Source organism: Mycetocola miduiensis (assembly GCF_900115155.1).
Taxonomy (GTDB): Bacteria; Actinomycetota; Actinomycetes; order Actinomycetales; family Microbacteriaceae; genus Mycetocola_A; species Mycetocola_A miduiensis.
This window is the reverse complement of record NZ_FOVM01000004.1, coordinates 166,303-214,390: the sequence shown is the minus strand read 5'-3', so window position 1 is coordinate 214,390 and position 48,088 is coordinate 166,303. Positions and strand designations below refer to the sequence as shown.

Here is a 48,088-nt window from a genome sequence, read left to right as displayed (position 1 = left end):
TCTCACCCCGGTTGTACGCAGGACGCTCGGTCCGGTCCGGCCGGTTCTCCCCTCGGTTGTACGCGGGACGCTCGGAGCTGCGCGGTGCGCGCTCCCCACGGGTGTACGAAGGGCGCTCGGTGTTGCGGGCCGACGGTGCGTCGTAGCGCTCGTCGCGAGGGGCGCGCTGTTCGCGGGGCTCGTCGGAGTGACGGCGAGCGGCACGCTCATCGGCGTTCCAGCGAGCCTTCTTGGGGGCATCCCCTTCGACCGGGCGGTAGCCCCGGTGTCCGGCGCTACGGCTGCCGGGTGCGGATCCGGCCGGGCCGCCGCTCTTGCGGGCGTAGCCGGGCTCGAAGTTCTTGGCGGGTCGTCCGCCGGCTGGCTTTTTATTCTTGGGCATAGTTCTTTCCGGGTTTTATATATGCATGAATCGCAAGCGCGCGCAGCAAAACCGCGGCATTCTCATACCCGAGCAGTCGATGGCCGGGACCGTTTCACATCGTGTGAATACGTACGCGTTATCGCGACGTATAACCGGCCCACCAGACTTACAAACCCTTCCGCGGTACATCCCGCGGTGTCCAGAGCCGACTCGGCAACGTTACAGCACTCAGAGGCGCCTGTCACTATTCCGTCCGATATTGGGCGAAAAGGTCACAGATTCGCGGTAAATCCCCAGAGATGCCCCCTTCAGGGGTATTATTCAGTTATCCCCGCCTAACCCGGCGGGATCCCGAGTCCCGGGCTCGGGACGCCTGAACAAATGGAGGTGGAGCTTTGAGCTTCCTCGCGTTTCTTCTACTCGGTCTGATCGCTGGCGCGATCGCAAAGGCCATCCTTCCTGGCAGACAGGGTGGTGGCTGGTTCATGACACTGCTCCTCGGAGTCGTCGGTGCACTGCTCGGCGGCTGGTTGGGCTCCGTCATCTTCGGTATCGGCCTCGAGGAGTTCTGGAGCATCCAGACCTGGCTCGTCGCCATCGTCGGTGCCATCATCGTTCTGCTCATCTACGGTCTGGTCACGCGGAACTCCCGCAGGACAACGACCTAACCAGCCAGCGAATACATCGGATGCCTCCCCGCCCACGGCGGGGAGGCATCCGTCGTTAACAAGGGCCAAGGTGTGAATGGCCTGCGAACCCAGGCGAGAGGTTGAAATGACCGGCGAGCTTCGGAAAGGTGGGACACTTCATTCGCCAACCGGAAGGAAGCACATGCTCACCCTCACCGAGAACGCAAGCACCATCGTTCGGACCATCACCACCCAGTCCACCGGCACCGAAGAGGGCGGCCTCCGCATCTCAAGTCCTGCCGCCGAAAGCGCTGACCTTGCCGTGGCCGTCGCCGAATCTCCCGAGCCGCTCGACGAGGTCGTGGAGGTCGCCGGCGCTCGCGTCTTCCTCGAGGAGAACGCCGCAGCAGCGCTGGGCGACAAGATCCTCGACGCCCAGGTGGATGAAGACGGCGCGGTCCATTTCGCCATCGCCGACCAGTCACAAATTCCCCGTTAAACCGTTGTAACCGTCTCGAAGCAGAGATCCGCTGAACTGGGGGTATGACCTCCATTCTTCCAGGGACTAGTTGGACTCGGCGTCGTCTCGCTTGCGGTGGAGCGGCGAGCTGGAGGAGATCCTCGATCTCCTCCAGCTCGGCGGACTTCGCTCTCTCGCCGTGTCCGGCTGAGAACACGTTCGACAGCTATTGCATGGCGAGAATGTTCCGACACTGAGCATCGCTCCTGCCGCTCCCGATCAGCCGCCGATCCGACGCGACAGCGCTGCGGCTGCGGCTGCCACCTCGGACACCAGCGCGCCGACCTCCCGCTTACCTGCGCTTGGGAAGGTCACGGCAACCGACGCCGCAGGCCAGCCAACGTGGTCAGGGACCGCGACAGCCACGGATGCCATCCCCGCGGTGATCTCACCATCCTCCGTGGCGAACCCATCCGCAGACACTGTGTCGAGCACGGCCCGCAGCTCGCGGTAGCGCGTGGGACCCTTTCCCGTGCGATCGACGAACGCTGCGGCATCCGGGAACAGGGCACGCACCTGCTGCCTGGGCAACCGGGCGAGCATCGCCCGACCAGACGCCGTCAGATGTGCAGGGAGCCTGACGCCGACGTCGGTGACGAGGTGCGGCCGCTTCGGCGCCCGTTCCTCGACGATGTAGAGCACGTCGCGGCCGTGCAACACGGCAAGGTGCGCGCTCTCGCCCACCCGGTCGACGAGGTCGGCGAGCAGGGGGTGGCCGAGCCGACTGAGCGGCTGCTGGCGTGCGAAACCGCCGGACAGCTCGAACGCGGCGACGCCGAGGCCGTACCGCCTGGCCTCAGGCAGGTGGACGACGAACCCGCGCTCCTGCAGCACGGCCAGGAGGTGGTAGATCGTCGAGCGGGGCAGCTCGAGCGCCGCCGCGATCGAGGCCGCCGCCACCGGACCGCGCTGGGCGGCGAGGTGGCTGAGAATGCGGAGCGTCGCATCCGCCGCCGGCACCTTCGACTCGGTCATCCGCGCCTCCCTATTCTCACCTGCGGAGAATCGGGCGATTGCGGCCGGTATCGAAGCGCCTGGCCCGCTTTGCTCCTGAATCTCCGCAGTTGGCAACCGGGCTGTTGCTGCCCGAAACCGCCATGGCTCATCTGTCTGGAATCCCAGACTTCTCCGAGTGTAGAACCGTTGTCGTCGAAGCGCGACGGTGGTCGAATCAGAGCATGAGCGCTCTGTCCTCTCCGTCGCAGGCTCGACCCACTTCGAATCCTGCCTCCCCGGTCGCCCTCGGCGCCGGACCGGTCTCGTTGGAGGACGTCGTCCGCGTCGCCCGCCTGAATGCCGCGGTCGACCTCGATCCAGCGGCGCTCGACGGCGTCGCGGCGACTCGCCGCATCGTCGACGCCCTCGCGACCGACCCGGCAGGGCACTACGGCATCTCGACCGGGTTCGGGGCACTTGCGACCACGTTCATCGACCCCGACCGGCGCACGCATCTGCAGCGCAGCCTCATCCGTTCTCATGCTGCGGGCTCCGGCGCCGAGGTCGAGCGCGAGGTGGTGCGTGCGCTCATGCTCCTGCGACTGTCCACCCTGATGACCGGGCGAACGGGCGTGCGCGCCGAAACCGCCGAGACATACGCCGCTCTGCTCAACGCCGGGATCACGCCCGTCGTGCGCGAGTACGGGTCACTCGGCTGCTCAGGCGACCTGGCGCCGCTTGCCTCCTGCGCGCTGGCGGTGATGGGCGAAGGGCAGGTTCGGGATGCTGACGGCAGGCTCCGTGACGCCGCCGCCGCCCTCGCCGCCGCCGGGATCCGCCCGGTGGAGCTCGCCGAAAAGGAGGGCCTTGCCCTGATCAACGGCACCGACGGCATGCTCGGCATGCTCGTGCTCGCCCTAGCTGACCTCCAGACGCTGCTTCGGACCGCGGACGTCGCCGCCGCGATGAGCGTCGAGGCGCTGCTCGGCACGGATGCCGTCTTCGCTGCCGACCTGCATGCACTGCGGCCGCAGCTGGGCCAGGGTGATTCCGCCTGCAATCTTCGGGATCTCCTTGCCGGCTCGTCGATCGTCGCCTCCCATGCCGGACCGGAGTGCACCACCGTGCAGGACGCGTATTCCCTCCGCTGCAGCCCCCAGGTCCACGGTGCTGCGAGGGATACCGCCGCGCACGCAGCACTCGTCGCCGGCCGCGAGCTTGCGAGCGCGATCGACAACCCCGTCGTGACGGTCGACGGGCGGGTGGAGTCCAACGGCAACTTCCACGGCGCCCCCATCGGTTACGTCCTCGACTTCCTCGCCATTGCCGCCGCCGACGTCGCGTCGATGTCGGAACGCCGGACCGACCGGCACCTGGATGTTGCCCGGAACAAGGGACTGCCGCCCTTCCTCGCGCACGAAGTTGGCGTCGATTCCGGGTTGATGATCGCGCAATACACCGCCGCGGGCCTCGTGTCGGAACTGAAGCGTCTGGCCGTACCGGCATCCGTCGATTCCATCCCGTCGTCGGCGATGCAGGAAGACCACGTGTCGATGGGCTGGGCCGCCGCCCGCAAATTGCGCCGGTCGATCGACGGACTCGGCCGCGTGCTGGCGATCGAGGTGATGACGGCCGCGCGGTCGCTCGACCTGCGCGCCCCGCTGCGACCAGCGCCTGCGACCGCCGCTGTGCGCAACCTCGTCCGCACGGTTGTCGCCGGGCCCGGCCCCGACCGGCACATCTCCCCCGAGATCGATGCCGTGCACGACCTGGTGCGGACGAACGCGATAGCGGACGCAGCGGCATCCGTCACAGGGGGCCTCCGATGACCCGGCTGTCCATAACTCAGCCAATCCGTTCCGTTCAGGCCCGACTCGACCTAAACCCCGGCACTCCCCCGCGATCTGGCGGAGTTATGCGCACCGCGATCGCGGCATCCGCCACGAAAGGACAGAAATGATCGAAGCGCGGACCGTTCGGGCCGCACGAGGCCGCACCCTCTCCGCGAAAAGCTGGCAAACCGAGGGGCCACTGCGGATGCTCATGAACAACCTCGATCCGGATGTCGCGGAGCGGCCGGAGGACCTCGTGGTCTACGGCGGGACCGGCAAGGCCGCGCGGAACTGGGAAGCGTTCGACGCGATCGTACGGACCCTCGAATCGCTCGAGTCCGATGAGACGCTTCTCGTACAGTCCGGCAAGCCGGTGGGGGTGTTCCGCACGCACGAGTGGGCGCCGCGGGTGCTCATCGCGAACTCCAACCTCGTCGGGGACTGGGCCACCTGGCCCGAGTTCCGGCGCCTCGAAGCGCTCGGGCTGACGATGTATGGCCAGATGACCGCGGGGTCGTGGATTTACATCGGCACGCAGGGCATCCTGCAGGGCACGTATGAGACCTTCGCGGCCGTCGCGGCGAAACGGTTCGGTGGTAGCCTGGCCGGCACCCTGACCTTGACCGGCGGCGCTGGAGGGATGGGTGGAGCGCAGCCCCTCGCGGTCACCATGAACGACGGGGTGGTACTGATTGTCGACGTCGACGTCACCCGGCTTGAGCGCCGGGTCGACCACGGGTACCTCGACGAACTCGCCCCGTCGCTCGACGCTGCTGTCGAGCGGGTACTCGCCGCGAAGGCATCCAGAACGCCCCTCTCGGTCGGTGTCGTCGGCAACGCGGCAACCGTGTTCCCCGAGTTGCTGGATCGGCGCCTGCCGATCGACATCGTCACCGACCAGACCAGCGCCCACGACCCGCTCAGCTACCTGCCGGAGGGCATTTCCATCGACGAGTGGCACGCGCTGGCGGAACGGGACCCGGCCGGCTTCACGGAACGGGCCCGCGCATCGATGGCGAAGCAGGTCGACGCGATGGTCGGCTTTCAGGATGCCGGCGCTGAGGTTTTCGACTACGGAAACTCGATCCGCGCCGAGGCCCAGCTCGGTGGTTGCGAGCGCGCGTTCGACTTTCCCGGGTTCGTGCCCGCATACATCCGCCCGCTATTCGCCGAGGGCAAGGGGCCGTTCCGCTGGGCGGCGCTCTCCGGCGACCCGGCCGACATCGCCGCCACCGACCGCGCCATCCTCGAGTTGTTCCCCGCCGACGAGCATCTGCACCGCTGGATCACGAAGGCCCAGGAGAAGGTGCACTTCGAGGGCCTGCCCGCGCGGATCTGCTGGCTGGGCTATCAGGAACGCCACCTCGCCGGGCTGCGGTTCAACGAGATGGTGGCGTCGGGCGAGCTGACCGCACCGATCGTGATCGGGCGCGACCACCTGGACTCCGGCTCGGTCGCCTCCCCCTACCGCGAGACGGAGGGCATGGCCGACGGGTCGGATGCCATCGCAGACTGGCCGCTTCTCAACGCGCTGCTCAACACGGCATCCGGCGCGACGTGGGTCTCGATCCACCACGGCGGTGGCGTCGGTATCGGCCGTTCGATCCACGCAGGCCAGGTGATCGTCGCGGACGGCACCCCGCTCGCCGCGGAGAAGATCGCGCGCGTTCTCGTCAACGACCCGGGCAGCGGAGTGATGCGCCACGTCGACGCCGGCTATGAACGCGCTGCCGACGTCGCCCGTGAGCGAGGACTGCGGGTTCCCCTGTGGGAATCGTGATGTCGCGCCTTCTCACCAACATCGGCCAGCTCGTCACCAATGATCCCGAGCGGGATGGCATCCTGGGCCTTCTCGAGGACGCCGCCGTGGTGATCGAGAACGACCGCATCGGATGGGTTGGAGCGGCGGCGGATGCCCCAGCAGCCGATTCCGTGACGGATGTCGCGGGGGCGGCGGTTCTGCCGGGTTACGTCGACAGTCACACCCACCTCGTCTTCGGCGGGGACAGGGCCGATGAATTCGAGGCACGGATGGCGGGGCGGGCGTACTCGGCGGGTGGCATCCGCAGCACTGTGGCCGCAACAAGGGCGGCGACAGACGATGAGCTACGAACCCGGCTGGCCGGCTTCGTCGGCGAGTTACACGCCCAGGGCACGACGACGATGGAAATCAAGAGCGGGTACGGGCTCGGCGTTGCCGAGGAATCGAGGCTCGTGCGCCTCGCTGCGGAGGTGACGCCGGAGGTCACCTTCCTCGGTGCTCACGTGGTTCCTGCCGACTACGCCGACCGGGCGGACGACTACGTCGACCTCGTCACCGGCCCGATGCTCGATGCCTGCGCGCCGCACGCCCGGTGGATCGACGTGTTCTGTGAGGCCGGAGCATTCACCGTGGAGCAGTCCCGGCGCGTGCTCGAGGCAGGCGCCGCCCGTGGTCTCGGCATCCGGGTGCACGCCAACCAGCTCGGAACGGGCGGCGGGGTCCGGCTTGCGGTGGAGTTTGGGGCGGCAAGCGTCGACCACTGCACGTTCCTGGTCGACGGCGATGTGGCCGCACTTGCGGCATCCGAAACCGTATGCACCCTGTTGCCTGGAGTCGAGTTCTCGACTCGGCAGCCGTACCCGAACGCCCGCCGGCTGATCGACGCGGGCGTGAGGGTGGCGCTGGCGAGCGATTGCAATCCCGGCTCGAGCTTCACGTCGTCGATGGCGTTCTGCATCGCCGTTGCGGTGCGCGAGATGGGGATGACCCCGGCCGAGGCCGTGTGCGCGGCGACGGCCGGAGGTGCGGCAGCGTTGCGACGCACCGATATCGGTCGGGTCGTGCCTGGCGCTCGGGCTGATCTGCTGCAACTGAAAGCGCCCGGCTACCTGCACCTCGCCTACCGCCCAGGGGTTCCGCTGGTGGAGCGGGTCTGGAAGGACGGCGTGCTCGTCGTCGGTTGAGCCGGCTCCCCGGAACGCGGGCGCGGGTCTATTTGCGCGGCGCGGGTGCCGCTTCACCCGCGCGCGGCAAAAACACCTGCGCCCGCTCAGCGGGCAGCAAGCCCCGCCGCCACCTCGAGCACGCAGAGGGCCGCGAGCCGCACCGTTCGACCGTCCGGGGCGTCGAGGAGCGCGTCCACCTCGGTGATGTCGACGGAGCGCACCCGCGAATCTGCTCCAGCGGCACGGGCAGCGGTCCGGAGTTCATGGGCGGCGATTCCGCCCGGAACGGATGCCGGACAGGCCGGCGCCACCGCCCTGTCGCAAACGTCGACATCGAGGTCGACGTGGATCGGTCCGCCGCCGGCCCCAGCGAGGTCCAGCGCCTCGGCCATCACGTCGGCCATGGGCCTGCCGTACAACGCATCACGCGGGATCACCGTGATGCCCAGGTCCCGAGCCCTGTCGGTATACGCCCGCGAGTTCGCAAAATCGGCGATCCCCACCTGCACCACGCGGCGACCGTCGAGCCGGGCTTCGACCAGCCGTCGCACTGGTGAGCCGTTCGAGTACCCGTCGCGGAGGTCGTGGTGGGCGTCGAGCGTGACCAGCCCGGCGCGGGTGATGTCGTTCCCCCACGCCCCGAGCGCGGCTGGCACCGTCGCTGCGTTGTCGCCGCCAAGCGCGACGGTTACCGCCGCATGCCGGACGGCATCCGCCATCAACTCCCGCGCGGGCGGTTCGCCGTCCGGACCGTCGGGTTCGACGGCGTCCCCGAAATCAGCGAAGACGAGATCGTCGACGTTCCGCCCGCCAACGGATGCCGCGAAGGGAGTAAACCGGCGCAACGCCTCCCTGACGGCGGCGGGCGTCGCGTGGGCGGATGTGGGCGATAGCGACGTCCGCCAGGTGGGGATGCCGACGAGAGCGAGATCGATCGGCCCGTCGATGTCGCGCGGCCAGTTTCCGGCTCGAGGCCAGAGGGGGTCGGCGGGCAGCGAAGGAGTCGGCATGGGGGAACGTTAGCAAGCGTCAGTCAGGAGTGACAGCATCCGGGCCCCGCTTCGTACTGGGCCGCAATACCACGGAGGCCCTAGGCTGCGTGCATGGACGCAATGGGGCAGTCAGGAGCGCAGGTCGGGTCTCACTCAGTGGATCGGCGAACGATCGCCACGTACGCGGTCGGTTCCCTCGGAACCGGAGGATTTGCGACGCTCCCCGGCCTCGTCCTTCTCTACTTCCTCACCGACACGCTCGGGGTCGCGGCCCTCGTCGCCGGGATCGTCATCGCGGCGGCGAAGGTCTGGGATGTCCTCATCGACCCGGTGATCGGCATCCGCAGCGACCACAGCCTCGCCACCACGGGGTCACGTCGCCGGTTCATGATCCTCGGCGGCGTCACCCTCCCAGTGTTCTTCTTCCTCACCTTCGCTGTTCCGGCTGGACTCGGCCCCGCGGCATCCGCCGGGTGGGTCTTCGTCGCTTTCCTCTGCTGCGCCACAGCGTTCAGCCTGTTCCAGGTGCCGTACATCGCCCTCCCCGCCGAACTGGCGTCCGGATATGACGACCGCACGCGCCTGCTGACCTGGCGCGTGGTGGTACTCACACTCGCCATCCTCCTGTTCGGCGCCGGCGGCCCATTGCTGCGCGGGATCAGTGACGACCCGCGGGTCGGCTACCTCGTGATGGCAGCGGTCGCCGGGCTCGTTCTCGGCGCGGGGATGCTCGTGGCGTCGTCCGTCGCACCGAGCGACAAGCCGATCGCGCGACGTTCACCCGCCCAGTCCCCTGCCGCCGCTTACCGTGCCGGCCTCGACACGCTGCGTCGCAGCCGTCCGTTCCGCACGCTGCTCGGCACCTTCGTCCTCCAGGGGCTCGCCACAGGCATGATGCTCGCCGGCGCCCAATATGTCGCGACCTGGGTGCTGCGTTCGGAGGATGCCGTCACCCCGCTCTTCGTAGCGCTCATCGCCCCGGCGCTGCTGCTCGCCCCGGTGTGGGGCCGATTCGCGCGCCGCGTGGGCAAGGAACGCGCATTCGCCCTCGCCAGCACCCTCTTCGCCGTCGCGGCCCTCGCCCTCGTCGGCCTGCTGTGGGCACCGGGGCTGTGGGTCTACGCCCCCGTGGCGCTGGCCGGCGCCGCGTACGCCGGGATGCAGTCCCTGCCGATGGCCATGCTCCCCGATGTGATTTCGCACGACGCCCGCTCGAACGGGGAAGGCCATGCAGGAACCTTCGGCGGCGTGTGGACCGCAGGCGAAACGGCCGGGATGGCGTTCGGCGCGACGGTGCTCTCCATGATCCTGGCGACAACGGGGTATGCCGAGCGAGTCGCCGGCGCGTCAGTCGAGCAGTCGCCGTCCGCGATCCTGGGGATTGTGCTGAGCTTCAGCGTCGTCCCAGCGCTTCTCCTCGTCGCGAGCCTGTTCACGCTGCGGTGGTATCGCCTGAGGCAGAGCGACATCGACAGTCCCTCGCGCCCGGCCGAGAACCGGACCGTTGCCCGATGACATCCGCCCTCTCCGCCCGTTCCACCGAGATTCTCGCTGCGCTCACCAGGCTGAGGGAGGCGGACGCCCCCACCCACGGCGGCCACGTGCTGTCGTACGTTTACGACTCCGGCCGCGCCGAACTCGATCAGCTCGCGGCCGAGGCGATCCGAATCATGCAGCCGGTCAACGGCCTCGACCCGACGACGTTCCCCTCTGTGGCGGCGATGGAGCGGGACCTCGTCCGGTTCACGAGGCGGATGTTGCACGGAGATCAGGAGGTCGTCGGCACGGTCACCTCGGGCGGAACGGAAAGCTGCCTCCTGGCGGTGAAGACGGCGAGGGATGCCTGGCGTTCGGCGGGCGGTTCTGGAACGCCCCGCCTGCTGGCGCCCGTCACGGTGCATGCCGCGTTCTCGAAGGCAGCGCAATACTTCGGTCTCGAGCTCGACCTCGTTCCGGTCGACACGTCTGGGGTTCTCGAGCCGGCACAGCTCACGGAACGATTCGGCCCGGACGTCGCCCTCGTTGTCGTTTCGGCGCCGGCGTATCCGCATGCGTCGCTTGATCCCGTCGCGGATGTCGCCGCTGCCGCCGCGGCTGCGGGCATCGCGTGCCACGTCGATGCGTGCATCGGCGGTTTTGTGCTGCCGTGGTGGGTGGCCGAGGACGGCGGCGCGCTGCCTCTCTGGGACTTCGCCGTCGACGGTGTCACGAGCATGTCTGCCGACCTGCACAAGTTCGGGTACGCGCCGAAGGGAGCATCCGTTCTGCTGCACCGCGGCCGGGACCGGCAGCGGGCCCAGTACTTCGCGACCCGTCGCTGGCCCGGCTATCCGGTCGTCAACGCCACCATGCTCGGGTCGAAATCGGCGGGCGCCCTCGCCGCGGCGTGGGCGATCGTAGAGCGGCTGGGCGAGGACGGGTTCGCCGAGCTCGCGGCATCCTGCCAGCGGTCGACGGATGCCGTGACGGCCGCCGTGCGGACGATCGAGGGGCTGCTCGTGGTCGGCTCGCCCGTGGGGCCGTTGCTCGCCGTCGCTACCGACGACATGGTGCCCGAGGATCGGCGCGTCGATCCGCACCACTGGGCCGATGCGGTGCGCGAACACGGGTGGCTGCTGCAGTTGCAGCCGGGGCTGGTCCAGGCCGACGGGACCCGGCTGCCGCACGCCACCCATCTGACGATCACCCCGGTGACCGAGTCTGTGCTCCCGGACCTGCTCTTCGCGCTCACGTCCGCGGCCGACGAGGTGCGCGGGGTTCCAGCTGCTTTGGCGGGTTCGATCGTGCCGTCAGAGATCACCGACGTGCTCGCCAGCCTGGGGAACCGGGCCGACCCGCTCAGCTCGCAAGAGGCATCCGCCGTGCTTGCGGGTCTCGGCATTGGCGCGGGAGGGTCGGTGCTGCCGGGACGGATGGCCCCGCTCCTCGCCGTGCTCGAAGCGCTGCCTGCACAGCTCACCGAGAGGCTGCTGGTCGAGCTGCTGGCCGGCCTCGTCGACCCGTAGCCGCGCCGCTTCACTCCTAGCGGACGAAGACACCCGGCGCAGCGCATGCACCCGTCCGGGTCGCGTGCACTCGCGCACGGCGCCAAGCCGACGTCGGCCCGCGCGTTATGCGGCCGCCGCCTCCCGCGCCGCCCGGCGGGCGACCCGCCGTTCACGGGCTCCCTCGACGAGGTTGTAGAGGGTCGGCAGCACGATCAGGGTGAGGAACGTGGACGACACGAGGCCTCCGATCACCACGATCGCGAGCGGCTGGGAAATGAACCCGCCATGACCGGTGACACCGAGCGCCATCGGCACGAGCGCGAAGATCGTGGCGAGCGCGGTCATGAGGATCGGCCGTAACCGGCGGCTCGCCCCGTGGCGGACGGCATCGACGACGGCCATGCCCCTGTCGCGGTACTGGTTCACGAGGTCGACGAGAACGATAGCGTTGGTGACGACGATGCCGATGAGCATGAGCACACCGATGAGGGATGCCACCCCGAGCGGCACCCCGGTCAGCACCTGCAGGCCGATCGCACCGGTGGCAGCGAACGGAACCGACACAAGCAGAAGCAGCGGCTGGCGCAGCGACCGGAACGTCGCCACCATGACGACGTAGACGATGAGGATCGCTGCGAGCATGGCGAGGCCGAGCTGCTGGAACGCCGTGGACTGGTCTGCCGTCACCCCGCCGAGGGTGGCGGTGGCGCCGCCCGACAGGTCGAGGGCATCGACAGCAGCGGAGACCTCGGCACTCGCCGTGCCGATGTTGTCGCTTGACGGTGTGATCGCGACGGTGGCCGAGCGCTGCCCGCGGACCGTGGTGATCGACGACGGGCCGTCGACCTCGCCCACCGTGGCCAGCGAGTCGAGGCGCACCGGCCCGAGCACGGTCGGCACGGTCAGCGCAGCGAGTTCCTCGACGGTCGCCGGCGGGTCCTCGCTGGCGAGGTAAATGCTCACGGTGCTCTCGTCGATGACGACGGTGCCGATCGTCGACGGCTGCATGGCGGCCGAGACGAGGCCGCCGAGGGCGACCTCGGAATACCCGGCCTGTGCCGCGCTTGAACGATCGACCAGCACCTGGATGTACGGCCGGGAATCGCTGAGGTTGTTGGTCACCTGCCGCATGCCGGGAAGGTCCGCCGCGGCATCCGTCACCGCATCCGTTGCTTCGCGCAGGATCTCCTGGTTGGGCGCGGTGATGTCGACCTCGATGTCGCTCGTCGCGCCGAATCCACCGGATGCCGCGACCTCGATCTCGCCGGCATCGTCGAGATCCGCGAGCGTGTTTCGCACCTCGGCCTGGAGTGCTTCCTGGTCGGCGTCCTCGTTTGTGGTGATCGAGTAGGTGATGCTGCCTGCGCCGCCTCCGGTGAACGCGTCGCGGAGGGAACTGCCGGACGAGCCGATCGACAGCTGCACGCTCTCGATGTCGTCGATGTCGCGGAGGGCGTCCTCGACCAGGCCTGCTGCAGCATCCTGCGCTTCGAGGCTCGAGCCGACGGGCAGGGTCTGCGACACCGTGATGGTGTTCTGGCCGGAGTCCCCGAGGAAGTTCGTCTTCATGAAGGGAACGAGGGCGAGGGTGCCGACGAGAACGAGCACAGCGAGAAGCACCGTCACGACGGAGTGCTTGAGTGTCCAGTTGAGAAGTGGCAGGTAACCCTTCTGCAGCCGCGTCGGGTGGTCGAGTTCGTCCTCGTTCTCGTTCTCGCCACCGTTGCGGCGGCCCCGTCGGGTGGCTGCGGGTTCCGGAACGACCGGGGAGGCGACGGATGCCGTCGAAACCGGCGTCGCTTCAGGCTCGTCGACGAGCACGGCCGTCGCGGCTGGCACCGTTTCGGTGCCGACACTGGCGGATGCCGCGTCCCGGCGGGGTGGAGCGAGGAGGTACCGGGCGTCGACGATGGCTGGGGAGGCGAAGACCCCTGCCGGGAGGCGGCGTTCCGGCACTTCGGAACCGACGGCGGGAGCATCCGCCGGAACAGCGGCGGCCTCGGTAGCGGCTCGTGCCGCCTTCTTCACGGCCCTGCGTGACACCTTCTCTGGTTTGGCGGTGGAGACCTTGGCCTCCCTGGCGCGGAGGAACCAGTAGGCGAGCACCGGAACGATCGTCAGGGAGACGAGAAGCGACGCCAGCAGGGCGATCGTGATGGTGAGCGCGAACGGCCGGAAGAGTTCACCGGTCATGTCCCCGACGAACGCCAGCGGCAGGAACACGGCGACGGTGGTGATGGTCGACGCGGTGATCGCCCCAGCCACCTCACGCACGGCGGTGAGGATGGAGAAGGCACGGCCGTCTGCGCTGCGGTCGCGTGCCGCGGTCATGTGCCGCTTGATGTTCTCGATCACGACGATGGAGTCGTCGACGACGCGCCCGATGGCGATCGTCAGCGCGCCGAGGGTCAGGATGTTGAGCGTGTAACCGGTGGCCTGCAGCCCGATGAAGGTGATGAGCACCGACGTCGGGATGGAGATCGCTGTGACGAGCGTCGCCCTCACGTCGAGCAGGAAGATGAGGATGATGAGCACGGCGAAGGCGAGGCCGAGCAGTCCCTCGGTGGCGAGCGCCTCGATCGATTGTTCGATGTACGGGGCCTGGTCGAATACCACGGTCAGGGTCACATCGGAGCCGAGGGCTTCTTCGAGCTGGGGCAGGAGCGCCCGGACGGCCTTGGACACGTCAACGGTGTTCGCGGCGGGAACCTTCGTGACCGCGAGGGTGAGCGCGGGCTCGCCGTCGACGCGGGAGATGCTGGTCACCGGGTTGTCGGTGAGCGCGACGGATGCCACGTCGCCGAGGGTGAGGACGACGCCCGGCTGGGTTTGGCCGACGAGGGGCAGCCCGGCGATGTCGTCGACCGAGCCGAGTTTCGATCCGGTCTGGACCGCGAAAGTCCGGTCGTCCTCGGTGATCGCCCCGGCGGGCTGGAGGACGCCGTTCTGCTGGAGGGTGGTGCCGATGGCGGCTGGCGTGAGTCCAGCGCCCTGCAGCGCTGCGGCATCCGGGGTGATTGTCACGCGCTTGCCGACGTCGCCGACGACGGCTGCCTCCCGTACGCCGTCGAGATCCTCGATATCGGGAACGGCGGTCCGGCTCAGTGCTTCGGACAGGGCATCGGTGTTTCCGTCGCCGCCGGTCGCTGCCAGCTGGATGACGGGGAGGTCGTCGAGGCTGCCCGAAAGGACTTGGGTGTCGAGGTCAGCGGGGAGCCGGGATTTGATCCGGTTGATCGCCTGGTTGATCTTCTGCTCGGCGGTCGCCAGGTCGGTGCCATAGGTGAACGTGGCCGAGATGAGGCTGAGGTTCGTCGACGAGGTCGCCGCCGTCGATTCGAGTCCGGCGACGCCCTGGATGGCGGTCTCGATGGGTGTGGAGACGTCGTCGTTGACCACCTCAGGAGCTGCCCCGGGGTAGTTCGTGATGATCGCCAGTTGCGGGAACTGCACGCTGGGCGCGAGTTCCTGCTTGAGGCTGGTCAACGCAAGCCCGCCGAAAACAGCCGCAACGACGGTGATGAGCGCGATGAGCGCCCTGTTCTTCATGCTCAGAACGGCGAGGGCGTGCACGGTACTCCTGAAGTTGCGAGAAGGATGCCGCGATCGCGACGAGCGGCGGCCTTTGGTTGGCTCACCAGTGAAATTGTGTCACAGTACCCCGACCTGCTTTTCCGCCCGGCTGCGCGGGGGATTGCCAACAGCTCACACGATCTCGGCGAGGAGGGCGGCGTCGGGCACGGGGGCTCGCATGATCGACCGCCAGGCGACGGAGAGGGCGTCGAGCGCACGCTCCGTCTCCGCCAGCGGATAGGTGATCGGGATGCGCAGGAACCGTTCGAATGCCCCGTCGATGCCGAACCGGGGGCCTGCGGCGATGAGCAGGCCCTGGCTTCGGGCGGCGAGGACGAGCTGCGAGCTCACCGGCGCTCCCAACCCGGCCCAGATCGCCAGGCCGCCGTTCACGTGCGGAACCTCCCAGTGCGGGAGCCGGTCGGCCAGTACCCGTTCGACGAGGTCCCGGGTGGCCGCGAGCTGGTCGCGACGGCCGCGGAGGATCTCTGGCATGGTCGGCAGCAGTTCGAGCACGGTGAGCTGGTCGAGGATCGGCGTGCCGAGGTCGCCGACGGTTCGGGCTGCGACGAGTTTGCGGATGACTCCGCGCTCGGCCCGGATCCATCCGATGCGGAGACCACCCCAGACGGTCTTGCCGACGGAACCCACGGTGAGGATCTTCGCTCCGGCGTCGTCGGATGCAGCGAACGGCACGAACGGCGCACCGCGATCGATGTCGAGCTCGGCGGTGGTCTCGTCGACCACGAGCACCGTGCCCTGCCTCGCCGCAGCCCGGCAGACCCGCCGCCGGGCGTCGACCGACATCGTCGCCCCGGTCGGGTTGTGGAAGTCGGGCATGAGGTAGGCGATCGTCGGTGAGGACTGGTCGATCGCCTGCTCCAGGTCATCCGTGTTCCAGCCGTCTTCGGCGGTGACCACCACGGGGACCAGTCGAGCACCCGCCGCGCGGAGCGCGTCGTGCGCGTGCGGGTAGGTCGGATGCTCGATCACCGCACGGTCGCCTCTGGAGAGGTGGGTACGCGCGATCAGTCCGATTGCGTGCTGCGCTCCGAGCGTCACCAGGATCTCGTCCGGTGACGTGGGCAAGCCTGCGTCGATATACCGGTCGGCGATGGCGGACCGGAGCTCCGGCAGGCCGACCGTGTCGTAGTCGAAGGCATCGAGGTAGTGCGGGAGCCTGTGGGCGGCGCGCTGGGCGGCATCCGCCAGCCGCGGCACGGCTGGAAGCGCCGCTTTGCTGAAATCGAGGTAGCCGAGCGTGGTTGCCGGGCTGGGGCCGGGGCCGGCTCCGGGGAGTTGCGCGACGCTTCCTGAGCCCCGGATGCTTTCGAGAAAGTCGCTGTCCCTCAGCTCACGGTATGCGGCGGTCACCGTCGTGCGGCTCACATCGAGGCGCTCCGCCAGGTCACGTTCGGCCGGCAGGCGAGTGTCGGCGGGAATCCGTCCGTCGAGGATGAGCAGGCGGATGCGGTCGGCGAGCGAACGATACGCGGCGTCGTCGGTGCGCCAGCGCCCGAGAAGCGCCGCAAGCGCCCGCGCCGTGATGTGGACATCTGACATAAGGCCACTCTAAACAGATTGGCATCTTGATGTAAGGCCAATTATCGAATTGGATGGACACCATGTTGCGTCGATCCATCCAATTACTCCTCGGTCTCCTCCTGTACGGCATCGCCCTGGCCCTCATCGTGCGAGCGGCGATCGGCGTCGCACCGTGGGATGTGCTCACCCAGGGCATCTCGCTGAAGACCGGTTGGGGATTCGGAGCGATCACCATCGGCGTTGGCGCCGTCGTACTGCTCATCTGGATTCCGCTCAAGCAGAAACCCGGCATCGGCACGGTGCTCAATGTGCTGCTGGTCGGCCCTGCCGCAGACCTCGGCCTCTGGCTCATCCCGGAGAACCTGGACCTCTGGCTACGGATCCTCCTGTTCCCGACCGGGCTGTTCGTCCTCGCCCTCGCTACGGGCCTGTACATCGGCGCCCGGTTCGGCGCCGGCCCCCGCGACGGGCTGATGACCGGCATCCACGAGCGCACCGGCTGGCCGATCTGGGTCGGCCGCACCGGAGTCGAACTCGTCGTCCTCACCGCGGGCTGGATCCTCGGCGGAAACGTCGGCGTCGGTACCGTGCTGTTCGCACTGCTGGTCGGCCCGCTCTGCAACATCACGATCCCCTGGTTCCGCATCGCGTTGCCGGGTGACGCCGTCGACGACCAGCTACAGGGTTCCGTCGAACCGAGCGAGCCCCTCGTGGACTCGCCCGCCAACTAGGCGTATGGTCGGCCCACGGGCATCCCCGTCGCGAAGGAGTTGCGCCATGGCTGACCTCGAAACCACCGCTGAATCCGTACGGCTCGCTGTCTACCGGCACCTCGCGGAAAGCGGTCTCGCGCCGACCCGCGAGACCCTCACCCGCAGGCTCGGGCTGACCGCCGAACAGGTCGACACCGCCTTCAGGGAACTCGCCGCGGCACGGCACCTCGTGCTCGGGTCGCGCGGCGAGATCGTGCTTGCCCACCCCTTCGCCACACGGAACTTCGCCTTCTCGGTGATGGGCGAGCGGGTCCTGTGGTGGGGCGGCTGCGCGTGGGATGCCTTCGCGATCCCCCACCTGGTGAAAACGGAGCCGAGCGTGCTCGTGGCGACAATGTGCCCGGATTGCGCCACCCCGCACGCGTGGACGGTGGGGACGGATGCCCCTCCCCTCGGCAATCAGGTCGCGCACTTCCTCGTGCCGACGACCCACATCTGGGACGACGTCGTCCATGCCTGCTCCAACCAGCGCATCTTCTGCTCGGAGCGGTGCGTCGACGACTGGCTGGCCCGCACCGGCAACGCGAGGGGATCAGTGTTCGACCTCCCAACGCTCTGGCGCCTCGCCAGCGGCTGGTATGAGGGCCGGCTCCATTCGCCGTACCGACGACGCGAGCCGGCCGAGGCTCATGCTTACTTCCGGAAGGCCGGGCTCCGCGGGGCATTCTGGGGGCTCGATGACGATGTCCGGCCGCCCGAAACGGCACCCGCCCGCCCCTGAGGGTGAACGGATACCACCTCGAGCCTTCTAGAGGTTGCGGCCCGCGTACACCGCGAGAGTGTCGCGGACGAACTCGGCGCCGGCCCGGCCGCCGTAGTTCGCCGCGAACCGCTCGTCCGCGACGTACAGGTCACCGAGGCCAGTGACGTATTCCTTCACCGCCCCCGGTGTTCCCGGGATCGCAGCGAGCCACTCGACATGGCGGCGTGCCAGCGCCTGCGCTTCGTCGCTGTCTGCCGTGATGCCGGACTCGGCTGCGGCGATCCAGTCGGAGCCTAGTTCGGCTGACCGTGCCTTCCAATCGGTCTTCTCGGCATCCGTCATCGACCTCCACCAGGAGTCGCCCTTCGCGTAGGCGTCCTTGCCCCAGCGTTCCTCGACCTCGTCCTGGTACTGCGTGTGGTCAAAACCATCGAACATGTTCTCTGCCATCAGTTGTTCACCTCCTTCCAGTTTGCTGAGGGTGTCCTCGACCGCTGCGACCTGAAGGGCGAGACGATCCTGTTCCCGGCGTAGCCAGTCGAGGTGGGTGTGGAGGGCTTCTGCTGGCTGGGACGAGCGCGCGAGCACCTCGGCGATCGCCGGGAGCCCGAGGCCGAGGTCGCGAAGGAGCAGGATCCTCTGCAGTCGCACGAGCGATTCCCCGTCGTAATAGCGGTACCCGTTCGCCCCAACCCGGCTTGGCCGCAACAACCCCAGGTTGCCGTAGTGACGCAGGGTTCGGCTCGTCGTGCCGGAGTGCCTGGCGACCTCCTGAATCGACCATTCCATCGGCGTCCTCCTCGTCCATAACAACGCTAAACGTTGACGCAGCGTCAATGTCAATTGCAGCGGCAAATTGCGCATGCGGTCGGGCGGGCGGAGAATCGCAGAGACGAACTTTCGAGGGGACCACCACCATGCAAAGCATCACCGTAACCGAGCTCGCGAAGCTGACTGACGCCATCGTCATTGACGTGCGAGAGCCTGATGAGTTCGCCCAGGTGCGAGCCGCTGGTGCTGTGAGCATGCCGATGAGCCAAATCATCGACAGGATTGACGAGCTTCCCGCGGATGAGACGATCTACCTCATCTGTGCGGTCGGCGGCCGCAGCGGCAAAGTTGCCGAATATCTGGAGACCCACGATCTCGACGTCGTCAATGTCGATGGGGGCACCTACGCCTGGACCGACGCGGGCCTTCCTGTCGAACAGGGCTGAGCGCCATTCCTGAGTGTTCCTCGAGACCGCTTGATCTTCCCCTGAACGCGATATATCGTAACTTTCACCGGTCGCGATATATCGTGATCTCACATCGACCTCGGGTCGACAGGAGAAGGAAGAACAATGGCATTGGAAAAGTGGGTCGTGCTCCCCGGGGAGTCACGCATCATCGACGTCGAGCTTGTGCGCAAGCTCAAGGTTGGCCTCATCGGCGGTCAGATCGACATTCTCGGCCACGATGAAGAGTCGGCTCGCATCGAGGTTCATAGCGTGACCGGCAAGGACCTCAAGATTTCGATCGACGGCGACGTCCTCGAAATCGACCATCCTCAGCTGGGCTGGGAGAACTTCCTCGACGTGTTCAAGTCGTTCGGCCAGAATTCTGCCAAGGCAGAGATCAGCGTGCTCGTGCCGCGCTCCGTCGCGTTGACGTTTGGCATGGTGTCGGCGAGCGCCCTCATCTCGGGGCTGAAGACCAGCGCAAAACTCTCGACGGTGAACGGTGAATTGCAGGTCGAGGGCGTCACAGGCGACCTGGACCTCAACAGCGTCTCAGGCGAGATCAGTGTGCAGTCGCACACCGGGTCGATCAACGCCCACACCGTGTCCGGCGACATCACCGTATCGGGGAACATCTCAAAGTTCTCCAGCGACGGCGTCTCCGGCGACGTCTTCGTCGACGCGGTCGGGCACTGCGACCGGATCGCCACGAACACGGTTTCAGGCAACGTGACGGCACGCCTGTCGCCCGACGTCGGCACGCGCTACGTCGTCAACACCGTGTCGGGCAGGCTGCAGCTCGACAGCTCGGTCATCAAAGGCACCCGCGGTCGCGGGTTCAAGAGCACCACAGAGGGTGACGGCAACTTCTACACCGATGTGGTCGCCAACTCGGTCTCGGGCAACGTCACCGTGATCCGCCGGTCGGAACCTGCAACAGCCGACTCGGACGGCGCCTTCTCGACGGGTGGCGTGGCATGAGCCCCGTCTTCAGCCACGGAAGCCTCCGCCTCTACCTGTTGAGCCTCCTCGCGGAGGGCCCGAAGCACGGGTACGAATTGATCCAGTCCCTGTCGGACCGCTTCGGGGGAACCTACTCGCCGAGTGCCGGCACGATCTACCCCCGGCTGGCCAAACTCGAGGAAGAAGGCCTCGTCACAAAGGAGAGCGACGGCCGCAAGACCGTGTACTCGATCACGGATGCCGGGCGCCGTGAACTAGAGGGTCGCCAGGGAGACCTCGACGCCATCGAACTCGAGCTCACGAACTCGGTTCGCCGGCTCGCCGATGAAGTGCGCACCGGCGTCACGGATGCCATGCGCAGCCTCAAGGCGGACCTCGCGTCCGCCGCGCGCCAGGCGAAACAGACGGCATCGAACGCTCCGTTCGTCTCGACGGAGGAACCCGATTCCCGCACAACCAGCCGGATCGCCCTCCACGACGCTGACGTGGCGATCGCCCAGTTCCGTCAGCAGCTCCGCTCAGACCTTCGCCAGCAGGTGGCGACGGGCACGTTGACGGATGCGACGGTGCAGCAGCTAAAGATCGACCTCGACCGCGTGCGCGACGGCATCCGGGCGGCGTTCGGAACAACCACCGAGTAACGGTTTCGCCGCAGTGCAGACGCCTTCTCCTCGGCGAACCTCTCCCAACAGAAAAACTCGAAGGACAGCTCCTCCCGAAGCGGCTCGCTCTCCCCATCTTCGCCAGCGACGCGCTGTCGAGCGTGGCATACGCACCGCAGGAACTGCTGATGATCCTGATGCTCGGCGGGCTCGCGTTCCTCAGCTTCGCGCCCTGGGTGGCCGCCTGCGTCGTGGTGCTGCTTGTCGTCGTCGTCGCGAGTTACCGGCAGCTGATCAAGGCCTACCCGTCCGGTGGCGGCGATTACGAGGTGGCACACCGGAATCTCGGCGAGAAGGCCGGTCTCGCGAGGAACACGGGTCGACCGTCGTCACCGTCTACCTGCCCCAGTACATCGTCGGTCACTGGTGGGAGTCACTGCTTCACAACCGTCGTGCCAAGCGGGTACGCAACCAGCTCATGCTCGTGCACGGCGTGGCCATCGCCCTCGTGCCATGGCTCCTCGACTCGTCCGAGCTGATCTACGGTCGCAGGTCCCGGCCGCTGCCCGGTCAGGAACGCCGCGGTGAACCGATAAGGCCGGTGACCAGGACTCCGCTGCCCCCGGCCAGAAGATGACGAGCGCGCGCGTATGCAGCTCGTTCCTGCGGTTTCCGCCGGTGCGGTCCACGACCGTGTTCTCGAGCGCTGCGGCCGATCCAACCGGGCCGCCATGCTAAGATCGAGGTTAGTCTTTATCGTTCCCTGGTGGGTGAAAACCATAGGGCGGATCTTCACCGCCCCGCTACTAATTCGTAAGGGGGTCTCGCATGGGGCGTGGCCGTCAGAAGGCAAAGCACACCAAGATCGCGCGTGAGCTTAAGTCATTCAGTCCTGATGTGAACTACGACGCTCTTGAGCGTGAGCTCACGGGTCATTCGCACGACGACGCTTATAGCGACGAAGCGGCGAAGTGGTCGGAATACACCGACGACTTCCCGGCAGGCGAGCCCAAACGAGCCTGACTGCTCGTTACTGGTCTCTTGTCACCGGGCTGCCGAAGGTCACTGGGCCGCCGAAGCGCGCGCAGTTTTTCGGGCGTTCCACCATGCCCAGAACCGTGACAGCATCCGCTTGAGGAAGCCGGCGGCTTTCTTCGCCCAGGTGAATTCGGTCCCCAGCACCGCAAGGCCGAGAAAGACGACGAGCCAGCCGGGGCCGGGAAGCGGCACGAGCAGCAGGCCGAGAACGGCGATGCCTCCCCCGAACGCACCGACGCCGAACCGGTAAATGCTGCGAAGCCGCGGCCGCGTGTCGACCCAGTCACGAACAGCCCGCAGCATCCGTCTCGCCGGGTGATGGGGATTCTCGCCCGCGACGATCTCTCGGTTCAGTTCTGCTTCGGTGACCATTCGGTCACGCTATATCGCGAGCCTGAGTTTTTGCAACGAAGATCAGCTGCCGAGGGCCACGACGAGGACCCAGGCAATGGCTCCGAGCACGGAGACGACACCGGTCGCACCCGCGAGCACCATCAGCAGTTCGTCGCGTGCACCCTGGCGGACCTCGCTGAATGGACTCGCCAGCCGCTCGGCATGCCGTGATATCAGGCTCATCATCTCACCTCTCGTCGTGGCCACTGTGACACGACGAGGCGGGCAGCAGCGGAGCATTGACAGCCGGACGTCACTGCGATATGTTCGCGAACCTATTCGCGGTCGGCGGACTCGAGTCGGTCGATGACGGTGGAGATCGCTTTTTCCACGATCGCGGCATCCGCTGGAGACAGCGCCTCCATGGCCTCGACCACCGACTGGTGGAAGTTGCCGTATGACTCCTCGATGTTGTTCGCGCCGGCTTCAGTCGGCCGCAGTATCCAGGCTCGACGGTCCGTCTTGTGCGGCGCGCGATCCAGGTGGCCGAGCTCGAGCAGGTTGTCAACGACCTTCGTCACCGAAGCGCTCGACAACCCGAGCATCACGATGAGGTCCTTTGGGCCCATTTCGCGCTGCTCACGCTGGGCCTGGAGCAGATAGCGCATCGCGTGGAACTCGTTCTTCGTAAGCCCTGAGGCCTTTCGGACTTTCTCGATGCTGACTTCTTCAGCGCGGTGCAGGCGGAGAACCGCTTGGATCGCACCGAGGGCTGACGCCCGTCTCGGCTCACGGGCGTACAGGTGCTCTGCTTCGTGTCGCACGACGTTGAGAGGCATTCCTGGCGCATCCCCTTCGATATCCGAGCGGATCGATGTGCCAGACGGCGCGGGCTCAGTGCCGGTCGCGCCGCTCCGCGAGGAGACACTCAAGGTGGTCCTCGAGTTTCCGTTTTGCGATCGCAAGATCGGAGAAGTCTCCGACATACCTTGCGAAGGTATCGCGGACGAAGAAGTGGTCACCCTGCCTGTCAATTGTGCCACCGAAGTAGCCCTGGTAGGACGCCACCCAGAAGTCTGTATCGGCGAGCCGCCACTCCGCTTCGGTCCGGGGGTGCGGTTCTTCTGCCGCCGGCCTGGTTCTTGGTACGGGGGTGGAGCGTTCAGGGCGTGGCTGCTCAAGGAGTGGCTGGTCAAGGAGAGTCATTGGGGGGACGCTTTCGTTGCAGGCGGTGGAGGACGAAGGAGTCAGCTCCAACCGGAACCGAGCACCGCAGTGGCCACCACCGTGGCGAATGCGAAAAACCCTGTCATGCTCGCGGCCGTCCTCAGACTTTCGTCCCGGGCGGCCTCGCGAACCTCAGAAAAGGCACTCTGGCGCCGTTCTACTGCGCGATGTGAAATGGTCATGTGCTTCCCTTCCTGTCCAAAAACTCTCTCACGAAGTAAGAGTTTCAGAAGAAAACAATGTTTATCATTGACATTGTTAGGAAAGGTATGACAAGCCACTTGGGCCCCGTTCGGGGCCGGGAGCGCGTCTGTCAGGAGAGCTGAGTGCGCTCCACCCACTCCAGGTACTCCGGCGTCACGGTTCCCGTGACATAGTCGCCGGTGAAGCAGCTCATCTCGAGCTCTGTCACATTTGACCCCTGCAGAATCGCCTGCTTCATGTCTTCGACCTCCTGGTAGATCAGGCGGTCCGCTCCGAGTTCGAGCGCGATCTCGGGGATTTTGCGGTTGTGGGCGACAAGTTCCGAGCGCGAAGGCATGTTGATTCCGTAGACGTGCGGGTAGCGAACGGGCGGCGCAGCCGAGGTGAAGGTGACCTTGTTGGCACCGGCGGCACGGGCCATGTCGACGATCTCTTTCGACGTGGTTCCCCGGACGATCGAGTCGTCAACGATGAGGATGTTCTTGCCCTTGAATTCCATCGACATCGCGTTCAGCTTCTGCCGGACGCTCTTCTTTCGCTGCGCCTGGCCCGGCATGATGAAGGTGCGTCCGACGTACCGGTTCTTGTAGAACCCTTCGCGGTATTCGATGCCGAGCTTCTGCGCCACCTGCATGGCTGCCGGGCGTGAGGAGTCGGGGATCGGCATGACGACGTCGATATCTCCCATCGGCGTGTGCTGCGCGATGGTCCCGGCAAGCCGGTCGCCGAGCCGAAGCCGGGCTTCGTAGACCGAGATGCCGTTCATGACCGAGTCAGGGCGAGCGAGATACACGTACTCGAAGGAGCAAGGCACGAGGCGCGGGTTCTTCGCGCACTGGCGCGAGTACATCTCACCCGAGGTGGTGATGAAGATCGCCTCCCCCGGGGCGACCTCGCGCACGACGTCGTATCCGGCGCTCTCGAGCACGAGCGATTCCGACGTGACAATCCATTCCTCGCCCACCAGCCCGGCTGAGCGGCGACCGAGAATAAGGGGGCGGATGCCGAACGGGTCACGGAACGCGAGCAGGCCGTGACCGGCGATCATCGCGATCGCGGCGTACGACCCCTCGACCCGCTCGTGCACCTGCGACACAGCGGTGAAGACCTGATCCGGGTCGAGTTCGAGGCCCGTGATCTGCGACTGCAGCTCGGTGGCCAGCACGTTGAGCAGCATCTCGGTGTCGCTCGTTGAGTTCACATGGCGGCGGTCGATGTGAAACAGGTCGTCGGCGAGTTCACGCGTGTTGGTGAGGTTGCCGTTGTGCACGAGGATGATGCCGTACGGCGCGTTCACGTAGAACGGCTGGGCTTCCTGCTCGTTGTCGGCGATGCCCTTGGTGGCGTAGCGGACGTGACCGAGGCCCATCTTTCCCTGCAACGAGCGCATGTCCCGGGTGCGGAATGCCTCCCGGACCTGCCCCTTCGCCTTGTGGATGTGGAAGGTGGAACCGTCCGCCGTGGCGATGCCCGTTGAGTCCTGGCCGCGGTGCTGCAGGAGCAGCAAAGCGTCATAGACCTGCTGGTTGACCGGTTCCGGTGAGACGATGCCGACGATGCCGCACATACCTAGCGGGCTCCTTGCGTTGCGATGATATTAATGGGAGTAGCTTCCGACCAGGCGGACGGCGCCGCCGTCGACACCCTTCGCACCCTGCTCGAATCCGGTCAGGTCGCGGTACGTCGTGTGCACCGTCCCGACCTGCCAGGCGGGGATACCGCCCGCCGTGAGGTCCGCCGCGATCGCCGCAGCGCCATCCGCACGCACGACCGCGAAGAAGCCGATGCCGAGGTTCCAGGTGCCTTCAGCGCTCTCGAGGGTCGTGGAGGCGAGGTCGCTCAGTGCGCGGAAGACCGGGGCGGGCGACCAGCTGCTGCGGTCGACCTCGACCCAGCTGCCAACCGGAAGAACCCGTGCGAGGTTCGCGGCGATACCGCCGCCGGTGACGTGGGACAGCGAGTGGACCGCGCCAGGGTGCCGGGCGATCAGGTCGAGGAGCGGCGACGTGTAGAGGCGGGTGGGCTCGAGGAGCACCTCACCGACGACCCCGCCGAGCTCAGCGGAGGTGTCGGTGAATGACATGTTCCGCTGGGCGAGAATGTGCCGCACCAGGGAGTAGCCGTTGGAGTGCAAGCCGGAAGACTCGAGGGCGATCACGGCGTCGCCGTCTTCGACGAGGTGGGCGCCGAGCAGGTCGTCCCCCTCGATCACCCCGGTCGCCGCACCGGCAACGTCGTAGTCGTCCGGGCCGAGAAGGCCGGGATGTTCGGCGGTCTCACCGCCGACGAGTGCGGTACCGGTCGCGGAGCAGGCACGGGCGATCCCGGCGACGATGTCGGCGATCCGCTGGGGAACGACTTTGCCGCAGGCGATGTAGTCAGTCATGAAGAGCGGCTTCGCTCCGACGACGACGATGTCGTCGACGACCATGCCGACGAGGTCCTGGCCGATGGTGTCGTGCTTGTCGATGGCCTGGGCGATCGCAACTTTCGTGCCGACGCCATCCGTTGAGGTGGCCAGCAGCGGGCGCCGGTATGAGGTGAGGAACGAGACGTCGAAAAGACCGGCGAAGCCGCCGACGCCACCGAGAACTTCGGGACCGTGAGTGTTCGAAACCGCTGATTTCATCAGCGAGACGGCGAGATCCCCTGCCGCCGTGTCAACACCGGCCTGCCGATAACTCGAAGAAGAGTCGTCGGCCGGGGTGGATGTGCTCACGCTTTGCCCTCGTTCGTGGTGGGGGGAAGATGCGGGGGATTCTGTTCGAGGGCCGGCGCGGATGCCGTTTCGATCGTTTCCGAGTTCACGTGCGTCCCGACGTCGGGGGCCTTCTGCACATCAACTCTATCCGCTTCGACGATGCGCCTTCTCCTGCTGCTCCTGCGATCGAGCAGGATGGCGACGGTGAGGGCGATGCCGATGCCCAGAACAAGGCCGATGAGCAGCAGGAACCCGAAAATCTGCAGCTGTGAATATTCCGCGAAGCCGTTCGCCCGTGCGTACTCGAGATCCCGCGGGATCGAAACGGTGGCCACGAACGCCGCGATCGCACCGAGCAGAGCGCCGACCGTGGCGAAGTTGCCGAACTTTGGCGAACGACGCACCGCCACCTGCTGACGAGTGACGGGCTCGCCGGACATCTCGGGCTTCACGGGAGGGGAGTCTGGCTCAGGACGGGCTGGCTCAGTGTTCATAGTTCTATTGTCGCTTATCAACGTGGGTGCGGGGTCGCCGGCTCATTCCCGGCCGTGGGGGTCGGATGCCTCGGTCGCGTCACGCGTTCCGGCCCGCTCACACGGTACGCCGGATGAAGTCGTCCGAACCGCGTGGGCATGCCCTCTGCTGCACGTGGCCACTACCCTGTGAGCATGACGACTGAGACGGCGAAACCAGGCTTCTTCAGCGGATTCGGCATGGGCATCCGACTCCTCGGGCGGGGATTCCGGCTCTGGGTCACGTCGCCCCGGCTCATGGTCATCGGCGCGATCCCCGGCCTGATCACCCTGGCGCTGTTCACGGTCGCCGTGGTTCTGCTTGCCCTCAACCTCGAGAACGTCGCGACGATCCTCACTCCATTCGCGAACGGCTGGGACGAGACGTTCCGCTCCGGCCTGCGGGTGCTCGTCGCCGTCGCGCTCATCGCCGCCGAGGTCCTCATCCTCGTCTACCTCTTTGCCGCTGTGACCCTGATGATCGGCCAGCCGTTCTTCGAAAGGATCGCGGAGCGCGTTGAGAACTCACTCGGTGGGGTGCCCTCAGCGGTCGACGTGCCCTTCTGGCCGTCCGTCGTACGGGGCATCGGGGAGTCGCTCCGCGTCGTCGCGATCACCATCGGAGTCGGACTCGGCCTCCTGCTGCTCGGCTTCATCCCCGTCCTCGGCCCGATCTGCGCCGCGGTCATCGGCGCCGTCACGGGCGGGTGGTTCCTCGCGCTCGAACTCAGCACGGTGACCTTCGAACGCCGGGGACTTCGGCTGGACGATCGGCGCCGACTCCTGAAGGCACAACGCTCCACCACGCTCGGCTTCGGGGTCGCCGTGTTCCTGCTCTTCCTCGTGCCGCTCGGCGCCGTCGTCACGATGCCCGCGGCGGTGGCGGGAGCGACCCTGCTCGCGCGGCGGTCGCTCGGGGAGTCCGACCGCCTACCCTCCCTCACGGTTCAGCAGCGCCCACAGAGCTAGCAGCGCCGACTCACTCGCTCCGGACCGGGTGACGCGGCACGCCGGGTGTTGTCGCCCGGTGCGCGTGAAACCCCCGGTCAGTGCGGCAGGCGCAGGACCGGGATGTGCCCGGTCAGGTCAGCGCGCTGCCCCGAGGCTGTGACGGTTCCGGATGCCGCGGCATCCGCCCACGACAGGGCGCCTGTCGCGAGTGCGAGCCAGGTTTCGGCATCCATCTCGATGACGTTCGGCGGTGTTCCGCGGGTGTGCCGGGGCCCTTCGATGCACTGCACGGCGCCGAACGGAGGTACGCGGACCTCGAGCGTGTTGCCGCTGGAGTGCTCGGCGAGCAGTTGGAGGGTGTACCGGACCGCGGTGGCGATGTCGTCGCGCGACGCCGCCTCGCGCACCGCGAGGTCGACCGCGTCTCGACCGACGTCATCCGGAATACGGGCACGTGCCATGCGCTCTAGGCTAGTACGCGTGAAGATCCTTGTCCTCGGTTCGGGCGCGCGAGAGCACGCCATCATCCTGTCGCTCCTCAGTGAGGACGCCGACCACGAGGTTCTCGCGGCACCGGGCAACGCCGGAATCGCACAGGTCGCCGAAACCGTCGACCTCGACCCCAACGACCCGGTCGCCGTAGCCAACTTCGCCATCGCCGAGGCCATCGCCCTCGTCGTGATCGGACCGGAAGCGCCGCTCGTCGCTGGCGTCGCCGATGAGCTCCGCGAGCAGGGCATTCCGGTCTTCGGGCCCGGCCGCGCCGCCGCCGAGCTCGAGGGTTCGAAGACCTTCGCCAAGCGGGTCATGGACGTCGCCGGGGTTCCGACCGGACGGGCCCGCCGGGCGGGCACCCTGTCGGAGGCCGAGACCGCCATCGACCTGTTCGGCGCACCATATGTGGTCAAGGCCGACGGACTCGCCGCGGGCAAGGGTGTCCTCGTGACGAACGACCGCGAAGCAGCAGTCGAGCATGCGCGCACCTACCTCGATTCCGGCAGCGTCCTCGTCGAGGAGTTCCTCGACGGCCAGGAGGTGTCGCTGTTCTTCGTGAGCGACGGCCACACCGTCGTGCCGCTCTCCCCCGCCCAGGACTACAAGCGCCTCGCCGACGGCGACGAGGGCCCGAACACCGGCGGCATGGGGGCGTACTCGCCGCTGCCGTGGCTCGAGGAGACCTTCGGCAGCGAAGAGGACTTCGTCGCCGAGGTACTCGAGACGATCGCGAACCCCGTTGTCGCCCAGCTCGCTAAGGAGCAGACCCCCTTCATCGGGCTGCTCTACGCCGGCCTGATCCTCACCTCGCGGCGAGAGAACGACAATGACCGCGGCATCCGGGTGATCGAATTCAACGCCCGATTCGGCGACCCGGAGACACAGGTCGTCCTGCCCCGACTGACGACTCCCCTCTCCGAACTCCTCTACGCGGCCGCCACCGGCACTCTCTCGGCCGACGACCGGCCGATGTTCGCGCCGGTATCCGCTGTCACCGTCGTACTCGCTAGCGAGAACTACCCTGCTGCTCCCGTCACGGGCCGTCCGATCCGTGGCCTCGCCGAAGCGGATGCCGTCGCTGGCGTCCACCTCGCCCATGCGGCGACCGCAGCGCAGGGCAATGACCTCGTGTCGACGGGCGGCCGGGTTCTCAGCGTGGTTGCGCTGGGTGACGACTTCACCGAGGCACGCTCGCGTGTCTACGAAGCGCTTGGGCACATCTCGCTCGAGGGCGCCCAGTTCCGCACAGACATCGCGGCGCGCGTCGCACAGTAACCCTGCACAGTCACCGGCACCGGCACCGGCACCGGCACCGGCACCGAAACGCCAACCGACCCTCCGCGGACGACTTTTCGAGGCCCAGCTGGCCGTTTCCGGTTTCTCGCGGCGCTTATCGGCCCTGCGCGATAATGGACGGGTGAGCACATCAACGAACCTGCCCGGCTGGACCCACCTCTACTCGGGCAAGGTTCGGGACCTCTACGAGCGTGAGGGCGCGGCATCCGATGCCCTCCTCGTCGTCGCCAGCGACCGGGTCAGCGCTTTCGATCACGTGCTCTCCCCCGGCATCCCCGGCAAAGGGGAACTCCTCACGACCCTGAGCCTGTGGTGGTTCGACCGGCTCGACGTCCCCAACCATCTCCTCGAGAACCAGGCCGACGCCATCCCTGCCGAGGTCTCCGGCCGCGCCATGCTCGTCAAAAAGCTCGACATGTTCCCGGTTGAATGCGTCGTCCGCGGCTACCTCACCGGCTCCGGCTGGAAGGAGTACGTCGAATCGCGAAGCGTTTGCGGCATCCCGCTGCCCGAAGGCCTGAACAACGGCGACCGTCTCCCCGAACCCCTCTACACGCCGGCGTACAAAGCGCCGATGGGCGAACACGACGAGAACATCTCGTTCGAGCAGAGCGTCGAACTCGTCGGCGAAGCGGATGCCACGGCGCTGCGCGATGCGTCCCTCGCGATCTACGCGCAAGCCTCCGAAATCGCTGAACAAAGGGGTGTGATCCTCGCCGACACCAAGTTCGAGTTCGGCCGCGACCCGCAAACCGGGGCCCTGACCCTCGGCGATGAGGTCCTCACCTCCGACTCGTCCCGGTACTGGGACGCCGACGTCTACGCCAGCGCCGAAACTGCTGAGGCACGCATGGCGAGCTTCGACAAGCAGATCGTGCGCAATTGGCTCGCGGCCAACTGGGATCAGAGCGGGACACCGCCCGAACTTCCTGCCGAGATAGTGGAAGAGACGGCCTCGCGCTACCGGGAATTGCTCGGGCGCCTGACAGCGTAATGTTCTGAGAGATGTCTGATCTCTCTCCGAACGACGCCCACGCCAACCGAGTCAAATGGGAAAGCTTCTGGGTGTGCGTCGGCGTCGCCTGCCTGACGATCCTCGACCTGTCGAAGATCAACGTCGGACTGCCCTCGATCGAGGAGTCACTGCACGGCGGCGCCACCGAACTTCAGCTCATCGTCGCCGGGTACGCGCTCGCTTTCGGACTCGCCCTCGTCCCGTCGGGGCGACTGGGTGACATCCGTTCCCGCCGCCGGATGTTCCTGATCGGGCTCACCTCATTCACCCTCGCCAGCCTGCTCTGCGCGGTCGCCCCGACCATTGAGATCCTGGTGATCGGCCGGATCCTGCAGGGCGTCGCCGCCGGCATCCAGATGCCGCAGGTGCTCGGGCTGATCCAGCAGTTGTTCCAGGGCCGCGAACGCGGCAAGGCGTTCGGCCTGTTCGGTGCGGTGATCGGCCTGTCCACGGCCTTCGGTCCGACCCTCGGCGGGCTCCTCATCGCGATCGGAGGTCACGAGGACGGCTGGCGCCTGCTGTTCTGGATGAACATTCCGCTCGGCCTGATTGCGATCTGGTTCGCCTGGCGGCTCCTGCCGAAAAAGCAGATCCACGAGGCAGGCGTCACGAGCCTCGACGTCACCGGGATCCTGCTGCTCGGCGCCGCGACCTTCAGCCTGATGCTGCCGTTCGTGCTCACCACCGGCGGCCCCAACGACGACCCGAAGCGCTGGTTCTGGCTCATCGGCTTCGTCGTCGCCGGCGTCGCGTTCGTCTGGTGGGAGCGGCGCTACCTCCGGATCGGAAAGTCGCCGGTGGTCCATTTCGGACTGCTCCGCCTCTCGTCGTACCGGAACGGCATCCTCATCGCGACCGCCTACTTCGCCGCTATCCCGGCCATGTTCCTCATCGTGACCCTGTTCCTCCAGCAGGGCCTCGGGCTCGAGGCGGTCTACGCCGGCATGGTCTCTATTCCGTTCGCGCTCGCCTCTGCCGTGACCTCCTGGCTCGGCGGCCGGCTCGTCAACACCCACGGTCGCTCGGTCGTGGTCCTTGGCGTCACCCTCGCCGGCCTCGGCATCGGCGCCACCCTGCCCATCGCGGCGTTCGCGAGTGAAGAGTGGATGCCGTGGCTTCTCGCTGCCGTCCTGACGGTCGCCGGCGCTGGCGGCGGGTTTGTTATCTCCCCGAACCAGACACTCACTCTGCAGGAGGTGCCCGTCACCCAGGGCGGTGTCGCCGGTTCGGTGGCGCAGGTCGGCCAGCGGGTCGGTACGGCCATCGGCGTCGCTGTCGCCTCGAGCACCTTCTTCGCGACCCTCTACGCCGAGCAGGGCCTCGAAAACCCGGTGACGATGTATCGGGATGCCTACCTGAAGGGAGCGACGATCATCGTCGCGCTTCTTGTTCTCGCCCTCGTCATCAGCCTGCTCGACCTGCGCAAACGCACCGAACCGGCCGTCTGACCCGCGGGCACGGCCTGGCGTGCCCCCACTCCCACTACACATTCAGGAGGTCCGTCGCGACACGCCGTTGCGGCATCCGCCTACCCGGTCGGCCGAACTTGCTGAATTTCGTCGAACTTCCTGAATTTGTGGACTAGCGGGAATGTTGTCGCTACAACTATAGTTATACCGATCATGAACTCGCTCGCACCCACAGACAAACTTGCCGCTGACACCGCCATGGGCCCGGTCACCCTTCTCGTGGCCGACCTCGATGCGATGACTGCGTACTACACGGATGCCGTCACGCTGCGCGTCCTGTCGGCCACCGAGCACACCGTGACGCTCGGCCGCCGAGGCGTCCCGGCCGTCATCCTCGAACACGCCCCCGAACTCAAGCACGCCGCCGCCGGATCCGCCGGCCTCTTCCACACCGCCATCCTCTTCGAATCGAAGGCCGCCCTCGCGGCTGCCCTCTACTCGGTTGCGCGCAAGGCCCCTGGAACCTTCACCGGCAGTGCCGACCACCTCGTGAGCATCGCGTTTTACTTCACCGACCCCGAGGGCAACGGCGTCGAGCTGTACTGGGACCGCGACCGCACCGAATGGAGCTGGGTCCACGGCCAGGTCGAGATGGCCACGCTGTACGTCGACCCGAATGACTTCCTCTCGCAGCACCTCACCGTGCAGGGACAGACCACCCCCGACGATGAGTCCGTCTTCGGGGGCGCACAGATCGGGCACGTCCACCTGTCGGTTGGCGACGTGGCATCCGCTCGCCAGTTCTACGTCAACACCCTCGGCTTCGACGCGACCACGTCGCTCGGCAACCAGGCGCTCTTCGTCTCGGCCGGCGGATATCACCATCACATGGCGATGAACGTGTGGAACTCACGCGGTGCAGGGCCACGGATGCCCGCGCTCGGCCTCGGCCGCATCGACATCGTCGTTCCCGAAACGGATGCCCTCGGCGAGCTCACCGAGCGCCTCACCCACCACAAGGTGCAGGTCCGGGACGACGGCCAGACGCTGAGCTTCGACGACCCGTGGGCGAACCTGATCCGCGTCCAGGCGAACGCCTCCTAACCTGCCCCACCCTGGCGGCGCGAGCTGCGACGCGGGCAACCCCCGACCCGTACCGCGCTACCCCACTCGGTGCGGGTCGAGTGCTATCCGCGGGTGCCTGCCCGTCACGCTAGGCGGGCGAAGTCAACAGCAGCTCCTCATCCGGTTACGCGGAGGCGAACGGGCCGCGACGGCTCTTGCGATCGCCGCCGCAAACTCTGGCACGGCAGGCGCAGTCAAGCCCGAACCCGAATCCTGCGCTGCCCGGTCGGAGTTGGTACTGTCGAGCCCACCGAAAAGTCCGCCGAAAGCCCGCTGGGAAGGTCCACCGCGAGAGGGGAATGTCGTGCCACTCGATCCGTACTTCCGGGCCATGTACCTGGCCAGGCGACGCGACCTGATCGCCGAAGCCCGCGAAGTTCTCGTTGACTTCGTGACGAGCGCGGTCACGCGTGTGTTCCCCTGGCGTCGGGATGCCGCGAAACGGGCCCTCGTGGAATCCCCGGCCCGCACGGTCGGCACAAAGGCTGCGGGCACGGCCGTGGCCGGCGCGGAAGCATCCCACGCCGCGCCCGCGTCGACCACGGCGAAACGGCCGCTGTCGGTAGAGGAGAAGGCGAAGCGCAAAACGCCGGCGTGGAAGCGACAGAACGCACAGAAATGGGACACGAAACTGTACGGCCGGGTCGGCCTGGAACCTCCAGAGGTCGAGATCACCGATCACCAGGTCGACGTGCCCGGCCACCCCACGGTCCGCGTGCGCGCCTATCGTCCGCTCGACGGGACCGGCACCGCCCAGCCCCTGCCAGCGGTGCTCGCCTTCTTCGGCGGATCGTTCCAGTTGGGCGGGGTCGACTACACGAGCATCGATGCGACGTTCCGGACGCGCACCGCCGACGCCCGGGTGATCCACGTCGCCGTCGACTATGCGCTCGCCCCTGAGCACCGGTACCCCACCCAGATCGAACAGGGCTACGCCGCTCTCGGCTGGCTCGTCGAGAACGCCCGCCAGCTGGGCATCGACCCCGACCGCATCGGAATCACCGGCATCTCCTCCGGAGGAAACATCGCCGCGAGCGTGACGCTCGTCAACCGGGACCGAGCCGGGCACCCGCTCAAACTGCAGGTGCTCGAGGTACCCGTCACCGACCTGACCGGCAAGTCGATCGACATGGCGCCGATCCGGGAGATGCGCATCCCCCGCTTCCTCGCCCACCGGGAACTCGTGCAGGTCGCTGACGCGTACCTCGGCGACCGGACGAGGGCAAGGGAGCCGTACGCGTCACCGGCGCGGGCGCTCACCCACCGGGGTCTTCCGCCCGCGTGGATCTTCACCGCCGAATACGACGCACTCCGCCTCGACGGAGAGGCCTACGCGACCACCCTGCGCGCATCGGGAGTCGACGCGAGCGCTGTCCGGTACCAGGGTGCGACCCACGAGGCGGCGATCTACACGAAAGTCGTGCCGCTGGCCCGGCGCTGGCACGCCGACGTCGTCACTGCCCTGAAGACACTGCACGACTAGGAACCCGTCACCGGTCTCAGGCCGGGCGGATGTAGCCCCGGTCACGGGCGGATGCCACGGCGGCCGTTCGCGACGACACCTGCAGCTTGGTGAAGATGTGAACGAGGTGGCTCTTCACGGTGGCCTCGGACAGGAAAAGGGACTTCGCGATGTCACGGTTGGAACGCCCGTCAGCGACGAGGCTGAGCACTTCGGCTTCCCGTGTTGTGAGGGTCTCCCCCGAAGAGTTCTGGCGGGCCTCGAGGCGACCGGCAACGGTCGGCGCGAGGGCGCTCTCGCCGCGCGCCGCCGCCCGGACCGCAGCGATCAGCTCGACCGGAGGGGCGTCCTTCAGCAGGTAGCCGGCTGCTCCTGCTTCGACCGCGCCGAGGATGTCGGCATCCGTGTCGTAATTGGTGAGCACGAGGACGTACGGGGCGCCGGGATCCTCCCGGATACGTCGGGTGGCTTCCGCCCCCTGCATGCCGTGGCCGAACTGCAGGTCCATCAGCACGATATCGACGCCCGCCCTGCTTTGCTCGACCGCCTGCTCACCGGTCGCGGCCTCAGCGACGACGTCGAGGTCCGGTTCGGTCGCGAACAGGGCCCGCAGGCCGGCCCGGACCACCGGGTGGTCGTCGGCGATGAGCAGCCGGATCACGCAGAGACCTCCGGTCGGGATGCCGCGGAGGCGGCCGGATCGAGGACGGGGATGGTGACCGCGATGGCGGTACCCTCACCGAGGGCGGACTCGACGCTGAGCAGGCCTCCGAGCGACTCGACCCGCTGGCGAATCGCCCGCAGCCCGAACGATTCCCCGGCTTCGGCCGCGGTGGTTGCCGGGTCGAAGCCGACACCGTCGTCGACGACGTCGAGCGAGACACTGTCGGACTGGTAGGTCAGGGTGAGGTCCGCACGGGTTGCACGCGCGTGGCGGACGACGTTGGCGATCGCGCCCTGGGCGATCCGAAGCAGCGTCGCGTTCACGCTCATCGGCAGCGCCACCGGTACGCCTTCCAGCTGGAAGTTGACCGTCGCCGGGGTGCCCGCCGCCCGCAGTGTCTCGGCGGTGGAGTCAGCCAGTCGGGCGAGGGCCCCTGGCAGCGTGCGATCGTCAAGGGCAGGTGGGGTGAGCTCACCGATGATCCGCCTCGTGTCGACGAGGGAATCGGCAGCCGTCTGCCGCGCGAGCTGCAACTGCTCAAGTCCCGGGCGGTTGCCATCGAGGCGTTCGGCGGCGTGAAGGAGAAGCTGGATGCTCGAGAGCGCCTGCGCGACCGTGTCGTGGATCTCCCGTGCGAGACGCTCCCGCTCGGCGAGTACCCCCGCCGCCCGTTCGGCGAGCGCCAGCTCACCGCGGGTCTCGACCAGCTCGGTGATGAGCTGCTGCCTCTCCTCGGCCTCCCGGTACAGCGCGCGGTAACCGAACCCGATCGCCACGGCGACCCCGGCGCCGATCATCGGACCGATAACTCCGCCGACCGTGAATTCACTGTGCGCGCCGATGGCGATCACCGAGAGGGCCGTCGATGCGGCGACCGCGAGCACAGCCGCCCGCGATGGAAGCAACTGCAAGTAGAGGAAGAAGAGCGGGAAGACGATGAACGCGGCATCCGGGGTGAGCCACAACATCCCGAGCCAGATCAGGCTCAACGCCGCCAGCCACAGCCACCTCACCCACGGGGACGCCAGGACGAACTCCGGTTTGAGGTGCGCCAGCAGGGAACCACCGAGGTAAACGGCGAGGAAGACAGACGCGAGGGTGTGAATGAGCGCGCTGTCGGGATCGTCGGCGATGGCGGAGAGAACGATGATAACGACGACGAGCGCTATCAGCAGCGCGTGCAGCGACCAGCGGAGTCCGGCGAAGACGGGCGTGAGGGCCGAGTGGTTCATGATTCCCCTTCGCCGAAAGCCTAGTTGGGTGGCGTTTCCTCCGGCATCCATCGTTAGTTCGAGGTGCCGGTAGGATTGAGGGATTCCCCCACCTCGAGCCCTCCGGGAGACATTCGGTGCCCACAATCCTCGTTGAAGTAATGCCCAAGGCTGAACTGCTTGACCCGCAGGGTAAGGCGGTCTCCGGGGCGCTTACGCGGCTCGGCAAGTCCGAGTTCACCGATGTCCGCATCGGAAAGCGGTTCGAACTGACCGTCGACGGCCCCATCACCGACGCCATCCGCGCCGATGTCCAGCACATCGCCGACGAGATCCTGTCGAACTCCGTGATCGAAGACGTTGTCGCGATCACCTACCCGGAGGCCGAGTAGTCATGCGCATCGGCGTCATCACCTTCCCGGGCTCTCTCGACGAGCGTGACGCCCAGCGGGCGATCCGCATCGCCGGAGCGGAACCCGTGGCGCTGTGGCACGGAGAGCACGACCTTCACGGGGTCGACGCCCTCGTCCTGCCCGGCGGGTTCAGCTACGGCGACTACCTGCGCGCCGGCGCGATCGCATCCGTCTCGCCGATCATGGCTGAGGTCATCGACGCCGCGAACAAGGGGATGCCGGTGCTCGGTATCTGCAACGGCTTCCAGATGCTCACCGAGGCGCACCTGCTGCCCGGCGGCCTGATCCGCAACGACCACGGCCGCTTCATCCGCCGTGACCAGGTGCTGCGGGTCGAGAACGTCGACACCGCGTGGACGAACGAGTTCACCGCCAACGATGAGATCATCATCCCGCTCAAGAACGGTGAGGGCGGTTTCATCGCCTCCGAAGCCGAACTCGATCGGCTCGAGGGCGAGGGCCGAGTGGTCTTCCGCTACCTCGGCCGGAACCCGAACGGTTCGCTCCGCGACATCGCCGGCATCACCAACGAACGCGGCAACGTCGTCGGCCTCATGCCGCACCCGGAGCACGCTGTCGAACCCGGCTTCGGCCCGGACACGGCGGATGCCATGCGGTCAGGCACCGACGGACTCACGCTGTTCACCAGCGCGATCCAGGCGCTCGCGGCGGTCTGACCCGCCCGCTCCCGACGTACCGACAAGGGCTCCCTGCCCGGCGACATCGCCGACGCAGGGAGCCCTTTCTGGTCTCCCGCAGCGCAGCGTCAGCGGTCGACCGGTGCTCCCTTGCTCGGGGCGATGGTCGGAATGCCCGCCGTGTCGGTGCGCCGGTACCGCGGATGCGGCACCCGGGCCTCGTCGAGGTGGTCGGCGTCGACAGCACCGAGATTCCGGATCAGGATGATCAGCCACGAGAAGATGAGGAATGCCGCGATCAGTTCGGTTGCGGTGAGGTTGTAGTACCCCTGCGCAAACGCGACCGCCGCGCCGACGATCACCCCGAGAAAGACGAACCCGAGCACGACGAACGCCCGAGAGATCGCCGGCACGAGGTACGCCATGCTGATGATGAGCGCAGCGAATACGGTGACCATCCCGGACGCGACGGTGTTGTGGACGGCGAGGTTCTCGTCGACGGGAAACAGCCCGACGCAGGCGAGCAGGATGCCCATGAGCACGAGGCCGCTTTGGAGCAACCGGACCCGGCGACGCGACTTCGGTGACTTCGACGCGGCTGCGATCTCCAGTTCTCTCGTGGCGAAGCTCGCGACGATGGTCACCATGAGTCCCCCGATAATCAGCGTGAAGTTGAAAGCGAACCCGGAGAGAGTCGAGCCCATCCCGAGTGCGCTGAGGTTCTTTTGCCACCACAGGGGGTCCTCAGCCGTCAGCATGCTGCTGAGCACCCCCATGGAGAGGAATACCGCGAGTAGCGCCGCAAGGCGGTAGATGTTCATGTTCACGGCGGACAGGTAGGCGAAGTAGACGCTGACGGCCCCGACCACGCCGACGATGAGGGCACTCGCGAAGGGGAACAGCACGGCCCCGCAGCCCCTCCCGCAGCGGTTGCCCCGGCAGATCCACGACCAGATAATGGCACCGGTTCTCCGCCAGCAGCGATGATGCCGACGACTCCCATCACCAGGAAGCCCGCCGCCCCTGCGACGAGAGCCAGCGATTCGGCCGTGACGGCGCTGGGCGAACCATCGGTTGCGGACATGATCGGCTCCCCTCGCGCAGGTGATGCCCGGATTCTCGCAAACGTGCGGTACCTGCGCGTCGCCCCGGGAGGATGAGACGGATCGCCGCTTGGCTCGGTACGGGGCATCCGAGAGACCACAAACGGCCCCCCGCCGGGCGATATCGCCGGCTTAGGGAGCCACTCGTGGGGTTTCGGGTCGGGCCAGGATCAAGTCACATCCCGCTTCCACGACACGAAGTAGCCGAGCACGGTGAGTACGAGGGCGAGCGCGGCGAGCAGGAGGCCGCCCTGCCACCACTCCAGCGGATCGACACCCGGGCCGGTGGCCCCGACTCCGAAGAGGCTGGGCGCGCCGACGAGTGCGTCACTGGCCGCGCCAGGCAGGAACCGCCCGAGCGATGCCGCCCAGTCGGCGAACATGGTCACCGCACGGAGCGTCGGCTCGACGAACTGGGTGAACGCGAGGATCACGACGATCGCGGCGACCTGGTTCGGGATGAGTGCACCGAGTCCGACACCGATGACCGCCCACAGGGCGAGCGCGAGCACTCCCCTGCCGATCATCGCCCAGGTTTCACTGTTGTCCAGCTGGGTGTCGAGCCCGAACAGGGTCAGAGCCCCAGCACCAGCACCCACAGACGCGATCACACCGACCACGCCGTAGATCGCCCCGAAGAACAGCAGTGCGGTGCTTTTCGCGCCAAGCACGAGGCCGCGCTTCGGGGTCGCGAGGAACGTCGGCGTGAGCATCTGGTGCCGGTACTCGCTCGTGACGGCGAGTGCGCCGAGGAGCACCGGGAACACATACCCGAACGTGCTGACCGAGCCGTAGAGCATGGGCGCGAGGAACTCCGTCGGCGGCGCCTGCTCCGTGGCCTGGCCCTCGGACGTGGAGAAGAACCCGAACAGGGCGCCGAGACCACCGGAAATGAAAACGATGTAGACGACGAGGATTATCGCGAGGACCCACCAGATCCTCGTGGTGAGGATCTTCGCGACCTCGGCGCGCAATGCGGGAAGGAACATGTTCACAGCGATCCTCCCTCTCCGACCAAAGCGAGGAATGAGTCCTCGAGCCCCGATTTCTGTCGATGCAGCGAACTCACCTCCACTCCGGCCGCGAAGGCGATATGCCCGACCTGCCCCGGTTCAAGCCCGGTGACGAGGATGCCGGCCCGGGCTTCCTCGAAGGTGGCGGATGCTGCGCCGAGAGCGGCGACGAGCTGGTCACGATTCGGGGAGTCGACGATCACTTTCGTTGCAGCACCTTCGATCTCGAGGCTGGACAGTGGTCCGCGGTGCACCAGCGTGCCCCGAGCGATGATGACGACCTCGTCAACGCTCTGCTGGACTTCGCTGAGCAGGTGCGACGAGATGAGGACGGTGCGGCCCTCCACTGCGAGCTGGCGCAGGAAACCACGTATCCACTTGATGCCCTCGGGGTCGAGCCCGTTGATCGGCTCGTCGAGAACGAGGACTCCCGGGTCGCCGAGGAGCGCGAACGCAAGGCCGAGCCGCTGCCGCATGCCGAGCGAGTAACCGCCGACCCGGCGGGCGGCGTGCTCGGTCAGTCCGACGGTGTCGAGGACGATGGGAACCTGTTTCGGGTCGATGCGTGCCGCCTTCGCGTACACACCGAGGTGGTCGCGAGCGGTCCTGCCTGGGTGGAAGCTTGCTGCTTCGAGAGCCGATCCCACCGAACTGAGCGGCGACAGAAGGTCGCGGTACCGCACCCCTCCGATGGTCGCCGATCCGGCGGTCGGGGTGACGAGGCCGAGCAACATCCGGAGTGTCGTTGTTTTGCCAGCGCCATTGGGGCCGAGGAAACCGGTGACCCGCCCGGGTTCGACCCGGAAACTGAGGTCTGAGACGGCGGCGACCGGGCCGAAGCGTTTGGTGACGCCGGCGAATTCGATGGGGACTCCCGTGGGCATTCTGCTCCTGAAGTAGATTGGGGGGGGTCCTCCTACTCTGGCAGGGAACTGAGCCGGCCTGCATCCCCCGAACGGCGGAGATCAGCGCACCATGCCGGAGAGCGGGTGACGATTAGGACTTTAGGACGACGCGCGGAGTTCACGCGGCTGCGAGGATGAAAGCATCCCGATTTTCCGGCCACAACGCCTCCTCGCCAGCGGCCGCCTTCCCCCCTGGAGTGTTCCCTGTGTCTCCCCGCCTGTTCTACCGCACGCTCGCTTTCGCCGAGGCGGTGACCTGGACGCTGCTGATTGTCGGGCTGCTCATGAAATACGTGTGGGACCTCGGCGATCTCGGTGTGCGGGTCGGGGGGTCGATCCACGGGTTCATATTCCTGGCGTATGCGGGAACCTCGGTTCTCGTCGGCCTGAACCAGCGCTGGAGCATCCCGCTCATCGCTCTCGGGGTGGTCACAGCCGTGGTGCCGTACGCGACGATCCCGTTCGACCTCTGGGCCGACCGCTCGGGGCGCCTCGACGGCGACTGGCGACGCACCCAGACGGATGATCCGCGCGACACGGGCTGGATCGACCGCCTTCTGCGCTGGTTCCTCAGCCACCCGGTCCTGCTGATCGTGCTGTTCGTCCTTGCCGTCGTCGCGATCTTCGCGACCCTCTTGACGATCGGCCCTCCCGGCGGCGAGCGCTAGCGGAAACGACCGGGCAGGAGGCTCTCGCGTGCCCGGATAGAATTGGGGTATCCGGCACCCCTCGATCTAGGAGCCTTCCCCTCGTGAGCATCCCCGCAACCTCTGTTGCCGACACCGTCTCGAACGCCATCGCCACTCCTGAGAAGGAGCAGCCGTACGCAGCACTTGGGCTCAAGCCCGACGAGTACGAGAAAATCAAGGAGATCCTCGGTCGTCGCCCCACGTCGGGCGAGCTCGCCATGTACTCCGTGATGTGGAGCGAACACTGCTCGTACAAGTCGAGCAAGATCTACCTGCGGCAGTTCGGCCAGAAGGTCACCCCTGCCATGAAGAAGAACCTCATGGTCGGAATGGGCGAGAACGCCGGCGTCGTCGACATCGGTGAGGGCTGGGCCGTCACCTTCAAAGTCGAGAGCCACAACCACCCGTCCTACATCGAGCCGTTCCAGGGCGCGGCGACCGGCGTCGGCGGTATCGTCCGCGACATCATCTCGATGGGCGCCCGCCCGGTGGCCGTGATGGACCAGCTGCGGTTCGGCGCGATCGATGACCCCGACACCGCACGAGTCGCGCACGGCGTTACGAGCGGTATCTCGTTCTACGGCAACTGTCTCGGCCTGCCGAACATCGGTGGCGAAACCTACTTCGACAAGGTCTACCAGGGCAACCCGCTCGTCAACGCGCTGTCGGTCGGAGTTCTCCGGCACGAGGACCTCCACCTCGCCAACGCCTCCGGTGTCGGCAACAAGATCGTGCTGTTCGGTGCCCGTACCGGCGGCGACGGGATCGGCGGCGCGTCGATCCTCGCCTCCGACTCGTTCGACGCCGCAGGCCCGACCAAGCGCCCGGCCGTCCAGGTCGGCGACCCGTTCGCCGAGAAGGTGCTCATCGAGTGCTGCCTCGAGTTGTACAAGGAGAAGCTCGTCGAGGGCATCCAGGACCTCGGTGCCGCAGGCATTTCCTGTGCGACAAGCGAACTCGCCGCGAACGGTGACGGCGGCATGTTCGTCGAACTGTCGAACACCCTCCTCCGCGACCCGTCGCTCACGCCTGAGGAAATCCTCATGTCCGAGTCGCAGGAACGCATGATGGCTGTGGTGGAACCAGGCAAGCTCGACGCGTTCCTCGCGGTCACCGCGAAATGGGATGTCGAAACATCCGTTCTCGGCGAAGTCACCGACACCGGCCGGCTCGTCATCAACTGGCACGGCGAAGAGATCGTCAACGTCGACCCGTCGACCGTTGCGGTCGACGGCCCGGTCTACGAACGCCCCATCGCGTACCCGGTCTGGCTTGACGCGCTGCAGGCCGACACGGCATCCGCTCTCGAACGACCGACGGATGCCGCAACGCTCCGTTCCCAGTTCTTCTCCCTGCTCGGTTCGGCCAACCTCGCGGACAAGAGCTGGATCACCGACCAGTACGACTACTACGTCATGGGCAACACGGCGCTGGCGTTCCCCGACGACGGCGGCATGATCCGCGTTGACGAGGAGTCCGGCCTCGGGTTCGCCATCGCCACCGACGCGAACGGCCGCTACTGCCAGCTCGACCCGTCGCTCGGCGCGAAACTCGCCCTCGCTGAGGCGTACCGCAACGTTGCCTGCACCGGTGCCGTTCCGGCCGCGGTGACGGACTGCCTCAACTTCGGCTCGCCGGAGAACCCCGAGGTGATGTGGCAGTTCTCGCAGGCCGTCGAGGGCCTGTCGGACGGCTGCCTCGCGCTCGAAGTGCCCGTCACGGGCGGGAACGTCTCGTTCTACAACCAGACCGGCGACACCCCGATCTTCCCGACGCCTGTCGTCGGTGTGCTCGGTGTCATCGACGACGTCGCTCGTCGCGTGCCGAGCGGCTGGCAGGACGAGGGCGACAACATCTACCTCCTCGGTATCACCCGCGAAGAGCTCTCCGGATCGGCGTGGGCCGGCACCGTCCACGACCACCTCGGCGGACTTCCGCCCGCTGTCGACTTCGACCGGGAGAAGGACCTGGCTGCCCTCCTTCACGCGGGATCGCAGTCGTCCATCATCGCCTCAGCGCACGACCTCTCCGACGGCGGCCTCGCGCAGGCCCTCGCCGAGAGTGTGATGCGGTTCGGAGTTGGCGCTCGCGTCTGGCTCGGTGAGATCCTTGAGCGCGACGGTGTGGATGTCGCGACCGCACTGTTCTCCGAGTCGACCGGCCGGGTGCTCGTTTCGGTGCCGCGTGAAGACGACGTGAAGTTCCGGGGCCTGTGCGAAGGGCGCGACTACCCGGTGCTGCGCATCGGCGTGACCGACAATGCGAGTTCGTCACTCGAGATCCAGGACCTGTTCACGGCGAGCATCGACGAGCTGCGCGCGACGCACACGGCCACGCTGCCGACGGCGTTCGCGTAGGTCGCCCCGCCGGCCTTTGCTCGGTCGCTATCGGTCACGTTTCGCAACGGAACCCAGCCAGTAGCGACCGAGCAACGGCCGCTACAGCCACTAGTGACCGAGCAAAGCCGCTCCCGCGCGCCCGATACGATTGAAGCCATGACGATCACCGCTGCCGCAGACGGCTCAGCCCTCGGCAACCCCGGCCCGGCCGGCTGGGCGTGGTACGTCGACGACGCACACTGGGCGGCAGGCGGCTGGAAGCACGCCACGAATAACCAGGGTGAACTCAAGGCCGTACTCGAACTGTTCCGCGCGACGGCACACCTCGACGACGACCTTCTCGTGCTCTGCGACAGCCAGTACGTGATCAACACGGTCACCAAGTGGATGCGCAGCTGGAAGGCCAAGGGCTGGCGCAAGAGCGACGGCAAACCGGTGATGAACCTCGAGATCATCAAGGAGCTCGACGAGGCCATGGCCGGGCGCAACTACCGGTTCGAGTGGGTGCGCGGCCACGCCGGCCACCCGTTGAACGAAGCCGCCGACGCCCGCGCCCGCGCTGTCTCCGAGGCGTTCCAGGCCGGCCGGCCGATCCCCCACGGGCCGGGCTGGCCGCGCGAAGGCGGCGCAACGGATGCCGCCGAGCCAGGAACCACGCCGGCACCGGTCGGCGCGCTCGACGACGCCGTCGCTGCGGACAGCGAACTGGCCCTGTTCTCCCTCGACGATCCCGACCTGCACGAGGTCACGCTGTGGCTGACCGACGACGAGCACATCCGTTTGCACGAGCGAGCCCGTCAGGAAGGCGTCAGCGCCGAAGCACTCCTCCGCAGCCTGATCTGATCCCGATGAACCCGTCGCTCGAAAGCGCTGAGGCGGTCGCAGACCTGCTCGGTGTCGACCTCGAGCGTGGGCTCTCCCACACGGAAGCCGCGAAGCGCCTCACCGAAGACGGCCCGAACGAACTGCGCGGCGTGAAGGCGAAGCCCCTCTGGCTCGTCTTTCTGGCCCAGTTCCACGATCCCCTCATTTACCTGCTGCTCGGCGCGGTCGCCGTCTCACTGGCGGCCTGGCTGGCGGAGGGGGCTGAGGGTTGGCCGATCGACGCGATCGTGATCAGCGCGATCGTCGTGCTCAACGCGGTACTCGGGTTCGTTCAGGAGTTCCGCGCCGCCTCCGCTGTCGCGGCCCTGGCGACCATGACCGCGGCGTCATCGACCGTCGTCCGCGACGGCGCACTCGAGACCGTGCACTCCTCGGAACTCGTGCGTGGAGACCTGCTCGCCCTCAGCGAGGGCGACTCGGTGGGAGCGGACGCGCGCATCGTCGGCGCGAGTGCGCTCCGCATCGCCGAAGCGTCGCTCACAGGCGAGAGCGAAGCCGTGGAGAAACATCCAGGCCTGCTGTCCGGCCCGGTGCCGCTCGGTGGCCGCACGAACATGGCCTTCAAGGGCACCTCGGTCGTGCAGGGCGTCGGCCGCGCGGTGGTCACCGCAACCGGGATGGACACCGAAGTCGGCGCCATCGCCCACCTGCTTGACGCCACGACCGAGGAACCCACCCCGCTCTCCCTCGAGGTCGCACGCATCGGCCGGATGCTCGGGATCGCCGTGATCGCCATCGCTATCGTGGTCATGGGAACCATCACCATCGTCAACGGGATATCGACACCCAGCGATTTCGTCGTGGTGCTGCTGCTCGGAGTCTCCCTCGCCGTCGCCGCCGTCCCTGAAGGACTCCCGGCGATCCTGTCCCTCGTGCTCGCGATCGGGGTCCAGCGGATGGCCCGCCGCAACGCCGTGGTCAAACAGCTGAGCGCCGTCGAATCCCTGGGCTCCGCGTCAGTCATCTGCACCGACAAGACGGGCACCCTCACACGCAACCAGATGACGATCGAGCGTCTGATCACGGCGTCGGGGAGGGCGGATGTCACGGGCACCGGATACACGCCGTTGGGCGAGGTTCTCAGCGGCGGTTCCTCGCTGAGTGCCGACGGCCACACCGAGGCACGGCTTCTGCTGACCGCCGGGGCGCTCGCCAACAACGCCCAACTCTCCGAGCGAGACGACGGGTGGGAGATCGAAGGCGACCCGACCGAAGCGGCGTTCCTCGTCGCTGCACGCAAACTCGACGGCACCACCGACCGGATGGACCGGTTCACGCGTCGCGCGGAGATCCCGTTCACGTCCGACCGCAAGATGATGTCGACGGTGCATTCAGACGCCGACGGCAGGACCCTGCTGTTCAGCAAGGGAGCCCCGGACGTTCTCCTGTCCAATTGCACCCGGCTGCGGGTCGGAACGACGGATGTCCCGCTGACGGACGAGCGTCGGCAGCAGGCCCTCGATGACATCGAAGCCCTGTCCTCCGACGCGTTCCGCACGTTGGGGGCGGCGTACCGCCCGATCTCGGACGACGAGGACAACGTGTCTGAGGCGCTGGAGCACGACCTGGTCTATGCCGGCACCGCCGGTATCATCGACCCGCCCCGCAGCGAGGTGGCTGCCGCGATCGCCGAAGCGCAACGGGCCGGCATCCGGATCGTCATGATCACCGGCGACCACCCGGCGACGGCGACGCGTATCGCCGTCGACCTGGGCATCGTCAAGCGCGGAGCTCGAGCTCTCACCGGCACCGAGATCGACGACCTCGATGCCGACGCGCTCCGCGAGGCCACCAGGACGGTCTCCGTCTTCGCGCGCGTCGCCCCGTTGCACAAACTGCGACTCGTCGACGCGCTGCAGGCCGACGGGCGCATCGTGGCGATGACCGGCGACGGCGTCAACGACGCGCCGGCACTGAAGTCCGCAGACATCGGCATCGCGATGGGCATCACCGGCACCGAGGTCACGAAAGAGGCGGCGCGGATGATCCTCGCCGACGACAACTTCGCGACCATCGTCGCCGCCGTCCGGCAGGGTCGCGCGATCTTCGACAACATCAAGAAGTTCCTGCGTTATCTGCTCTCGTCGAACATGGGCGAGGTGCTGACCGTATTCCTCGGCGTCGTGTTCGCCGCCGCGCTGGGTCTCGCCGGGGCGGGCACCGAGACCGTCGTGATTCCGCTTCTGGCGACCCAGATCCTGTGGATCAACCTCGTGACCGACTCGGGCCCCGCCCTCGCCATGGGAGTCGACCCGGAGGTCGATGACGTCATGGCGCGGGCGCCACGGAAGCTCACCGACCGCGCCATCGACGGGCGCATGTGGGCGGGCATCCTGTCCATCGGGCTGGTCATGGCGCTGGTGACGCTCGCCACGATCGACCGGTTCCTTCCCGGAGGCTTTCTCGAAGGGTCCGACTCGCTGGATGTCGCGCGGACAGCGGGGTTCACGACCCTCGTCTTCACCCAACTGTTCAACGCCTTCAACGCGCGGTCGGAGACGACCACAGCGTTCCACGGGCTGTTCAGCAACCCGTGGCTGTGGGGATCAGTTGCCCTCGCCGCGCTCCTGCAGGTCGCCGTCGTCCAGGTTCCATTCCTCCAGGTCGCCTTCGGAACCACACCTCTCGACCTGGCGCACTGGCTGTGGTGTGTGGTGGCGGCATCCGCCGTGCTGTGGTTCAGTGAGATTCGCAAGGCGGGATACCGCCTGCTCGAGCGCCGACGGCGCTGACCCGACGGTCAGCCGAGAGGTTCGGTGAGCGCGTGGACCAGAGCCGGGAGCGTGGACCGCGCCACGGGCGGAGCCGAGATTGCACCGGTGTCGCCGCCCTCGAGGATCGCCTCCTGAACGGCGGATTCGTAGACGTTGACGATGATGCCGATCGCGGCAATCGGGTCCATGGTGAATCGAAGCCCGACCGAGCGCACGGCGCCGTCGATGCGCTCCGCGAGTTGCTGGAGGAAGCCCCGCTGGTAGGCGAGAAACTTTGAAGCGACGGCTGGGTCCCTCATCGCCAGGAGCTTGAACTCGGACTGCACCATGCACCAGCGCGCATCGTCTGCCTGAAGTTCGAGGAACCGCGTGACCACCCCGCCGAGCGTCGCCTCCGTCAGCGATCCCCCATCGAGCTCGGGGAGAATGGCGTCGACACCCTCCTGCAGTCGTTCGAGTCGGATACGGTTCTCCCGCTCGGCGAGCGCGAAAAAGAGCTCTTCCTTCGTGTCGAAGTTGGAGTAGAAAGCACCGCGGGTGAATCCGGCCCGTTCAGCGATCATCTCGACGGAGGCCGCGTGGAACCCGGTCTCTGCGAACACCTCGTATGCCGCATCGGTGAGCCGATCGCGGGTCCTCCGCCGGCGGGCGCTTTCGACCTGCGCCGTCTCAGCGGCTGCGATATCGAGGGGCATTCTGACACCTTACTGGGAACGGGCGATACATCAGTGTATCTGATACAACTCTGTATCGGATACACTCGTGTATCTGAGCGGAGAAACCTGCCGCGTCCCAGTCCCCTATTCCAGGAGCACCGTGTCTTCTCTGCTGTACTCGCTCGGCCGATGGGCATTTCGCGCACGTGGCATCGTCGTTGGTGCCTGGATTCTGATCCTCGCGCTCGTTGGCGGCGGCGCCCTCCTCTTCAATCAGGGCCTCGACAACGCGATCTCCATCCCGGGGACCGAATCGCAGGCCGCCCTCGATTCGCTCGCGACGACGTTCCCGCAGGTGAGCGGAACCACCGCCCAGGTCATCGTCGTCGCGCCAGAGGGGGATGCTGTCACCGACGAAGACGTGTCGGTCACGATCGAGGCATCCGTCACCGCGCTCAACGACCTCGACCAGGTCGAGCGGGCGGTGTCGCCCTTCGATGAGAACGTCACCGGAGCCGTCAGT

Annotated in this window: 45 protein-coding genes and 2 pseudogenes (1 of these 47 cut by a window edge); 27 read left to right on the top strand and 20 right to left on the bottom strand. The window is 67.1% G+C overall.

From position 1 onward, the window contains the following. A pseudogene (locus tag BM197_RS16295) lies at positions 1-382 on the bottom strand (DEAD/DEAH box helicase); the annotation flags it as partial. 377 nt (positions 383-759) lie between these two features. Between BM197_RS16295 and BM197_RS08630 the strand changes: the two are divergent. Both BM197_RS08630 and BM197_RS08625 read left to right on the top strand, forming a co-directional pair. Beyond that, a complete protein-coding gene (locus tag BM197_RS08630; RefSeq protein WP_090710617.1) occupies positions 760-1,032 on the top strand; it encodes a GlsB/YeaQ/YmgE family stress response membrane protein in 273 nt (90 codons plus the stop codon). A 163-nt stretch (positions 1,033-1,195) separates the two neighbouring features. Next, entirely contained in the window at positions 1,196-1,492 is a 297-nt protein-coding gene (locus BM197_RS08625; protein ID WP_090710614.1) for a hypothetical protein, read from the top strand. A 240-nt stretch (positions 1,493-1,732) separates the two neighbouring features. Here the strand turns inward: BM197_RS08625 and BM197_RS08620 are convergent, their stop codons facing one another. Beyond that, complete coding sequence (locus BM197_RS08620; RefSeq protein WP_090710612.1) at positions 1,733-2,488, bottom strand: IclR family transcriptional regulator; 756 nt, start codon at positions 2,486-2,488, stop codon at positions 1,733-1,735. Positions 2,489-2,691: 203 nt separating this feature from the next. On the opposite strand from BM197_RS08620, the gene hutH reads away from it, so the two are divergent. From hutH to hutI, 3 genes are all read left to right on the top strand, one after another. After that, positions 2,692-4,278: a histidine ammonia-lyase gene (gene hutH, locus BM197_RS08615; protein ID WP_090710610.1), complete on the top strand. Its 1,587-nt coding sequence runs from the start codon at positions 2,692-2,694 to the stop codon at positions 4,276-4,278. A 127-nt stretch (positions 4,279-4,405) separates the two neighbouring features. Beyond that, positions 4,406-6,061 (top strand): urocanate hydratase, encoded by a 1,656-nt coding sequence (gene hutU, locus BM197_RS08610; protein WP_090710608.1) that lies wholly within the window; start codon positions 4,406-4,408, stop codon positions 6,059-6,061. Continuing rightward, positions 6,061-7,227 (top strand): imidazolonepropionase, encoded by a 1,167-nt coding sequence (gene hutI / locus BM197_RS08605; RefSeq protein WP_090710770.1) that lies wholly within the window; start codon positions 6,061-6,063, stop codon positions 7,225-7,227. The genes hutU and hutI overlap by 1 nt, the downstream gene beginning before the upstream one ends. Before the next feature lie 86 nt (positions 7,228-7,313). Here hutI and BM197_RS08600 read toward each other — a convergent pair whose 3' ends face one another. Next, positions 7,314-8,219, bottom strand: coding sequence for an arginase family protein (locus tag BM197_RS08600; protein ID WP_090710607.1), 906 nt, complete (start codon positions 8,217-8,219; stop codon positions 7,314-7,316). 102 nt (positions 8,220-8,321) lie between these two features. Between BM197_RS08600 and BM197_RS08595 the strand changes: the two genes are divergently transcribed. After that, the gene (locus tag BM197_RS08595; RefSeq protein ID WP_090710768.1) at positions 8,322-9,716 is read left to right on the top strand and encodes an MFS transporter; all 1,395 of its coding nucleotides are present in this window, start codon (positions 8,322-8,324) and stop codon (positions 9,714-9,716) included. Next, a complete protein-coding gene (locus tag BM197_RS08590; protein ID WP_090710605.1) occupies positions 9,713-11,206 on the top strand; it encodes a pyridoxal phosphate-dependent decarboxylase family protein in 1,494 nt (497 codons plus the stop codon). The genes BM197_RS08595 and BM197_RS08590 overlap by 4 nt, the downstream gene beginning before the upstream one ends. A 105-nt stretch (positions 11,207-11,311) precedes the next feature. Here BM197_RS08590 and BM197_RS08585 read toward each other — a convergent pair whose 3' ends face one another. Together BM197_RS08585 and yczR are read right to left on the bottom strand one after the other, a co-directional pair. After that, positions 11,312-14,761, bottom strand: a complete 3,450-nt coding sequence (locus tag BM197_RS08585; RefSeq protein ID WP_177216786.1) for an efflux RND transporter permease subunit — start codon at positions 14,759-14,761, stop codon at positions 11,312-11,314. A 132-nt stretch (positions 14,762-14,893) separates the two neighbouring features. Further along, positions 14,894-16,324, bottom strand: coding sequence for a MocR-like transcription factor YczR (yczR, locus tag BM197_RS08580; RefSeq protein ID WP_090710603.1), 1,431 nt, complete (start codon positions 16,322-16,324; stop codon positions 14,894-14,896). Between the two features lie 62 nt (positions 16,325-16,386). Here yczR and yczE point away from each other — a divergent pair, with 62 nt between their 5' ends. Further along, positions 16,387-17,037, top strand: coding sequence for a membrane protein YczE (gene yczE, locus BM197_RS08575; protein WP_218151851.1), 651 nt, complete (start codon positions 16,387-16,389; stop codon positions 17,035-17,037). A 46-nt stretch (positions 17,038-17,083) separates the two neighbouring features. Further along, positions 17,084-17,800, top strand: a complete 717-nt coding sequence (gene merB / locus BM197_RS08570; RefSeq protein ID WP_090710601.1) for an organomercurial lyase — start codon at positions 17,084-17,086, stop codon at positions 17,798-17,800. Between the two features lie 27 nt (positions 17,801-17,827). Here the strand turns inward: merB and BM197_RS08565 are convergent, their stop codons facing one another. Further along, a complete protein-coding gene (locus tag BM197_RS08565) occupies positions 17,828-18,571 on the bottom strand; it encodes a MerR family transcriptional regulator (RefSeq protein ID WP_090710599.1) in 744 nt (247 codons plus the stop codon). 128 nt (positions 18,572-18,699) lie between these two features. On the opposite strand from BM197_RS08565, the gene BM197_RS08560 reads away from it, so the two are divergent. The 5 genes and pseudogenes from BM197_RS08560 (at position 18,700) to BM197_RS08535 (ending at position 21,590) form a co-directional block, all read left to right on the top strand. After that, positions 18,700-18,999, top strand: coding sequence for a rhodanese-like domain-containing protein (locus tag BM197_RS08560; RefSeq protein ID WP_090710597.1), 300 nt, complete (start codon positions 18,700-18,702; stop codon positions 18,997-18,999). 126 nt (positions 19,000-19,125) lie between these two features. Continuing rightward, complete coding sequence (locus BM197_RS08555) at positions 19,126-19,983, top strand: DUF4097 family beta strand repeat-containing protein (RefSeq protein ID WP_090710595.1); 858 nt, start codon at positions 19,126-19,128, stop codon at positions 19,981-19,983. Further along, entirely contained in the window at positions 19,980-20,606 is a 627-nt protein-coding gene (locus BM197_RS08550) for a PadR family transcriptional regulator (protein WP_090710593.1), read from the top strand. Before BM197_RS08555 ends, BM197_RS08550 begins: the two co-directional genes overlap by 4 nt. Before the next feature lie 20 nt (positions 20,607-20,626). Next, positions 20,627-20,932: pseudogene (locus BM197_RS08545) on the top strand (DNA-binding protein); the annotation flags it as partial. A gap of 463 nt (positions 20,933-21,395) precedes the next feature. Continuing rightward, complete coding sequence (locus BM197_RS08535; RefSeq protein WP_090710591.1) at positions 21,396-21,590, top strand: DUF3073 domain-containing protein; 195 nt, start codon at positions 21,396-21,398, stop codon at positions 21,588-21,590. 39 nt (positions 21,591-21,629) lie between these two features. On the opposite strand, the gene BM197_RS08530 is transcribed toward BM197_RS08535, so the two are convergent. The 7 genes from BM197_RS08530 to BM197_RS08505 form a co-directional block, all read right to left on the bottom strand. Next, positions 21,630-21,977, bottom strand: a complete 348-nt coding sequence (locus BM197_RS08530) for a TIGR02611 family protein (RefSeq protein WP_090710589.1) — start codon at positions 21,975-21,977, stop codon at positions 21,630-21,632. Between the two features lie 42 nt (positions 21,978-22,019). Continuing rightward, positions 22,020-22,184 carry a hypothetical protein gene (locus BM197_RS16290; protein ID WP_177216785.1) on the bottom strand — a complete coding sequence of 55 codons (165 nt, stop codon included), beginning with the start codon at positions 22,182-22,184 and terminating at the stop codon, positions 22,020-22,022. Positions 22,185-22,273: 89 nt separating this feature from the next. After that, positions 22,274-22,777, bottom strand: coding sequence for a MarR family winged helix-turn-helix transcriptional regulator (locus BM197_RS08525; protein WP_090710587.1), 504 nt, complete (start codon positions 22,775-22,777; stop codon positions 22,274-22,276). Positions 22,778-22,832: 55 nt separating this feature from the next. Next, positions 22,833-23,144 carry a hypothetical protein gene (locus tag BM197_RS16285; protein ID WP_090710586.1) on the bottom strand — a complete coding sequence of 104 codons (312 nt, stop codon included), beginning with the start codon at positions 23,142-23,144 and terminating at the stop codon, positions 22,833-22,835. A 334-nt stretch (positions 23,145-23,478) separates the two neighbouring features. Beyond that, positions 23,479-24,936: an amidophosphoribosyltransferase gene (gene purF, locus BM197_RS08515; RefSeq protein ID WP_090710584.1), complete on the bottom strand. Its 1,458-nt coding sequence runs from the start codon at positions 24,934-24,936 to the stop codon at positions 23,479-23,481. A gap of 30 nt (positions 24,937-24,966) precedes the next feature. Beyond that, positions 24,967-26,088 (bottom strand): phosphoribosylformylglycinamidine cyclo-ligase, encoded by a 1,122-nt coding sequence (gene purM, locus BM197_RS08510; protein ID WP_090710582.1) that lies wholly within the window; start codon positions 26,086-26,088, stop codon positions 24,967-24,969. Then, entirely contained in the window at positions 26,085-26,564 is a 480-nt protein-coding gene (locus tag BM197_RS08505) for a hypothetical protein (protein WP_143095038.1), read from the bottom strand. Before BM197_RS08505 ends, purM begins: the two co-directional genes overlap by 4 nt. A gap of 174 nt (positions 26,565-26,738) precedes the next feature. On the opposite strand from BM197_RS08505, the gene BM197_RS08500 reads away from it, so the two are divergent. Next, a complete protein-coding gene (locus BM197_RS08500; protein WP_090710764.1) occupies positions 26,739-27,551 on the top strand; it encodes an EI24 domain-containing protein in 813 nt (270 codons plus the stop codon). A 77-nt stretch (positions 27,552-27,628) separates the two neighbouring features. Here BM197_RS08500 and BM197_RS08495 read toward each other — a convergent pair whose 3' ends face one another. After that, positions 27,629-27,994: a sterol carrier family protein gene (locus BM197_RS08495; RefSeq protein ID WP_090710579.1), complete on the bottom strand. Its 366-nt coding sequence runs from the start codon at positions 27,992-27,994 to the stop codon at positions 27,629-27,631. 19 nt (positions 27,995-28,013) lie between these two features. Here BM197_RS08495 and purD point away from each other — a divergent pair, with 19 nt between their 5' ends. From purD to BM197_RS08470, 5 genes are all read left to right on the top strand, one after another. Continuing rightward, positions 28,014-29,303: a phosphoribosylamine--glycine ligase gene (gene purD / locus BM197_RS08490; protein ID WP_090710577.1), complete on the top strand. Its 1,290-nt coding sequence runs from the start codon at positions 28,014-28,016 to the stop codon at positions 29,301-29,303. 142 nt (positions 29,304-29,445) lie between these two features. Beyond that, the gene (locus BM197_RS08485; RefSeq protein ID WP_090710575.1) at positions 29,446-30,318 is read left to right on the top strand and encodes a phosphoribosylaminoimidazolesuccinocarboxamide synthase; all 873 of its coding nucleotides are present in this window, start codon (positions 29,446-29,448) and stop codon (positions 30,316-30,318) included. A gap of 11 nt (positions 30,319-30,329) precedes the next feature. Further along, complete coding sequence (locus BM197_RS08480) at positions 30,330-31,787, top strand: MFS transporter (RefSeq protein WP_090710574.1); 1,458 nt, start codon at positions 30,330-30,332, stop codon at positions 31,785-31,787. Positions 31,788-31,961: 174 nt separating this feature from the next. Further along, positions 31,962-32,852 carry a VOC family protein gene (locus BM197_RS08475; RefSeq protein WP_090710572.1) on the top strand — a complete coding sequence of 297 codons (891 nt, stop codon included), beginning with the start codon at positions 31,962-31,964 and terminating at the stop codon, positions 32,850-32,852. 325 nt (positions 32,853-33,177) lie between these two features. Continuing rightward, the gene (locus tag BM197_RS08470; protein WP_245762463.1) at positions 33,178-34,356 is read left to right on the top strand and encodes an alpha/beta hydrolase; all 1,179 of its coding nucleotides are present in this window, start codon (positions 33,178-33,180) and stop codon (positions 34,354-34,356) included. A 16-nt stretch (positions 34,357-34,372) separates the two neighbouring features. On the opposite strand, the gene BM197_RS08465 is transcribed toward BM197_RS08470, so the two are convergent. Continuing rightward, entirely contained in the window at positions 34,373-34,996 is a 624-nt protein-coding gene (locus BM197_RS08465) for a response regulator (RefSeq protein WP_090710570.1), read from the bottom strand. Then, positions 34,993-36,231 carry a sensor histidine kinase gene (locus tag BM197_RS08460; RefSeq protein WP_090710568.1) on the bottom strand — a complete coding sequence of 413 codons (1,239 nt, stop codon included), beginning with the start codon at positions 36,229-36,231 and terminating at the stop codon, positions 34,993-34,995. Before BM197_RS08460 ends, BM197_RS08465 begins: the two co-directional genes overlap by 4 nt. A 116-nt stretch (positions 36,232-36,347) precedes the next feature. Here BM197_RS08460 and purS point away from each other — a divergent pair, with 116 nt between their 5' ends. Together purS and purQ are read left to right on the top strand one after the other, a co-directional pair. Next, positions 36,348-36,602 carry a phosphoribosylformylglycinamidine synthase subunit PurS gene (purS, locus tag BM197_RS08455; protein WP_090710567.1) on the top strand — a complete coding sequence of 85 codons (255 nt, stop codon included), beginning with the start codon at positions 36,348-36,350 and terminating at the stop codon, positions 36,600-36,602. Positions 36,603-36,604: 2 nt separating this feature from the next. Continuing rightward, positions 36,605-37,300 (top strand): phosphoribosylformylglycinamidine synthase subunit PurQ, encoded by a 696-nt coding sequence (purQ, locus tag BM197_RS08450; RefSeq protein ID WP_090710565.1) that lies wholly within the window; start codon positions 36,605-36,607, stop codon positions 37,298-37,300. An 89-nt stretch (positions 37,301-37,389) separates the two neighbouring features. Here purQ and BM197_RS08445 read toward each other — a convergent pair whose 3' ends face one another. The 3 genes from BM197_RS08445 to BM197_RS08435 all read right to left on the bottom strand — a co-directional run bounded on the left by BM197_RS08445 (position 37,390) and on the right by BM197_RS08435 (position 40,261). Further along, positions 37,390-38,166 carry a DUF998 domain-containing protein gene (locus BM197_RS08445; RefSeq protein WP_090710564.1) on the bottom strand — a complete coding sequence of 259 codons (777 nt, stop codon included), beginning with the start codon at positions 38,164-38,166 and terminating at the stop codon, positions 37,390-37,392. A gap of 368 nt (positions 38,167-38,534) precedes the next feature. Further along, complete coding sequence (locus BM197_RS08440; RefSeq protein ID WP_090710562.1) at positions 38,535-39,353, bottom strand: ABC transporter permease; 819 nt, start codon at positions 39,351-39,353, stop codon at positions 38,535-38,537. A gap of 2 nt (positions 39,354-39,355) precedes the next feature. Further along, positions 39,356-40,261, bottom strand: coding sequence for an ATP-binding cassette domain-containing protein (locus BM197_RS08435; protein ID WP_090710560.1), 906 nt, complete (start codon positions 40,259-40,261; stop codon positions 39,356-39,358). A gap of 227 nt (positions 40,262-40,488) precedes the next feature. Between BM197_RS08435 and BM197_RS08430 the strand changes: the two genes are divergently transcribed. The 4 genes from BM197_RS08430 to BM197_RS08415 all read left to right on the top strand — a co-directional run bounded on the left by BM197_RS08430 (position 40,489) and on the right by BM197_RS08415 (position 46,927). Beyond that, on the top strand, positions 40,489-40,950 hold the full coding sequence (locus BM197_RS08430) for a DUF3817 domain-containing protein (protein ID WP_245762462.1): 462 nt from the start codon (positions 40,489-40,491) through the stop codon (positions 40,948-40,950). A gap of 83 nt (positions 40,951-41,033) precedes the next feature. Beyond that, positions 41,034-43,328, top strand: a complete 2,295-nt coding sequence (purL, locus tag BM197_RS08425) for a phosphoribosylformylglycinamidine synthase subunit PurL (RefSeq protein ID WP_090710556.1) — start codon at positions 41,034-41,036, stop codon at positions 43,326-43,328. 138 nt (positions 43,329-43,466) lie between these two features. Beyond that, on the top strand, positions 43,467-44,153 hold the full coding sequence (locus tag BM197_RS08420) for an RNase H family protein (protein ID WP_090710555.1): 687 nt from the start codon (positions 43,467-43,469) through the stop codon (positions 44,151-44,153). A gap of 5 nt (positions 44,154-44,158) precedes the next feature. Next, entirely contained in the window at positions 44,159-46,927 is a 2,769-nt protein-coding gene (locus BM197_RS08415) for a cation-translocating P-type ATPase (protein ID WP_090710553.1), read from the top strand. An 8-nt stretch (positions 46,928-46,935) separates the two neighbouring features. Here BM197_RS08415 and BM197_RS08410 read toward each other — a convergent pair whose 3' ends face one another. Further along, on the bottom strand, positions 46,936-47,604 hold the full coding sequence (locus tag BM197_RS08410) for a TetR/AcrR family transcriptional regulator (protein WP_090710551.1): 669 nt from the start codon (positions 47,602-47,604) through the stop codon (positions 46,936-46,938). A gap of 121 nt (positions 47,605-47,725) precedes the next feature. On the opposite strand from BM197_RS08410, the gene BM197_RS08405 reads away from it, so the two are divergent. Further along, on the top strand, positions 47,726-48,088 hold the start of the coding sequence (locus tag BM197_RS08405) for an MMPL family transporter (protein WP_090710549.1). 2,418 nt of this gene lie beyond the right edge of the window; the window shows 363 of its 2,781 coding nt (coding positions 1-363); it begins with the start codon at positions 47,726-47,728; its stop codon lies beyond the right edge, outside the window.

What these genes read in the sequence shown, in the direction of transcription:
- BM197_RS08625 (WP_090710614.1), top strand. Translation starts at nt 1,196, where the DNA reads ATGCTCACCCTCACCGAGAACGCAAGCACCATCGTTCGGACCATCACC.
- BM197_RS08620 (WP_090710612.1), bottom strand. Translation starts at nt 2,488, where the DNA reads ATGACCGAGTCGAAGGTGCCGGCGGCGGATGCGACGCTCCGCATTCTC.
- hutH (WP_090710610.1), top strand. Translation starts at nt 2,692, where the DNA reads ATGAGCGCTCTGTCCTCTCCGTCGCAGGCTCGACCCACTTCGAATCCT.
- hutU (WP_090710608.1), top strand. Translation starts at nt 4,406, where the DNA reads ATGATCGAAGCGCGGACCGTTCGGGCCGCACGAGGCCGCACCCTCTCC.
- hutI (WP_090710770.1), top strand. Translation starts at nt 6,061, where the DNA reads ATGTCGCGCCTTCTCACCAACATCGGCCAGCTCGTCACCAATGATCCC.
- BM197_RS08600 (WP_090710607.1), bottom strand. Translation starts at nt 8,219, where the DNA reads ATGCCGACTCCTTCGCTGCCCGCCGACCCCCTCTGGCCTCGAGCCGGA.
- BM197_RS08595 (WP_090710768.1), top strand. Translation starts at nt 8,322, where the DNA reads ATGGGGCAGTCAGGAGCGCAGGTCGGGTCTCACTCAGTGGATCGGCGA.
- BM197_RS08590 (WP_090710605.1), top strand. Translation starts at nt 9,713, where the DNA reads ATGACATCCGCCCTCTCCGCCCGTTCCACCGAGATTCTCGCTGCGCTC.
- yczR (WP_090710603.1), bottom strand. Translation starts at nt 16,324, where the DNA reads ATGTCAGATGTCCACATCACGGCGCGGGCGCTTGCGGCGCTTCTCGGG.
- yczE (WP_218151851.1), top strand. Translation starts at nt 16,387, where the DNA reads ATGTTGCGTCGATCCATCCAATTACTCCTCGGTCTCCTCCTGTACGGC.
- merB (WP_090710601.1), top strand. Translation starts at nt 17,084, where the DNA reads ATGGCTGACCTCGAAACCACCGCTGAATCCGTACGGCTCGCTGTCTAC.
- BM197_RS08565 (WP_090710599.1), bottom strand. Translation starts at nt 18,571, where the DNA reads ATGGAATGGTCGATTCAGGAGGTCGCCAGGCACTCCGGCACGACGAGC.
- BM197_RS08560 (WP_090710597.1), top strand. Translation starts at nt 18,700, where the DNA reads ATGCAAAGCATCACCGTAACCGAGCTCGCGAAGCTGACTGACGCCATC.
- BM197_RS08555 (WP_090710595.1), top strand. Translation starts at nt 19,126, where the DNA reads ATGGCATTGGAAAAGTGGGTCGTGCTCCCCGGGGAGTCACGCATCATC.
- BM197_RS08550 (WP_090710593.1), top strand. Translation starts at nt 19,980, where the DNA reads ATGAGCCCCGTCTTCAGCCACGGAAGCCTCCGCCTCTACCTGTTGAGC.
- BM197_RS08535 (WP_090710591.1), top strand. Translation starts at nt 21,396, where the DNA reads ATGGGGCGTGGCCGTCAGAAGGCAAAGCACACCAAGATCGCGCGTGAG.
- BM197_RS08530 (WP_090710589.1), bottom strand. Translation starts at nt 21,977, where the DNA reads ATGGTCACCGAAGCAGAACTGAACCGAGAGATCGTCGCGGGCGAGAAT.
- BM197_RS16290 (WP_177216785.1), bottom strand. Translation starts at nt 22,184, where the DNA reads ATGATGAGCCTGATATCACGGCATGCCGAGCGGCTGGCGAGTCCATTC.
- BM197_RS08525 (WP_090710587.1), bottom strand. Translation starts at nt 22,777, where the DNA reads ATGCCTCTCAACGTCGTGCGACACGAAGCAGAGCACCTGTACGCCCGT.
- BM197_RS16285 (WP_090710586.1), bottom strand. Translation starts at nt 23,144, where the DNA reads ATGACTCTCCTTGACCAGCCACTCCTTGAGCAGCCACGCCCTGAACGC.
- purF (WP_090710584.1), bottom strand. Translation starts at nt 24,936, where the DNA reads ATGTGCGGCATCGTCGGCATCGTCTCACCGGAACCGGTCAACCAGCAG.
- BM197_RS08505 (WP_143095038.1), bottom strand. Translation starts at nt 26,564, where the DNA reads ATGAACACTGAGCCAGCCCGTCCTGAGCCAGACTCCCCTCCCGTGAAG.
- BM197_RS08500 (WP_090710764.1), top strand. Translation starts at nt 26,739, where the DNA reads ATGACGACTGAGACGGCGAAACCAGGCTTCTTCAGCGGATTCGGCATG.
- BM197_RS08495 (WP_090710579.1), bottom strand. Translation starts at nt 27,994, where the DNA reads ATGGCACGTGCCCGTATTCCGGATGACGTCGGTCGAGACGCGGTCGAC.
- BM197_RS08480 (WP_090710574.1), top strand. Translation starts at nt 30,330, where the DNA reads ATGTCTGATCTCTCTCCGAACGACGCCCACGCCAACCGAGTCAAATGG.
- BM197_RS08475 (WP_090710572.1), top strand. Translation starts at nt 31,962, where the DNA reads ATGAACTCGCTCGCACCCACAGACAAACTTGCCGCTGACACCGCCATG.
- BM197_RS08460 (WP_090710568.1), bottom strand. Translation starts at nt 36,231, where the DNA reads ATGAACCACTCGGCCCTCACGCCCGTCTTCGCCGGACTCCGCTGGTCG.
- purQ (WP_090710565.1), top strand. Translation starts at nt 36,605, where the DNA reads ATGCGCATCGGCGTCATCACCTTCCCGGGCTCTCTCGACGAGCGTGAC.
- BM197_RS08440 (WP_090710562.1), bottom strand. Translation starts at nt 39,353, where the DNA reads ATGTTCCTTCCCGCATTGCGCGCCGAGGTCGCGAAGATCCTCACCACG.
- BM197_RS08435 (WP_090710560.1), bottom strand. Translation starts at nt 40,261, where the DNA reads ATGCCCACGGGAGTCCCCATCGAATTCGCCGGCGTCACCAAACGCTTC.
- BM197_RS08420 (WP_090710555.1), top strand. Translation starts at nt 43,467, where the DNA reads ATGACGATCACCGCTGCCGCAGACGGCTCAGCCCTCGGCAACCCCGGC.
- BM197_RS08415 (WP_090710553.1), top strand. Translation starts at nt 44,159, where the DNA reads ATGAACCCGTCGCTCGAAAGCGCTGAGGCGGTCGCAGACCTGCTCGGT.
- BM197_RS08410 (WP_090710551.1), bottom strand. Translation starts at nt 47,604, where the DNA reads ATGCCCCTCGATATCGCAGCCGCTGAGACGGCGCAGGTCGAAAGCGCC.